General features: G+C 68.7%; 53 protein-coding genes and 1 pseudogene (2 of these 54 running past the window's edge). 38 read left to right on the top strand and 16 right to left on the bottom strand.

The annotated features are described in order from the left end of the window. Window positions 1-1,572, bottom strand: the 5' portion of a protein-coding gene (locus VFE82_RS16265; protein ID WP_325001357.1) for an indolepyruvate oxidoreductase subunit beta family protein. Its footprint begins 66 nt before the window's first position; the window shows 1,572 of its 1,638 coding nt (coding positions 1-1,572); the start codon lies at window positions 1,570-1,572; its stop codon lies off the left edge, out of view. Between the two features lies 1 nt (window position 1,573). After that, the gene (locus tag VFE82_RS16270) at window positions 1,574-3,727 is read right to left on the bottom strand and encodes an indolepyruvate ferredoxin oxidoreductase subunit alpha (protein WP_325001358.1); all 2,154 of its coding nucleotides are present in this window, start codon (window positions 3,725-3,727) and stop codon (window positions 1,574-1,576) included. 85 nt (window positions 3,728-3,812) lie between these two features. On the opposite strand from VFE82_RS16270, the gene VFE82_RS16275 reads away from it, so the two are divergent. Further along, a complete protein-coding gene (locus VFE82_RS16275; protein WP_325001359.1) occupies window positions 3,813-4,718 on the top strand; it encodes a LysR family transcriptional regulator in 906 nt (301 codons plus the stop codon). A 186-nt stretch (window positions 4,719-4,904) separates the two neighbouring features. Here VFE82_RS16275 and VFE82_RS16280 read toward each other — a convergent pair whose 3' ends face one another. Continuing rightward, window positions 4,905-5,264 (bottom strand): hypothetical protein, encoded by a 360-nt coding sequence (locus tag VFE82_RS16280; RefSeq protein ID WP_325001360.1) that lies wholly within the window; start codon window positions 5,262-5,264, stop codon window positions 4,905-4,907. A 217-nt stretch (window positions 5,265-5,481) separates the two neighbouring features. Here VFE82_RS16280 and VFE82_RS16285 point away from each other — a divergent pair, with 217 nt between their 5' ends. Further along, window positions 5,482-5,778 carry a hypothetical protein gene (locus tag VFE82_RS16285; RefSeq protein WP_325001361.1) on the top strand — a complete coding sequence of 99 codons (297 nt, stop codon included), beginning with the start codon at window positions 5,482-5,484 and terminating at the stop codon, window positions 5,776-5,778. 289 nt (window positions 5,779-6,067) lie between these two features. Beyond that, entirely contained in the window at window positions 6,068-6,247 is a 180-nt protein-coding gene (locus VFE82_RS16290; protein ID WP_325001362.1) for a hypothetical protein, read from the top strand. A 6-nt stretch (window positions 6,248-6,253) separates the two neighbouring features. Here VFE82_RS16290 and VFE82_RS16295 read toward each other — a convergent pair whose 3' ends face one another. From VFE82_RS16295 to xdhA, 3 genes are read right to left on the bottom strand one after another with little or no spacing between them, the layout of a single operon-like run. After that, window positions 6,254-6,583 carry a hypothetical protein gene (locus tag VFE82_RS16295; protein ID WP_325001363.1) on the bottom strand — a complete coding sequence of 110 codons (330 nt, stop codon included), beginning with the start codon at window positions 6,581-6,583 and terminating at the stop codon, window positions 6,254-6,256. A gap of 37 nt (window positions 6,584-6,620) precedes the next feature. Beyond that, a complete protein-coding gene (gene xdhB / locus VFE82_RS16300; RefSeq protein ID WP_325001364.1) occupies window positions 6,621-9,029 on the bottom strand; it encodes a xanthine dehydrogenase molybdopterin binding subunit in 2,409 nt (802 codons plus the stop codon). After that, a complete protein-coding gene (gene xdhA / locus VFE82_RS16305) occupies window positions 9,026-10,489 on the bottom strand; it encodes a xanthine dehydrogenase small subunit (RefSeq protein ID WP_325001365.1) in 1,464 nt (487 codons plus the stop codon). The genes xdhB and xdhA overlap by 4 nt, the downstream gene beginning before the upstream one ends. Window positions 10,490-10,588: 99 nt before the next feature. Between xdhA and VFE82_RS16310 the strand changes: the two genes are divergently transcribed. The 7 genes from VFE82_RS16310 to VFE82_RS16340 all read left to right on the top strand — a co-directional run bounded on the left by VFE82_RS16310 (window position 10,589) and on the right by VFE82_RS16340 (window position 18,455). Next, window positions 10,589-11,524 (top strand): LysR family transcriptional regulator, encoded by a 936-nt coding sequence (locus VFE82_RS16310; RefSeq protein ID WP_325001366.1) that lies wholly within the window; start codon window positions 10,589-10,591, stop codon window positions 11,522-11,524. After that, window positions 11,521-13,059, top strand: a complete 1,539-nt coding sequence (locus VFE82_RS16315; RefSeq protein WP_325001367.1) for an ABC transporter ATP-binding protein — start codon at window positions 11,521-11,523, stop codon at window positions 13,057-13,059. Before VFE82_RS16310 ends, VFE82_RS16315 begins: the two co-directional genes overlap by 4 nt. A gap of 1 nt (window position 13,060) precedes the next feature. Further along, window positions 13,061-14,140, top strand: coding sequence for an ABC transporter permease (locus VFE82_RS16320; protein WP_325001368.1), 1,080 nt, complete (start codon window positions 13,061-13,063; stop codon window positions 14,138-14,140). After that, entirely contained in the window at window positions 14,140-15,060 is a 921-nt protein-coding gene (locus tag VFE82_RS16325; protein ID WP_325001369.1) for an ABC transporter permease, read from the top strand. The genes VFE82_RS16320 and VFE82_RS16325 overlap by 1 nt, the downstream gene beginning before the upstream one ends. 37 nt (window positions 15,061-15,097) lie before the next feature. Continuing rightward, window positions 15,098-16,255: a BMP family ABC transporter substrate-binding protein gene (locus tag VFE82_RS16330; RefSeq protein WP_325001370.1), complete on the top strand. Its 1,158-nt coding sequence runs from the start codon at window positions 15,098-15,100 to the stop codon at window positions 16,253-16,255. Window positions 16,256-16,327: 72 nt separating this feature from the next. Beyond that, window positions 16,328-17,353 carry an SRPBCC family protein gene (locus VFE82_RS16335; RefSeq protein WP_325001371.1) on the top strand — a complete coding sequence of 342 codons (1,026 nt, stop codon included), beginning with the start codon at window positions 16,328-16,330 and terminating at the stop codon, window positions 17,351-17,353. A 61-nt stretch (window positions 17,354-17,414) separates the two neighbouring features. After that, window positions 17,415-18,455 (top strand): adenosine deaminase, encoded by a 1,041-nt coding sequence (locus VFE82_RS16340; protein WP_325001372.1) that lies wholly within the window; start codon window positions 17,415-17,417, stop codon window positions 18,453-18,455. On the opposite strand, the gene VFE82_RS16345 is transcribed toward VFE82_RS16340, so the two are convergent. The 3 genes from VFE82_RS16345 to VFE82_RS16355 are packed head-to-tail and all read right to left on the bottom strand — an operon-like array spanning window position 18,452 to window position 22,341. Next, window positions 18,452-20,002, bottom strand: coding sequence for a glycine betaine ABC transporter substrate-binding protein (locus VFE82_RS16345; RefSeq protein ID WP_325001373.1), 1,551 nt, complete (start codon window positions 20,000-20,002; stop codon window positions 18,452-18,454). The two genes, VFE82_RS16340 and VFE82_RS16345, sit on opposite strands and share 4 nt — an antisense overlap. A gap of 48 nt (window positions 20,003-20,050) precedes the next feature. Further along, window positions 20,051-21,148, bottom strand: a complete 1,098-nt coding sequence (locus VFE82_RS16350) for a M14 family metallopeptidase (RefSeq protein WP_325001374.1) — start codon at window positions 21,146-21,148, stop codon at window positions 20,051-20,053. Then, entirely contained in the window at window positions 21,148-22,341 is a 1,194-nt protein-coding gene (locus VFE82_RS16355; protein ID WP_325001375.1) for a M20 aminoacylase family protein, read from the bottom strand. Before VFE82_RS16355 ends, VFE82_RS16350 begins: the two co-directional genes overlap by 1 nt. An 83-nt stretch (window positions 22,342-22,424) precedes the next feature. On the opposite strand from VFE82_RS16355, the gene argE reads away from it, so the two are divergent. After that, window positions 22,425-23,600 (top strand): acetylornithine deacetylase, encoded by a 1,176-nt coding sequence (gene argE / locus VFE82_RS16360; RefSeq protein WP_325001376.1) that lies wholly within the window; start codon window positions 22,425-22,427, stop codon window positions 23,598-23,600. Window positions 23,601-23,626: 26 nt separating this feature from the next. Here argE and VFE82_RS16365 read toward each other — a convergent pair whose 3' ends face one another. Further along, the gene (locus VFE82_RS16365; RefSeq protein ID WP_325001377.1) at window positions 23,627-24,016 is read right to left on the bottom strand and encodes a hypothetical protein; all 390 of its coding nucleotides are present in this window, start codon (window positions 24,014-24,016) and stop codon (window positions 23,627-23,629) included. A gap of 246 nt (window positions 24,017-24,262) precedes the next feature. On the opposite strand from VFE82_RS16365, the gene VFE82_RS16370 reads away from it, so the two are divergent. From VFE82_RS16370 to VFE82_RS16400, 7 genes are all read left to right on the top strand, one after another. Next, window positions 24,263-26,365: a molybdopterin oxidoreductase family protein gene (locus VFE82_RS16370; RefSeq protein WP_325001378.1), complete on the top strand. Its 2,103-nt coding sequence runs from the start codon at window positions 24,263-24,265 to the stop codon at window positions 26,363-26,365. 14 nt (window positions 26,366-26,379) lie between these two features. Then, window positions 26,380-27,465 (top strand): aminopeptidase, encoded by a 1,086-nt coding sequence (locus tag VFE82_RS16375; RefSeq protein ID WP_325001379.1) that lies wholly within the window; start codon window positions 26,380-26,382, stop codon window positions 27,463-27,465. Next, entirely contained in the window at window positions 27,458-27,856 is a 399-nt protein-coding gene (locus VFE82_RS16380; RefSeq protein WP_325001380.1) for a polyhydroxyalkanoic acid system family protein, read from the top strand. Before VFE82_RS16375 ends, VFE82_RS16380 begins: the two co-directional genes overlap by 8 nt. A gap of 37 nt (window positions 27,857-27,893) precedes the next feature. Beyond that, on the top strand, window positions 27,894-28,811 hold the full coding sequence (locus tag VFE82_RS16385) for a LysR substrate-binding domain-containing protein (protein ID WP_325001381.1): 918 nt from the start codon (window positions 27,894-27,896) through the stop codon (window positions 28,809-28,811). Window positions 28,812-28,951: 140 nt separating this feature from the next. Continuing rightward, window positions 28,952-30,169 carry a CoA transferase gene (locus VFE82_RS16390; RefSeq protein ID WP_325001382.1) on the top strand — a complete coding sequence of 406 codons (1,218 nt, stop codon included), beginning with the start codon at window positions 28,952-28,954 and terminating at the stop codon, window positions 30,167-30,169. Window positions 30,170-30,221: 52 nt separating this feature from the next. Next, window positions 30,222-31,208, top strand: a complete 987-nt coding sequence (locus tag VFE82_RS16395) for a hydroxymethylglutaryl-CoA lyase (protein WP_325001383.1) — start codon at window positions 30,222-30,224, stop codon at window positions 31,206-31,208. Between the two features lie 10 nt (window positions 31,209-31,218). After that, on the top strand, window positions 31,219-31,647 hold the full coding sequence (locus VFE82_RS16400) for a VOC family protein (protein WP_325001384.1): 429 nt from the start codon (window positions 31,219-31,221) through the stop codon (window positions 31,645-31,647). 28 nt (window positions 31,648-31,675) lie between these two features. Here VFE82_RS16400 and VFE82_RS16405 read toward each other — a convergent pair whose 3' ends face one another. The 4 genes and pseudogenes from VFE82_RS16405 to VFE82_RS16420 form a co-directional block, all read right to left on the bottom strand. After that, on the bottom strand, window positions 31,676-31,930 hold the full coding sequence (locus VFE82_RS16405) for an acyl-CoA-binding protein (RefSeq protein ID WP_325001385.1): 255 nt from the start codon (window positions 31,928-31,930) through the stop codon (window positions 31,676-31,678). A 153-nt stretch (window positions 31,931-32,083) separates the two neighbouring features. Beyond that, the gene (locus tag VFE82_RS16410) at window positions 32,084-32,539 is read right to left on the bottom strand and encodes a hemerythrin domain-containing protein (RefSeq protein WP_325001386.1); all 456 of its coding nucleotides are present in this window, start codon (window positions 32,537-32,539) and stop codon (window positions 32,084-32,086) included. Between the two features lie 69 nt (window positions 32,540-32,608). Beyond that, window positions 32,609-33,382 carry a hypothetical protein gene (locus tag VFE82_RS16415; protein WP_325001387.1) on the bottom strand — a complete coding sequence of 258 codons (774 nt, stop codon included), beginning with the start codon at window positions 33,380-33,382 and terminating at the stop codon, window positions 32,609-32,611. A gap of 368 nt (window positions 33,383-33,750) precedes the next feature. Then, a pseudogene (locus VFE82_RS16420) lies at window positions 33,751-34,098 on the bottom strand (phasin family protein); the annotation flags it as partial. A 317-nt stretch (window positions 34,099-34,415) separates the two neighbouring features. Between VFE82_RS16420 and rfbB the strand changes: the two are divergent. The 19 genes from rfbB (at window position 34,416) to VFE82_RS16515 (ending at window position 54,198) form a co-directional block, all read left to right on the top strand. Then, window positions 34,416-35,486 (top strand): dTDP-glucose 4,6-dehydratase, encoded by a 1,071-nt coding sequence (rfbB, locus tag VFE82_RS16425; protein WP_325001388.1) that lies wholly within the window; start codon window positions 34,416-34,418, stop codon window positions 35,484-35,486. Beyond that, on the top strand, window positions 35,483-36,400 hold the full coding sequence (gene rfbD, locus VFE82_RS16430) for a dTDP-4-dehydrorhamnose reductase (RefSeq protein ID WP_325001389.1): 918 nt from the start codon (window positions 35,483-35,485) through the stop codon (window positions 36,398-36,400). The genes rfbB and rfbD overlap by 4 nt, the downstream gene beginning before the upstream one ends. After that, a complete protein-coding gene (gene rfbA, locus VFE82_RS16435; protein WP_325001390.1) occupies window positions 36,397-37,284 on the top strand; it encodes a glucose-1-phosphate thymidylyltransferase RfbA in 888 nt (295 codons plus the stop codon). The genes rfbD and rfbA overlap by 4 nt, the downstream gene beginning before the upstream one ends. Continuing rightward, entirely contained in the window at window positions 37,281-37,838 is a 558-nt protein-coding gene (gene rfbC / locus VFE82_RS16440; protein ID WP_325001391.1) for a dTDP-4-dehydrorhamnose 3,5-epimerase, read from the top strand. Before rfbA ends, rfbC begins: the two co-directional genes overlap by 4 nt. Before the next feature lie 111 nt (window positions 37,839-37,949). Further along, window positions 37,950-38,777, top strand: coding sequence for an ABC transporter permease (locus tag VFE82_RS16445; protein ID WP_325001392.1), 828 nt, complete (start codon window positions 37,950-37,952; stop codon window positions 38,775-38,777). Continuing rightward, complete coding sequence (locus VFE82_RS16450) at window positions 38,767-40,047, top strand: ABC transporter ATP-binding protein (RefSeq protein WP_325001393.1); 1,281 nt, start codon at window positions 38,767-38,769, stop codon at window positions 40,045-40,047. The genes VFE82_RS16445 and VFE82_RS16450 overlap by 11 nt, the downstream gene beginning before the upstream one ends. Beyond that, complete coding sequence (locus VFE82_RS16455; RefSeq protein ID WP_325001394.1) at window positions 40,047-42,977, top strand: glycosyltransferase; 2,931 nt, start codon at window positions 40,047-40,049, stop codon at window positions 42,975-42,977. The genes VFE82_RS16450 and VFE82_RS16455 overlap by 1 nt, the downstream gene beginning before the upstream one ends. A gap of 17 nt (window positions 42,978-42,994) precedes the next feature. Continuing rightward, window positions 42,995-43,375: a GtrA family protein gene (locus VFE82_RS16460; protein ID WP_325001395.1), complete on the top strand. Its 381-nt coding sequence runs from the start codon at window positions 42,995-42,997 to the stop codon at window positions 43,373-43,375. Continuing rightward, a complete protein-coding gene (locus VFE82_RS16465; RefSeq protein WP_325001396.1) occupies window positions 43,356-43,772 on the top strand; it encodes an FdtA/QdtA family cupin domain-containing protein in 417 nt (138 codons plus the stop codon). Before VFE82_RS16460 ends, VFE82_RS16465 begins: the two co-directional genes overlap by 20 nt. Further along, complete coding sequence (locus tag VFE82_RS16470; protein WP_325001397.1) at window positions 43,769-45,295, top strand: hypothetical protein; 1,527 nt, start codon at window positions 43,769-43,771, stop codon at window positions 45,293-45,295. The genes VFE82_RS16465 and VFE82_RS16470 overlap by 4 nt, the downstream gene beginning before the upstream one ends. Continuing rightward, complete coding sequence (locus tag VFE82_RS16475; protein ID WP_325001398.1) at window positions 45,292-46,539, top strand: hypothetical protein; 1,248 nt, start codon at window positions 45,292-45,294, stop codon at window positions 46,537-46,539. Before VFE82_RS16470 ends, VFE82_RS16475 begins: the two co-directional genes overlap by 4 nt. A 78-nt stretch (window positions 46,540-46,617) precedes the next feature. After that, window positions 46,618-47,724: a DegT/DnrJ/EryC1/StrS family aminotransferase gene (locus tag VFE82_RS16480; protein WP_325001399.1), complete on the top strand. Its 1,107-nt coding sequence runs from the start codon at window positions 46,618-46,620 to the stop codon at window positions 47,722-47,724. Window positions 47,725-47,726: 2 nt separating this feature from the next. Beyond that, the gene (locus VFE82_RS16485) at window positions 47,727-48,482 is read left to right on the top strand and encodes an SAM-dependent methyltransferase (protein ID WP_325001400.1); all 756 of its coding nucleotides are present in this window, start codon (window positions 47,727-47,729) and stop codon (window positions 48,480-48,482) included. A gap of 6 nt (window positions 48,483-48,488) precedes the next feature. After that, entirely contained in the window at window positions 48,489-49,178 is a 690-nt protein-coding gene (locus VFE82_RS16490; RefSeq protein ID WP_325001401.1) for an acetyltransferase, read from the top strand. Next, window positions 49,175-50,095, top strand: a complete 921-nt coding sequence (locus VFE82_RS16495) for a hypothetical protein (RefSeq protein ID WP_325001402.1) — start codon at window positions 49,175-49,177, stop codon at window positions 50,093-50,095. Before VFE82_RS16490 ends, VFE82_RS16495 begins: the two co-directional genes overlap by 4 nt. Then, window positions 50,088-51,041, top strand: coding sequence for a GNAT family N-acetyltransferase (locus VFE82_RS16500; protein ID WP_325001403.1), 954 nt, complete (start codon window positions 50,088-50,090; stop codon window positions 51,039-51,041). The genes VFE82_RS16495 and VFE82_RS16500 overlap by 8 nt, the downstream gene beginning before the upstream one ends. Beyond that, a complete protein-coding gene (locus tag VFE82_RS16505; RefSeq protein WP_325001404.1) occupies window positions 51,038-51,967 on the top strand; it encodes a glycosyltransferase family 2 protein in 930 nt (309 codons plus the stop codon). Before VFE82_RS16500 ends, VFE82_RS16505 begins: the two co-directional genes overlap by 4 nt. Before the next feature lie 24 nt (window positions 51,968-51,991). Then, window positions 51,992-53,095, top strand: a complete 1,104-nt coding sequence (gene wecB / locus VFE82_RS16510; RefSeq protein ID WP_325001405.1) for a non-hydrolyzing UDP-N-acetylglucosamine 2-epimerase — start codon at window positions 51,992-51,994, stop codon at window positions 53,093-53,095. A gap of 104 nt (window positions 53,096-53,199) precedes the next feature. Further along, window positions 53,200-54,198, top strand: a complete 999-nt coding sequence (locus tag VFE82_RS16515; RefSeq protein WP_325001406.1) for a glycosyltransferase family protein — start codon at window positions 53,200-53,202, stop codon at window positions 54,196-54,198. Window position 54,199: 1 nt separating this feature from the next. On the opposite strand, the gene VFE82_RS16520 is transcribed toward VFE82_RS16515, so the two are convergent. Continuing rightward, window positions 54,200-54,946 carry a glycosyltransferase family 2 protein gene (locus VFE82_RS16520; RefSeq protein ID WP_325001407.1) on the bottom strand — a complete coding sequence of 249 codons (747 nt, stop codon included), beginning with the start codon at window positions 54,944-54,946 and terminating at the stop codon, window positions 54,200-54,202. 95 nt (window positions 54,947-55,041) lie between these two features. Between VFE82_RS16520 and VFE82_RS16525 the strand changes: the two genes are divergently transcribed. After that, window positions 55,042-56,163 (top strand): glycosyltransferase, encoded by a 1,122-nt coding sequence (locus tag VFE82_RS16525; protein WP_325001408.1) that lies wholly within the window; start codon window positions 55,042-55,044, stop codon window positions 56,161-56,163. A 9-nt stretch (window positions 56,164-56,172) separates the two neighbouring features. Here VFE82_RS16525 and VFE82_RS16530 read toward each other — a convergent pair whose 3' ends face one another. Continuing rightward, window positions 56,173-56,497 carry the final stretch of a hypothetical protein gene (locus tag VFE82_RS16530; protein WP_325001409.1) on the bottom strand. Its footprint extends 1,703 nt past the window's final position, so only the last 325 of its 2,028 coding nucleotides appear in the window; the start codon falls outside the window, past its right edge; its stop codon occupies window positions 56,173-56,175.

Consider the following 56,497-nt stretch of genomic DNA (forward strand, 5'->3'; position numbering starts at 1 on the left):
CTTGACCGGCCGCGCCGGCGCGCCGTGCTGCAGCAGCGTGGCGTCGAGCGCCTTGCCGGCATCGTCGGCCAGCGCGGCCTGCCGGGCCGCCGCCACGGCCCGCGCGGCGGCCGCCGCATCCGGCCCGTGCGCCAGATGGTCGAGCACGTGGAGCAGGTTCTCCTTGCCCCGCTCGTTGGTGGCGCCGTAGCCCTTGATCAGGCGGCCGCACAGCGCGATCTCGTGGCCGAGCCGCCAGTCGCGGCGGCTGCCCTGGAGCACGCCGTCCAGCCAGCGCGCGATCATCTGCTGCTCGAGGGCGAAGCGGCTGCCGCGGACCCGCAGCCACTTGAGGCTGGCCAGCGTGCGCAGCGCGAGCATGCCGAACGCCGTGTGCGTGCCGACCTTGAGCGGCAGCGCCCAGGGTTCGCGGCCCGCCGCGACGCGCCGGCGGTCCCAGGCGAGCACGCGCTCGGCCGGGCCGGCCGGCAGCAGCGCCGCGAACTCCGGGATGCCGGGCTTGAAGTGGTCGAAGACCTTGAGCAGGTCGGCCTCGGCCGGCTTGACCTCGCGCTGCACGCGCTGCCAGCGGCTCGCGCGGCTCTTGAGGTCGGCCACGCGGACGATGTCGTCGAACGCCATCCACAGCGCCAGCCAGCGCGCCATCTCGGCGGTGATGGCGAAGCCGTGGGCACCCGCGGGATCGGCCTGCCGCTCGGCGGCCAGCACCGACTGCAGGCGCTGCGTGTACAGGTCGGCATAGGGGGTGCCCTGGTACTCGACCAGGCGTGCGTGGCCGAGCACGTACATCTCGCGGACCGGCTCGGGAAAGGCCGGGGCACTCGCGGGCACCGCAGCGGCGGTCGGGCCGGTCGCCGGTGCCGGGCCTGCGGTCGCCTGCTCGGGGGCGAGCAGCTGGGCGACGAAGGCGGCCTGCGTCTGGCGGCCCTGCACCAGGGCGCAGGCCTTGTCGAAGCCGCGCAGGCTCGCCCGCGCCATGCCGCTGGCCTGGTCGGCCGGCGCGCCGCCCCGCACGGCCTGCTCGAAGTGGCGCCGCTCGAACGGCAGCAGGCCGCTGCCGGCGATGGCTCCCAGCAGCACCGCGCTGACCACCGTGCCGGCCTCCTTGGCCATCGCCCCCATGTCGAACACCTGGTGCTCGCGGCTGAAGGCCTGCACCAGCTGCAGCAGCTCGGCGGCATCGGCGCGGCCGTCGCCAAGCTGCATGCGCTCCTGCGTGGTCAGCAGCCGCGCCGTGGAGCTGATGACCAGCGTGCGGTCGGGCGACGCCATGCCGGCGGTGACCTGGCGCGCCGTCTCGAGCAGCTCCGAGGACACCAGCGCGTCCAGCGCGCCGGGCACCGGGCTCAGGCCGAACACCGGATGGCGCCCGCCCAGCTGGGCGAGCGGCACCGGGAACACCTCGAGGTAGTACGTGGTGGCGCCGGTGCGTTGCGCGACGCCGGGGATCGAGGTGGCCTGGGCCGGGTAGCCGGCGATGCGGGCCGTCTCGACCAGCCATTCGGTGAGCACGCCACCGCCTTCGCCGCCGAGGGCGCAGACCAGCAGGGTGATGGGTCGGGTGGTGGTCATGTCAGGCGGGCTGGAGCGCGCGGACGAAGGCGCCACGCAGCGAGTGGAGCAGGCGCTCGTGCCACTTGGGGTTCTGCACGACCTCGGCGCGGTAGAAGCTGGGGCACAGCGTGGCGGCGTGGGCGTTGGCCCCGCACAGGCCGCAACCGACGCAGCCGTCGACCACGGTGGCGACCGGGTCGACCTTCAGCGGGTCGGGATTGTCCTTGAGGGTGAGCGTCGGGCAGCCGGACAGCCGGATGCACGCGTGGTCGCCGTTGCAGACGTCCTCGTCGACGCCGTACTTCACCCGCACCACGCGCTTGCCGGTCTTGAGCAGGTTGGCGATCCAGGGCTTGATGCGGCGCTGGCGCTCCAGCTGGCACTCGCCCTCGGCGACGATGACCTTGAGGCCGTCGAAGTCGCTGGTGAAGGCCTCGACCAGCGTGCGGCGCATCTCGTCGACGTGGTACGTGTGGACGGTGCGCATCCACTTGACGCCCAGTCCCTGCAGCGTCGATTCGATGGTCTGGTTGGTGTGCACCAGGCTCTGCGCCTTGTCGCCGCTGGCGAACTTCGCCTCCTCCTCGGGGGTCGAGATGATCTCCTGCGTGCCGGTGGCGGAGGTGTAGCCGTTCTTGAAGATCAGCAGCACCGCGTCGTCGCCGTTGAACAGGGCGCTCTGCACGCCGGTGAGCAGGCCGTTGTGCCAGAAGCCGCCGTCGCCCATGATGGCCAGCGTGCGCCTGTTCATCATCGGCGAGACGCCCGCGCGGCTGGCCAGGCTCATGCCGTAGCCGAGGATGGAGTGGCCGGTCGAGAACGGCTCGAAGGTGCCGAACGCGTGGCAGCCGATGTCGGCGGCCACGTGCAGCGGGCCGGTCTGCTGCTGCGCGAGCTTGAGCGCCGCGAACACCGGGCGCTCCGGGCAGCCGACGCAGAAGCTCGGCGGGCGCGTCGGCAGCGGCTTGGCCAGCAGCGCGGCCGCGGCGTCCCGCCGTTCGCGGTTGGCGGCCAGCCAGCGCCGGGCGCCCTCCGCGACCGCGCCCGGCAGGTAGCTGGCGGCGAACTGCACCAGGCCCTGGGCGAGCACCTCGACGCCGTACTCGCCGCCCATCGGCAGCAGGTCCTTGCCGTGCAGGCGGGTCTGGATGTCGCGCCGGCGCAGGTGGGTGGCGATCTCCTGCTCGATGTATTCGGGCTGGCCTTCCTCGACCACCAGCACGCCACGCTTGCCGATGCAGAAGTCGGCGATCTGCTCGGGCACCAGCGGGTACGTGACGTTCAGCACCAGCAGCGGGATGTCGCTCTGGCCGAACGCGTCGGCCAGCCCCAGCTGCTGCAGGCTGCGCACCAGGGCGTTGTACAGCCCCCCCTGCACGATGATGCCGACGTCGGCGTGCTGGCCCGGCATCAGCTCGTTCAGGCCGTTCTCGACGATGTAGCGGCGTGCCGCCGGGATGCGCTCCTCGCTCTTGAGCTTCTCGTGCCGGAACGTCACGGGCGGATGCGCCAGCCGGCTGTAGTCGAAGGCGGCGGGGTTCTCCATCAGCTGGCGCGTGGACACCGGCGGCGGGAGGTTGTCGCTCGCCTCGAAGCTGCCGCGCACGTGGCAGGCGCGGATGCGCAGCTCCAGGATGGCCGGCATGTTGGAGGCCTCCGACAGCCGGAAGCCGTGCTCCACCATCTTCACCATCTGCGGCAGCTGCGGCCGCGGATCGAGCAGGCACATGGTGGACTTGAGCGCGTAGGCGTGCGTGCGCTCCTGGATCACCGAGGCGCCCTCGCCGTAGTCCTCGCCGACCACGATCAGCGCGCCCCCCTTGACGCCGGGGGACGACAGGTTGGACAGCGCGTCCGAGGCGACGTTGGTGCCGACGATAGACTTCCAGGTCACGGCGCCGCGCAGCGGGTAGTGGATCGACGCGCCCAGCATCGCCGCGGCCGAGGCCTCGTTGGAGCAGGCCTCGACGTGCACGCCGAGTTCGTCCATGTAGGGCTTGGCCTGCACCATCACGTCCAGCAGGTGCGACACCGGCGCGCCCTGGTAGCCGCCGACGTAGGCGACCCCCGATTGCAGCAGCGCCTTGGTGATGGCGAGGATGCCCTCGCCGTGGAAGGTCTCGCCGCGCTTCTTGCGCAGGAGCTCGATTTCCTTGCCGAACGAAACTTCCAAGGTGGTGACTCCGCAGTGACCGACGAGTGTCCCAAGCCGCGCGGCATCCATCAATACAATGAGCCGACTAAGCGTCATAAGCTCCATGCATCTCCACGCGGTCGACCTCAACCTGCTGCGGCTGTTCGACGCGGTCTACCGCGCCCGCAGCGTGACCCGGGCCGCCGAGCGCCTCGGCCTGACGCAGCCGGCCGCCAGCCAGGGGCTCACCCGCCTGCGCACGCTCATCCACGATCCCTTGTTCATGCGGGCGCCGGGCGGCGTCAAGCCGACGCCGCGGGCCGACCGCCTGGCACCGGCCGTCGCCGCGGCCCTGTCCACGCTGGAGCTGGCGCTGGGCGAAGCCGCTGGCTTCGATCCCCGGCACTCGCAGCGCACCTTCCGCATCCACATGAGCGACATCGGCGAGGGGCGCTTCCTGCCCGACCTGATGGTGGCGCTGCGCGAGCAGGCGCCGGGCGTGCGCATCGAGACGCTGCCGCTGCCACGCGGCGAAGTCTCCGACGCGCTGCACGGCGGCCGCATCGATTTCGCGTTCGGCTTCCTGCCCATGGTGCGCGACAGCGAACGGGTCGAGCTCCTGCGCGACCGCTATGTCGTGCTGCTGCGCGCCGGCCATCCGTTCACCCGCAGGCGGCGACCGGCATCGGGCCTGCTGGCGGCCCTGCGCGAGCTCGAATTCGTGAACGTGCGCACCCATGGCGACACGCTGCGCATCCTGCAGCAGCTGCAGGTGGAAGACCGGCTGCGGCTGACCACCGAGCACTTCATGGTGCTGCCGGCCATCGTGCGCGCGACCGATCTGGCGGTGGTGATGCCGCACAACATCGCCGAGGGCTTTGCCGCCGAAGGCAGCTACGCGATCGTCGAGCCGCCGCTGGCCGGACGCGAGTTCGCCGTCTCGCTCCACTGGAGCCGGCGGTTCCAGGCCGATCCCGGCAATGCCTGGCTGCGCGAGCTGGTCACCGGCCTGTTCCGGCAGCCCGCCTGAGCGCGGCCGCGCAGTTCAGCCGGCGAAGCGCCGGGCACCGCGGCGTCGCGTCGAGCGGCCCGGTCGGGCGCCACCGGCGCAAGCCCGGCTTGCCAGCCCGATGGTGCACGGCGCGGACCGCCCGGCGAGGGGCGGGACGGGGCGCGCGTGCGGGTCCCGGTCCGTCCTGGTCTCCCGGTGCATCGTTCAGCCGACGACGATCACCCGCATCTGCGGCACGCGGGTGTCCGGCTGGTAGCCCAGCATGCCCGCGCGCACCACGTCGTCGGCGCTGTCGGCCAGGGTGGACCGGGCGTCGGCGGTCGCGGCTTCGAAGCTGCGCAGCCAGCGCGGCTCGAACCGCACCAGGATGGGGGTGGCACAGCGGGCCGGCGCGTCTTCCAGGGCCCAGGTGATCGCCAGCGAGCCCGCGGCCGAGGTGGAAGCAACCGCATGCGGGGGGAACAGCCGCCGCAGCCGCTCCCAGAGGATGCCCTGCGTGCCCCCGGGGCCGGCCATCGGGCAGGGAGCGGTGCTGCTGCGCTGGGACGGGTGCACGGGATGCATGGTCGCCTCCGTTTCGTGGCTCTCGTCGCCCTGGCCGAGCGGTCGCCCGGCGCGCACGGCAGGGTGCCGCGTGGGCCAGGCACAGCTCGACGTGGGCGCTACCTCGGCTGTCTCCACCGCGCATCATGGCTGCCAGCCCTTGCACGCGCAAGGGGTTTTGCGCGCATTGGCGCGGCCTGCAGCGCGATGGCGCGGTCGCGCCCGGCATGATGAGCTGATGCTCGATGCGATCACCCGCCGCCTGGCCGCCAACCCGCGCCGCCTGGTGCAATGCGGCCTGTGGATGTTCTTCTCGGGGTCCGTGGCCCTGCTGTTCGGCGCCCTCGTGCGATGGGAGGAGGTGTCGCCCGGTCGTGGGCCGGAGTGGCCAGCGGTGGCCAGCTGGTTCGTGCCCGAATCGGCGGCTGGCTACACCGCGGCCGCGACGCTGGTGTGCTGGGGCGTGTGGGCCATGGGCGCCGGGTTGCGCCAGGCCCGCGCCAGCCGCGACCCCCGCGGCGCCCGACGCCCCTGACCGCGCCCGCCGCGCCCGCCGCGCGCTGGCTGCGACCGGCTCCCGGCAGAGCGCCGATGGCTCGCGGCGCCGTGCCCGGGTCCCCGAGCCGTCCGATCATCTCGCCCCAGCCGCGGGCAGCGACCGGACGGCGGAACTCATCGACGCTGGCCAGTGCCATGGCGGCATTCCTGCATGGCTGTCTTGCGCGCGCAGGCGGCGCCCTCCGGGTGCAACACCGGCACGACTCCTACACATCGCGGGGTGCTCGCCGCGCAACCTGGGTCCATCGACGAACCGGGTGAGCACCATGCAACGAGAGCTTGTCGTCACGACGCGCCACCGCAGTGGCTGGGGACCGTGGAGCCACGAAGCCATCGACCTGATGGCCGAGCCGACCAGCGGGGGCAGTCCGCTGCTCTGGCTGGGGGGCGGCCTGTCCATCGCGCTGTGGGCCTGGGCCACGGCGCTGGCCTTGCAGTTCCTCTGAGCGCGGTCAGCCGCGCAGCAGGCGCTCCGCCTCCGCCTCGGACACGCGCAGCAGGTACCCGCGCGCGATCGCGCGGGCGAAGTGGCGGATGCCGCCCGGCTGGTAGCGCAGCGACACGCGGTAGGCCTCGACTTCGGCCCACAGGCGGAACGCCGGACAGGTGAAGTAGAGCCACCAGAACCGCAGCATGCCGACCTCGCGCATCTGGCGGCAGTGGACCGCCTCGTGCGCCAGCAAGCCGGCATCGGAGCGCACCCGGGGATGCACGACGACCAGCCCCGGGGAGACCGTCATGCCGTCGGCCCAGAAGAGCAGGGGAGTGGCGAGCACGCGCATGCGGGCCATTCTGCCAACGGCCGCGCTTGGCGTGTGCTCATCCGGGCATTGACGCGTCCGTTTGCAGGGCCTTCAGCACGTTTTCCGCCGTCGCGGGCGCCACCAGCGGCGCCCGGCCGTCGCCGCGGGCGGCTGCCACGGCCTCGCGCAAGGCCTCCCAGGCGCTGATCGCCAGCATGAACGGCGGTTCGCCCACGGCCTTGCTGCCGCCCACGTTGTCCTCCGGGTTGGCTTCGTGCCAGAGGTCGACGCGGAAGTGGGCCGGGATGTCGCCGGTGGCGGGGATCTTGTACGTGCTCGGCGCGTGGGTGGCCAACGCGCCCTGGGCGTTCCACACCAGCTGCTCGGTGGTCAGCCAGCCCAGGCCCTGGACGTAGCCGCCCTCGATCTGGCCGATGTCGATGGCCGGGTTCAGCGAGGTGCCCACGTCGTGCAGGATGTCCACTGCCAGCACGCGGCTCTCGCCGGTCAGCGTGTCGATCGCCACCTCGGTGCAGGCGGCGCCGTAGCTGAAGTAGTAGAACGGCCGGCCGGTGAGCGTGGCCTTGTCGTAGTGGATCTTCGGCGTCCGATAGAAGCCGTCGCTCCAGAGCTGGATGCGGTTGGCGTACGCGGCCTTGACCACCTCGTCGAAGCTGCGGGTCTGCCGCGGCGAGATCACCTGGCCGCCCCGCAGGGTCACCGCGCCGGCGCCGCAGCCGTCCAGGCCCGCCACGAACGCCGCCAGGTTGTCCCGCACGTGGCGCGCGGCGAACTGCGCTGCCCGGCCGTTGAGGTCGGTTCCGCTGGAGGCCGCGGTCGCCGAGGCGTTGGGCACCTTGCCGGTCTCCGTGGGGGTGCAGCGCAGGCGCTCGAACGGCACGCCCAGTTCGTCGGCGACCACCTGCATGATCTTGGTGTGCAGGCCCTGGCCCATCTCGGTGCCGCCATGGTTGACCTGCACGCTGCCGTCGGTGAACACATGGACCAGCGCGCCGGCCTGGTTGAAGAAGGTGGCGGTGAAGCTGATGCCGAACTTGACCGGGGTGATCGCGATGCCGCGCTGGATCACCGGATGGCCGGCGTTCCAGCGCGCGATGCGTTCGCGCCGCTCGCGGTAGCGCGAGGTGCGCTCCAGCTGGCTGATCAGCGGCTCGAGGATGTTGTCCTCGACGGTCATGCCGTAGTGGGTGACGTTGCGCTCGCGCGTGCCGTACAGGTTGGCCTTGCGCACGTCCAGCGGGTCCAGCCCGAGGTGCCGCGCGATCTCGCCGAGGATGGCCTCGATCAGGATCACGCCCTGGGGACCGCCGAAGCCGCGGAACGCGGTGTGGCTCTGCGTGTTGGTGCGGCAGCGGTACGAGGCGATCTCGACGTCGCCCAGGTGGTACGCATTGTCCGTGTGGAAGATCGCCCGGTCGGCCACCGGGCCGGACAGGTCCGCCGAGAAGCCGCAGTTGGCCAGCATGGCGATCTTCACGCCGGCCAGGCGGCCGGCGTCGTCGAAGCCGGCCTCCCAGTCGTAGGCGAACGGATGCCGCTTGCCCGTGATGAGGAAATCGTCGTCGCGGTCCAGCCGCAGCTTGACCGGCCGCCTGAGCTTGTTCGCCGCCAGCGCGGCCCACACCGCCAGGTGCCCGGCCTGGGTCTCCTTGCCGCCGAACCCGCCACCCATGCGCCGGCATTCGACCGTCACCGCGTTGTTCTCCAGGCCGAGCGCGTGCGCCACCCAGTGCTGCACCTCGGCGGGGTGCTGCGTGCTGGAATGGATGCGCCACTGGCCTTGCTCGAGCGGCTGCGCGTAGGCGATCTGCCCCTCCAGGTAGAAGTGCTCCTGGCCGCCCACCTCCAGCTGCCCGGACAGCCGGTGCGGTGCACCGGCCAGTGCCGCCTCGGGCTCGCCGCGCCGCACCACCACCGGCGGCAGCACGTAGTGCTGCACCGCATGGGCCTGGCGCGCGTCCAGCACCGCCGGCAGCGGCTCGATGTCCAGCACGACCCGCCGCGCCGCGCGCCGGGCCTGCATCACGCTGTCGGCGACCACCAGACCGACCACCTGGCCGACGTGCTCCACGGTGTCGCGGGCGAAGATTGGCTCGTCGTGCACGAAGGTGGCGAGCACCGGATCGCCCGGGATGTCGCCGGCCAGCAGCACGCCGCGCACGCCCGGCAGGGCCAGCGCTGCGCGGGTGTCGACCCCGCGCAGCACGCCGTGCGCGACCGTCGACAGGATCGGCGCGGCGTGCAGCGTGCCCCGCAGCTCGGGGATGTCGTCGATGTAGGTCGCCGCGCCGGCGACCTGGGCCCGGGCGCTCTCGTGCGGACGCGACCGGCCGGTCGCCGGCTGGCCCGAGGGCGGCGCGTGGGGCGAGTGCGTGCCGGGGGCCAGGTTGCGTTCGCCGGCATCGGCCGGCCCGGCCGGCCCACCGCCGGTGGCCGAGGTGAAATCGTCGTCGCGCGCCGTCATGCGTCCACCTCCTCCAGGCTGAACTGCTCCAGGTTGATGCCGGTGGTGCCCTGGCTTTCCAGCCAGAACCGCTGCAGCAGGTTGCCCAGCACCTGCGACCGGTAGGCGGAGGACGCCCGCATGTCGGTGATGGGCTGGAACTCGCCACGCAGGACATCGGCCGCGGCCCGGACCGTCTCGGCCGTCCACGGCTTGCCGGCCAGGAAGGCCTCGGTGCGCGCGGCGCGCACCGGCGTCGCGGCGACGCCGCCGGCGCCGACGCCGATCCGGGCTACGGCGCCGTCCTGCAGCTCCAGCCGCAGCACCAGGCACACCGCCGAGATGTCGTCGTCGTAGCGCTTGGAGATCTTGTAGGCGCGCAGGAACTCCGCCGGCTGCGGCCGGGGCACCAGGATCCAGGCGACCAGCTCGTCGGGCGCCAGCACGGTCTGTCGGTAGCCCGTGTAGAAGTCCTCCAGCGCCAGATGGCGGTGGCCGCCCTCGCGCATCAGCACCAGCTGCGCGTCCAGCGCGATCAGCAGCGGCATCGAGTCGCCGATGGGCGAGCCGTTGGCGATGTTGCCGCCCAGGGTGCCGGCATTGCGCACGGGCAGGCCCGCAAAGCGGCTGGCGAAGGTCTTCAGCGACGGCCGCTGCGCGACCAGCGCGGCGAAGGCATCGGTGAGTGTCACCGCGGCGCCGATCGCGACGTGGTGCGGGTACTCCTCGATGCGGCGCAACTCGCGCGCCCGGGTCACGTCCAGCACCTGGCCGAACTGCCGGTGCTGCTTCGTGACCCACAGGCCGACGTCGGTGCAGCCGGCCACGACCTGCGCCTGTGGGTGCGCCGCGCGCGCCGCGAGCAGCTCGGGCAGCGACTCCGGGGCCAGGTAGGCCAGGGTGGACGGCGCAGTGGGCTGGCCGGCGAGTGCTTGCAGCCGGGCGAGCAGCGCCGCCTCGTCGATCCGCGCGGGCGGCAGCTGCTCCATCTGCTGCGCCGCGTCCAGGATGGGCCGGTAGCCGGTGCACCGGCACAGGTTGCCCGACAGCTCCTCCTGTGCCAGCGCGCGGGTGACGGGTTCGCCGCGGCAGACATGGTTCTGGTACATGCCGAACAGGCTCATCACGAACCCCGGGGTGCAGAAGCCGCATTGCGAGCCGTGGCAGCGGACCATCGCCTCCTGCGCCGGGTGCAGCGCGCCGTCGGCGGCCGCGAGGTCCTCCACGGTCCACAGCGCCATGCCGTCGATGGAATGGGCCAGGCGGATGCAGCTGTTCACCGCGCGCCAGCGCAGCCGGCCGCCGTCCGGCTCGGCCAGCACGACGGTGCAGGCGCCGCAGTCGCCCTCGCCGCAGCCTTCCTTGGTGCCGGTGGCGCCCAGGTCCTCCCGCAGCAGCTCGAGCAGGGTGCGCTCGGGTGGTACATTGCCCAGCGAAATCAGCTCGCCGCGGCGCATGAATCGAATCGTCTTGGTGTCCATGGGAAGAGGCAAAGGGTAAACCCAGGTGACGGTGGAGGGTAGGGCGTCCGAGTGTTGCCGGCATAAGCGCTGCCATATGCAATCGATGCCGGGCCGGGTATGAGAGATCAAGCCCTTTTCGACAAGATCGACCTCCATCTCATCCGAGTCCTGCACACGGTGTTGACTGAACGCAGCGTTTCCCGGGCCGCCACGCGCCTGGGCATGTACCAGCCGCAGGTCTCGGCGGCGCTCAAGCGGCTGCGCGAGCTGTCCGGCGACCCGCTGCTGGTGCGTTCGGGCGCCACCATGGTGCCCACCGAAGCCGCGTTGCGCATGATCGAGCCGAGCGCAAGCATCCTTCGTGCCGCCGAGGCGCTGTTCACGCCGACGCGCGGCTTCGACCCGCAGACCGCCACCCAGACCTTCCGGGTGGCCGCCAGCGACTACCTCGACCCGAACTTCCTGCCGGCGCTGGTGGCCGACCTCAAGCACGCGGCGCCCCGCACCCGCATCGAGATCCATCCGCTGTCGCCGGACGGCCACTACCACGCGCGGCTGGCGCAGGGCGACGTCGACGTCGTCGTGGGCAACTGGCTGCAGCCGCCCGGGGACCTGCACCGCGGCGAACTGTTCACCGACGAGGTCGCCTGCCTGGTCGCGCGCGACCATCCGGCGGCGCGGCGGGGCTGGTCGGCCGACGACTGGCTGGTGGCCGAGCATGTCGCGCCGACGCCCACCCATCCCGGCGCGCGCGGCGTCATCGACGAGCACCTCGAGGGCCTGGGCCTGGCACGCAACATCACCGCGCGCTGCGCCCATTTCGGCCTGATCCCGGCCATGGTGGCGTCGAGCTTGCTCGTGCTGACCACCGGTCGCCTGTTCTGCGAGCGCTACGCGGGGCGGCTGCCCGTCACAATCCTGCCGCCCCCGATCGACTTTCCGCCGCTCACCTATTACCAGCTGTGGCACGAGCGCAGCCACGGTTCGGCCGCCGCCCGATGGCTGCGCGGCCGGATCAAGGCCTGCGCCGCCGACCTCCGACAAGAACGATGAGTCCACCCGCCCGCCTGCAACTGCAAGGCATCACCAAGCGCTACCCCTCGGTCGTGGCCAACGACGGCGTGGCGCTGTCCGTCCTGCCCGGCCAGACCCACGCCGTGCTGGGCGAGAACGGGGCCGGCAAGTCGACGCTGATGAAGATCATCTACGGCTCGGTGCGGCCCGACGCCGGCCAGCTGTGGTGGAACGGGCGGCCGGTGCAGGTGCGCCATCCCCAGGAGGCGCGCGCGCTGGGCATCAGCATGGTGTTCCAGCATTTCAGCCTGTTCGACACGCTGACCGTGGCCGAGAACGTCTGGCTCGGGCTGGACAAGGGCCTGCGGCTGGCCGACGTCAGCCGGCGCATCGAGGCCAAGGCCGCCGAATACGGCCTGGAGGTCGACCCGTCGCGCCCGGTGCACACGCTGTCGGTCGGCCAGATGCAGCGGGTGGAGATCATCCGCGCCCTGCTCACCGACCCGCAGCTGCTGATCCTGGACGAGCCGACCTCGGTGCTCACGCCGCAAGCGGTCGACAAGCTGTTCATGGTGCTGCGCAAGCTGGCCTCCGAGGGCTGCAGCATCTTGTACATCAGCCACAAGCTGCACGAGATCCGGGCGCTGTGCGACGCCTGCACCGTGCTGCGCGGCGGGCGCGTCACCGGCGAATGCGACCCGCGCCAGGAAAGCAACGCGTCGCTCAGCCGGCTGATGATCGGCGCCGAGCCGCCGCAACTGGAGCACCACGACCGCCAGCCGGGCGAGGTCGTGCTGCGGGTGCAGGGGCTGTCGCTGCAGCGCGAGTCGCCGTTCGGCATCGACCTCGATGCGGTGTCCTTCGAGGTGCGCGCCGGCGAGGTGGTCGGCATTGCCGGCGTCTCGGGCAACGGCCAGCGCGAGCTGCTCGCGGCACTCTCGGGCGAGGACCGGCGCGCCGGCGCGGATGCCGTGCAGGTCGCGGGCCAGCCGGCGGGCCGCCTCGGGCCCGCGCACCGACGGCACCTGGGCCTGCACTTCGTCCCGGAGGAGCGCCTGGGCCGCGGCGCGGTGCCCTCGCTGGGCCTGGCGCACAACCTGCTGCTCACCCGCACCGACGCGGTCGGCCGGTCGGGCTGGATCGACGTCGGGTCGCTGCGCGCGCAGGCCGCCGACATCATCCGGCGCTTCAACGTCAAGGCTGGCGGGCCGGGCGCGGCGGCACGGTCGCTGTCCGGCGGCAACCTGCAGAAGTTCATCGTCGGCCGCGAGATCGATGCCCGCCCGAGGCTGCTGGTCATCTCGCAGCCGACCTGGGGGGTGGACGTCGGTGCCGCCGCGCAGATCCGGGCCGAGATCCTGCAGTTGCGCGATGCCGGCTGCGCCGTGCTGGTGGTCAGCGAGGAACTCGACGAGCTGTTCGAGTTGAGCGATCGCCTGCACGTGATCGCCAAGGGCCGGCTGTCGCCCTCGCTGCGGCGGGCCGACGCCACCGTCGAGAAGATCGGCGAGTGGATGAGCGGCCTCTGGGCGCCCGCCGCGGCGCCCCCGGTCACGGCGATGGAGGGCCGCTGACATGCTCAAGCTCGAAGCCCGCCCCGAGGCCTCCCGGGCCTGGAGCATCGGCTCGCCGCTGCTGGCGCTGGTGCTCACCGTCGTGATCGGGACGCTGCTGTTCGTCGCCCTCGGCAAGGACCCGGTGCGCGGCCTGCAGGTCTTCTTCTGGGAGCCGGTCCGCTCGGCCTATGCGCTGGGCGAGCTGACGGTCAAGGCCACGCCGCTGCTGCTGGTGGCCCTGGGGCTGGCCGTGTGCTTCCGCTCCAACGTGTGGAACATCGGCGCCGAAGGGCAGTTCGTGCTCGGCGCCATCGCCGCGGGCGGCGTCGCGTTGCTGGCCGACAAGACGACCGGCCGCTGGATCGTGCTGGCCATCCTGCTGGCCGGCGTGGCCGGCGGGATGCTGTGGGCGGCGCTCACCGCCTTCCTGCGCGACCGCTTCAACGCCAGCGAGATCCTGGTCAGCCTGATGCTGGTCTACGTGGCCGAGCAACTGCTGTTCTGGCTGGTGTTCGGCCCCTGGAAGGACCCGGGCGGCTACAACTTCCCGCAGACCCGCAGCTTCGAGGCCGTGACGCAGGTTCCGCGCCTGCTGCAGGGCTCGCGGGTGAGCATCGGCGTGCTGATCGCGCTGGCCGGTGCGGCCGCCCTGTGGATCTTCCTGTTCCGCACCCGCGCCGGCTTCGCCCAGCAGGTTGGCGGGCTGGCGCCGGCGGCGGCCCGCTACGCCGGCTTCTCCTCGCGGCGCGCGCTGTGGCTGGCCCTGCTGGTGTCGGGCGGCGCCGCCGGCCTGGCCGGCGCGCTCGAGGTGGCCGGTCCGGTGGGGCAGCTCACGCCCTACGTGCCGGCCGGCTACGGCTTCGCGGCCATCATCGTGGCCTTCGTCGGCAGGCTGCATCCGGTCGGCATGGTGTTCTCGGCGATCCTCATGAGCATGTTCTACATCGGCGGCGAGCTGGCGCAGTCGCGCCTGGGCCTGCCCAAGTCCCTCACCGGCGTGTTCCAGGGCCTGCTGCTGTTCACGCTGCTGGCCTGCGACACGCTGATCGCCTACCGGGTGCGCTGGCAGGGCGGCACCAGCCCGAAAGGAGCGGCGTGATGGAGTCCTATGCGCTGCTGTTCGCGGCGACGCTGAACGCGGGCACCGTGCTGGCGCTGGCCGCGCTGGGCCTGCTGGTCAACGAGAAGGCGGGCGTGGTCAACCTGGGCGCCGAAGGCATGATGCTGTGTGCCGCGCTCGCCGCGTTCGTGGCCGTGGTGCACACCGGCAGCGACGTGCTCGGCTTCGCGGCCGGGGCCGGCGCCGGTGCGCTGCTGGCGGCGGTGTTCGGGGTGCTCGTGATCTGGCTGAACACCAACCAGTACGCCACCGGCCTGGCGCTCAGCCTGTTCGGCGCCGGCTTCTCGGCTTTTGCGGGCATCCGCTACGTGCAGGAGAAGCTGCCCGAGCGGCCGCACTTCGCCATTCCCTGGCTGGGCGACCTGCCGCTGGCGGGGCCGGCGCTGTTCCGACAGCATCCGATGGTCTACCTGGCGGTGGCCCTGGTGCTGTTCCTGGTCTGGTTCCTCTGGCGCTCGCGTGCCGGGCTCGTGCTGCGCTCGGTGGGCGAGTCGCCCGAATCGGCCCATGCGCTGGGCTACCCGGTGCGCTGGATCCGGCTGGCGGCCGTGGTGGCGGGCGGGGCGCTGTGCGGGCTCGCGGGCGCCTACCTGGTGCTGATCTACACCCCGCTGTGGGTGGAGGGCATGGTCGCCGGGCGCGGCTGGATCGCCCTCGCGCTGACCACCTTCGCGACCTGGCGGCCGGCCCGCGTGCTGCTCGGCGCCTATCTCTTCGGCGGCGTGACCATGCTGCAGTTCCACCTGCAGGGCGCCGGGGTCGAGATCCCCAGCCAGTTCCTCACGATGCTGCCCTACCTGGCCACCATCGTGGTGCTCGCGCTGATCTCGCGCAACCCCGCCTGGATCCGGATCAACATGCCCGCGTCGCTGGGGAAACCCTTCCATCCCGGCTCATAATCCCGGCTTTCGTCGCCACCCCATCCAGAGGATTCCCATGACCGATCTGAAGAAACGCTCCCTGCTGCACGTCGCGGTGCTGTCCGCGCTGGCCGCCACGGCCCTGGTCGGCTGCGGCAAGAAGGAAGAGCAGGCTGCCGCCCCGGCCGCCGCGCCCGCCCCCGCCGCGGCCGCCAAGCAGGAGCCGCTGAAGATCGCGTTCGCGTACGTGGGCCCCGTGGGCGACGGCGGCTGGAGCTTCGCCCACGACAATGGCCGCAAGGCGCTCGAGAAGGAGTTCGGCGACAAGGTCCAGACCTCCTTCGTCGAGAAGGTGCCCGAGTCGGCCGACGCCGAGCGCGTGCTGCGCGACATGGTCGGCCAGGGCAACAAGCTGATCTTCGGCACCACCTTCGGCTACATGGAGCCGATGCTCAAGGTCGCCAACGACAGCAAGGGTGTCCGCTTCGAGCACGCCACCGGCTACAAGACCGCCGAGAACCTGCGCACCTACGACAGCCGCACCTACGAGGGCGCCTACATGGCCGGCGTGGTCGCCGGCAGGATGACCAAGAGCAACGTGCTCGGCGTGGTCGGCTCGGTGCCGATCCCCGAGGTCGTGCGCAACATCAACAGCTTCACGCTCGGGGCCCAGTCGGTCAACCCGAACGTCAAGACGCGCGTGGTCTGGGTCGGCGAGTGGTTCAGCCCGCCCAAGGAGACCGAGGCTGCCACCTCGCTGATCAACGGCGGCGCCGACGTGCTGATGCAGAACACCGACTCGTCGGCCGTGCTCCAGACCGCCGAGAAGATGGGCAAGCGTGCCTTCGGCTGGGACAGCGACATGACCGCCTACGGCCCCAAGGCCCACCTCGGCTCCGCGGTGATCAACTGGGGCCCGTACTACATCAAGGCCACGCGCGACGCGCTGGAAGGCAAGTGGGCCACCGGCCAGAGCTGGTGGGGCGTCAAGGAAGGCGCGATCGACTTCGTGTCGCTGGCCGCCGACGTGCCGGAAGACGCCAAGAAGAAGCTCGAGGAAGTCAAGGCCGGCCTCAAGGACGGCAGCTTCGCCATCTGGAAGGGCCCGATCGTCGACAACACCGGCAAGGAAGTCGTGGCCAAGGACGCGGTCGCGGACGACAAGTTCCTGGGCGGCATCAACTTCTACGTCAAGGGCGTGGAAGGCAAGGTGCCGGGCGGCGACAAGAAATAAGCCCGCAGGGCCGACACCATCGATGGCCGCTTGCGCGGCCATTTCTTTTTCGATGCGCGCGAAGGTGCAGGGATGATCCGGACGGCGACAACCACCGAAGGCAGGACAACGAGGAAGCCCAGGAAGGCAGCCATCTTCCTGGCCGGCGCGGCCTACGGGCTGGCCATGCGGCTCGCGTTCGGGATGCTGCCGTTCTTCGCGGCGGCCAAGCCGACCGCCGCGAGCGGGCCGATGCTCGCCTCGTTCGTGCTGCTGGTGCCGCTCGGCCTGGGCGCCTGGACGGTGCTGGCCGCGCGCGATCCCAGCCCCGACTGGGGCTGGTCGCTCACCGCCCCCTGGATCCCGACCCTGTGCTTCGTCGCGGGCACGGCGCTGCTGCTGCTGGAAGGCAGCATCTGCATCGCCCTGGCGCTCCCCATCTTCCTGGCCATGGCGACGCTGGGCGGGCTCGTCGGCCGGGTGTCGCTGCGCTTCGTGCGGCTGCCGCGGCATGCCGCGCATGCGCTGCTGCTGCTGCCGCTGCTGGCCGGCACGGCCGAGACGCACCTGCCGGTGACGCAGCAACTGGCCGAGAGCCGCGCCAGCACGGTGATCGCGGCGCCGCCCGAGGCCATCTGGTCGCTGATCAACCGCGCCACCGACATCCGCCCGCAGGAGATGGCGCAGGGAATTGCCTTTCGCATCGGCGTGCCCTCGCCGATGGAGGCCGTGACGCAGGACACGCCGCAGGGCCGGTTGCGCCGGTTGCGCTGGGCCCGGGGCGTCAGCTTCGACGAGCCGATCGAGGCCTGGGAGGAGAACCGCTTCATCCGCTGGCGCTACGCGTTCGCGCCGGACTCGTTTCCACCCGGGGCGCTGGACGACCACGTGGTGATCGGCGGCCGCTACTTCGACCTGGTCGACACCTCGTACGCGCTCACGCCAGTGCCGGGCGGCACCCGCCTGGACATCGTCGTGCACTACCGCGTGGGCACGAACTTCAACTGGTACGCGGGCTGGTGGGGGCGGCTGCTGGTCGACGACGCGGCGGCCACCATCCTGCAGTTCTACAAGGCTCGGGCCGAAGCGGCCGGGGTGCGTCCGGCGCCGTCCGCCTGAGGCGGCCGGAACACCCGGCAGCACCGTCGGCCCGGCCGGTGGTCGGCGGCATACTGCGCGCATGACCTCGATCCCGCCGATCCCCGCCGAGCGCCTGCCGCAGCTGCTGCGCCGCATGCCCAAGGCCGAGCTGCACATCCACATCGAAGGCTCGCTCGAGCCCGAACTGATCTTCGCCATGGCCCAGCGCAACGGGGTGGCGATCCCGTACGCCAGCGTGGACGAACTGCGCCGCGCCTACGCGTTCACCAACCTGCAGAGCTTCCTGGACATCTACTACGCTGGCGCCAGCGTACTGATCACCGAGCGCGACTTCTTCGACATGGCCTGGGCGTACCTCGAGAAGGCCAGGGCCGACAACGTGGTGCACGCGGAGATCTTCTTCGACCCCCAGACCCACACGGCGCGCGGCGTCGCGATGGAGACCGTCATCCACGGCCTGCACCGCGCGTGCGAGCAGGCCCGGCAGCAGCTGGGCGTGAGCGCGTCGCTGATCCTGTGCTTCCTGCGCCACCTGAGCGAGGTCGACGCCTTCGAGACGCTGGAGCAGGCGCTTCCGTTCCAGGACAAGTTCATCGGCGTCGGGCTCGATTCCAGCGAGGTCGGCCATCCGCCGGAGAAGTTCGCCAAGGTGTTCGCGCGCTGCCGCGAGCTCGGCCTGCACCTGGTCGCCCACGCCGGCGAGGAGGGGCCGCCGGCCTACGTCTGGACCGCGCTCGACCTGCTGAAGGTGGAGCGTATCGACCACGGCGTGCAGTCGAGCAGGGACCCGCAGCTGATGCGCCGGCTGGCGCAGGACCGCATCCCCCTGACCGTGTGCCCGCTGTCCAACCTGAAGCTGTGCGTCTTCCCCAAGCTGGAGCAGCACAACATCCGGGAACTGCTCGACGCGGAGCTGATGGTGACCGTGAATTCGGACGATCCGGCCTACTTCGGCGGCTACCTGAACGAGAATTTCGAGCAGACCTTCGCCGCGACCGGCCTGTCGGCGGCGCAGGCCTGGCGGCTGGCGAACAACAGCTTCGAGGCCAGCTTCATCGGGCCGGCGCACAAGCGCAGCTTCCGCGACCGCCTGGACGCGGTGTTCGCCGAGTTCGCCTAGGTTCGCGTCGCCTGCGCGGCGAGCGGGCCGCGCAGGCGCCGTTCGAGCGCATCGAAGCCCCACTGCAGCAGCAGCGCCAGCGCCGCGGCCGGCACGGCGCCGGCCAGCATGAACGCGGTGTCGTTGACGGCCAGGCCGGCCACGATGCGCTCGCCCAGGCCGCCCGCGCCGATGAAGGTGGCCACCGTGGCCGTGCCGACGTTGAGCACCGCCGCCGTCTTGATGCCGGCGAAGACGACCGGGGCCGCCAGCGGCAGTTCGATGCTCCCGAGCACCTGCATCTCGCGCATTCCCAGCGCCAGTCCGGCCTGGCGCACGCCGACCGGCAGGGAGGCGAGCCCCGCGTGGGTGTTGCGCACGATGGGCAGCAGCGCATAGACCGACAGGGCCAGCAGCGCCGGCGCGAAGCCGATCGTGCCCAGCAGCGCGATCAGGAACGCCAGCAGCGCCAGCGAGGGCAGCGGCTGCACCAGCCCGGCCGCTGCAAACAGGACGCCGGCCAGGCGTGGGCGACGGTGCGCGAGAACGCCCATCGGCACGCCGATCGCGGCCGCGATGGCGGTGGACGCGAACACCAGGGTCAGGTGCTCGCGCAGCAGGCGCGGCAGGTCGGGCGCGAGCAGGTGGGCCCAGAAGCCGGGCCGCCGCGGCGTCGCCGCTGGTGCGCCGCTGCTGCCCGCGGCGGACCGGCTGGCGCGGCCGCCGAGGAAGTCGCGGGCGACGGCATCGAACGGCTGGCCGTCGATCTCGACCTGGGCGTTCATCGCCCGCATGGCCGCCGCATCGATGCGGCCGGCCAGCGCGCGTTCGAGCGGCGCCGGATCGACCGTCGACCGCATCAGCAGCACGGCGTCGTAGCGCGGGAAGAAGCCGCGGTCGTCGCGCAGCACCCGCAGCCGCAGCCGCGCGATCTGCGCATCGGTGGTGTAGGCGTCGACCACGTCGACCTGGCCGCTGGCCAGCGCCTGGTACGCCAGCCCGTGGTCCAGGCCGGCCCCGGGCGCGAGCGCCAGGCCGTAGGCGCGACGCAGGGCCGGCCAGCCGTCCTCGCGCACCAGGAATTCGTGCGACAGGCCCAGCCGCAGGCCAGCCCCGGCACGCGCCAGGTCGGAGAGCGTGGCGATGCCCAGTCGCTGGGCGAGGTCTTCGCGCATGGCCAGCGCATAGCTGTTGTCGAAGCCGAGCGGGACCGCCACCTTCAACCCGCGCGGCGCCAGCCAGGCGTTCAGCTGCGCCAGCGACGGCGCGCCCGGCGCACCGGGCCGCTTGAGCAACTCGCGCACGATGGTGCCGGTGTACTCGGGATAGAGGTCGATGCTGCCGTTGGCGAGCGCCTGCTCCATCACGGCGGTGTTGCCCAGCCCCTGGCGGTGTTCGGCCGGCAGGCCGGCCGCGACCAGCGCCTGCCGCGCGAGTTCACCCAGCAGGTAGCTCTCGGTGAACCGCTTGGAGCCGACCACGGCGGCCGCCTGCGCCGTCGACACCGCCGCCAGACAGGCCACCACGAGGACGAGAGCGCAGGCAGCGAAGCGCGCGATGGCAGGCATGCGCGGCAGGACGGTCGGCGGGGCCACGTGCAGGCGCCCGTCCGCCGCTCAGACCGCGGCCAGTCCGTCGACCGCCTGGCGCATGGCTTCCTGGGCCTGCTCGAGGATGCGCTGCTTCCACTCGGGCGTGTCGGTGTAGAACGCCGCGAGCATCTGCTGCTTGATGGCCTGCGCCTGTTCGCGCGGCGCCTCGGGATGCTGGTGCAGCCAGTGCTCGGCGCGCAGTGCATCCAGCACCTGCATCAGCGGCTGGGTGCCGTATTCCAGCGCGATCCCCGTGTACTCGGCCTGCGGGCACTCGTCCAGGATGCTCGACCACATCATCCCGGTGAGCCGGGCCGAGGTGGAGGAGCCGTCGTAGATCGAGGTCACGGGCGTGCGGCCGCCGCCGGCCCACCAGCCGCGGGCGCGCGCCACCTGGGTGATGTCGTCGGGGCCAGCGAAGATGCGCTCTCCGAGCCCGCTCGGGCCGAGGCCGGTGTGGAAGTCGATCCAGGCGATGCGGCCGGCCCGGCGGCCGTGCGTGCGCAGCACCTCGCGCAGCGTCCTGTTGCTCCAGGTCGGTGCCTGGCCCCCGAAGTACATCCCCTCGGGGAACTCGTACTGCCCGCTGCTGATGGCGGCCTGGTAGGCGGGCTCGCCGTGCTGGCCGACCCACTGGGCCAGCGCCCGTTCATTGGCGGCATCCGGGGGCCACTGGTCGGGGAACAGCAGCGGGTGCAGCGCGCGGTAGCCCGGGTTGGGCGGCAGCGGCCGCAAGAAGTCGTGGAAGTTGCGGTTCAGGTCGACGTTCTCGTGGGTCGTGCGCCGGATGTGCGAGAAGCCGTAGGGATTCAGCGCGTGGATGTAGAGCACGGCGACGTCGTGCCGGCGGGCGTGGTCGCGCCAGGCTGCATCGCGCAGGGCGGCGACCTGCACGCCGCTGCCGCAGTAGCCCTCGACGCCGTGGCAGGCACTGGACAGGATCAGCAGCCGCGACGCGCTCGGGTCCCCCTCGCGCGCCACGTCCATGGCGAGTTCCTCGCCGTCGCGGCCCGCCTCGGGGTGCCGCTTGGACTCCACCAGCAGCCCGGCGCTGCCGGCGGCCTCGAGGAAGCGCTGGCGCGCCTGCGCGTAGCTGCCCGAGAAGTAGTCGTCGCCCGGCATCAGCGGTCCTGCGCCAGCCAGGCCTCGGCCAGCCGCACCCAGTAGGTGGCGCCCAGCGGGATCAGGTCGTCGTTGAAGTCGTAGCTGGGGTTGTGGATGACGCAGGGACCGCCGCCGTGGCCGATCTCGCGGTGGCTGCCGTCGCCGTTGGAGATGAAGCAGTAGGCGCCCGGCTTGGCCTGCAGCATGAAGGCGAAGTCCTCGGCACCCATGGTGGGTTCCTGCACGTTCACGTTGGCCTCGCCGACGATGGAGGCCATCACCTTCCGGGCGAACTCGGCCTCGGCGGCGGAGTTCACGGTCGGCGGGTAGTTGCGCACGAACTCGAACTCGCACTGCGCTTCGTGGGCGGCGCACACGTGCTCGGCGACCTGCTGCATGCGCCGCTCGATCATGTCGAGCACCTCGTTGGTGAACGTGCGCACCGTTCCCTGCAGTTCGCAGCTGTCGGGCACCACGTTGGTGGCCTCGCCCGCGTGGATCATGGTGACCGAGATCACGCCGGCGTCGACCGGCTTCTTGTTGCGGCTGATGATGGTCTGGAACGCCTGCACCATCTGGCACGCGATGGGCACCGGATCGATGCCGTTGTGGGGCAGGGCGGCGTGGCTGCCCTTGCCGCGGATCGTGATCTTGAACTCGTTGGACGAGGCCATCACCGGGCCCGGGCTGACCGCGAACTGGCCCACGGTGGGGCCGGCCCAGTTGTGCATGCCGAACACGGCTTCCATCGGGAACTGCTCGAACAGCCCGTCGCGGATCATCTCGCGGGCGCCGCCGCCGCCCTCTTCGGCCGGCTGGAAGATCAGGTACACCGTGCCGTCGAAATTGCGGTGCCGGGCGAAGTGCTGGGCTGCCGCCAGCAGCATGGCGGTGTGGCCGTCGTGGCCGCACGCGTGCATCTTGCCGGGGTGGCGGCTGGCGTGGGCGAAGGTGTTGAACTCCTGCATCGGCAGCGCGTCCATGTCCGCGCGCAGCCCGACCGCGCGACTGCTGGTGCCGTTCTTCACGATGCCGACGACGCCGGTCTTGCCCAGGCCGCGGTGGACCGGGATGCCCCACTCGGTGAGCTTGGCCGCCACCACGTCGGCGGTGCGGTGCTCCTCGAAGCACAGTTCGGGGTGGGCGTGGAGGTCGCGGCGGATCGCGGTGATCGTGGCCGCCTGGGTGACGATGGAATCGAGGACGTTCATGGGAGGACTCGGAAGGTCAAGCGGAGCAGTCTAGCGTCGTGCGCCCGGCGGGCGCATCGGGGCTTCTCCGCGACAATCGTGCCATGTCTGCCCCGAACCCGACGCTTTCGCCGCGCGCCCTGGAACTTGCGCAAACTTTGGTGCGCATCAACACGGTCAGCGCCAACAGCAACCTGCCGCTCATCCACTTCGTCCGAGACGAACTGCACAAGCTCGGGGTGCGCTCCCGCCTGACCTACAACGCCGAGCGCACCAAGGCGAACCTGTTCGCGACGCTGGGCGAAGGCAAGCCGGCGGGGGTGATCCTGTCCGGCCACACCGACACGGTGCCCTGGGACGGGCAGGACTGGAGCGTGGATCCGCTGTCCGCAGCGGTGCGCGACGGCAAGCTCTACGGTCGCGGCTCGGCCGACATGAAGGGTTTCATCGGCCTGGCCCTGGCCCAGGCCGAGGCCTTCCTGGCCAGCGATGCGCCGTTCGCGGTGCACCTGGCCTTCAGCTTCGACGAGGAGGTTGGCTGCTTCGGGGTGCGCGAGCTGATCGCCGACCTGCGCGACGCCGGCGTGAAGCCGCTGGCCTGCATCGTCGGCGAGCCCACCAGCATGATCCCGGCCATCGCGCACAAGGGCGTGTACCGCTACAAGTGCTGCGTGCGCGGCAAGGAGGCACATTCGTCACTGACGCCGCAATCGGTCAACGCGATCGAGATGGCGGCGCGTGTGGTCGGCAAGCTGCGCGACATGGCCGAGGGGTTCGAACGCGAGGAGCCCCGCTTCGACGGCTTCGACGTGCCGTTCTCAACGGCCAGCGTCGGCCAGTTCCATGGCGGCATCGCCGACAACGTCGTGCCGCGCGATGCCGAGTTCCGCTACGAGTTCCGGGACCTGCCCACGGCGGATGCCCGCGCGATGCAGGAGCAAGTGCTCGCCCACGCGCGATCGCTGGAGCCGGCGATGAAGAAGGTGGCGCCCGAGGCGGGCTTCCGATTCGAGACGATCTGCGAGATCCCGAGCTTCCTCGGGTCGGCCGACGATCCCGTCACCCGCCTGGCGCAGCGCTTGGCGGGCGAGCGGCGGACCACGCTGGTCGCCTTCGGCACCGAAGCAGGGCTGTTCAAGCAGGCCGGCATCCCGACCGTGGTCTGCGGGCCCGGCAGCATCGTGCAGGCGCACCAGCCGGACGAATACGTCAGCCTGGAGCAGCTGGCCCGCTGCGAGCAGTTCCTGCGCGGCCTGGCGGCCGCGCGGGAAGTCGGCTGAGCACGCTTCCCGCGCGGGCCTGGCGGTCAGCGCTGCGGCGTGGCGGTCGGCGCGCTCGGGCTCGAGGCCTCGCCACCGGTACCGGTGGTGCCGGCGCCGCGCTGCGGCAGGCGCTTGCTCACGGCTTCGCCCGTGCCGCGAACGGCGCCGGCGGTGGCACTGCCGGCACGCTTGACGGCGTTGGTGCCCTTCTTCGCGACACGCTTGGTGGCCTTGGCCGGACGCGAGTTCTCCGCCTTCTGAATCACGCCCGGGGTCGGGGCGCGGGTGCCGGCGTTCGGGTCCTGCGAGGTCTGTGCCGGGCGGCCGCCGGTGTTCGGGTCGGTGGCGGTGGTCTGCGCCTGGACCGGCAGGGCAGCGGCGAAGGCCAGGACTGCGGCGGCCGGCAGGGCGCGCGAGAGGATCGATGCGTTCATTGGGGTTCTCCCTTTCGTGTTTGGACGCAGCCAGTATGTCGCGGCCGCGGGCCCATGTGGCCGCCGCTGCTCGACTCCTGAGCCATTCCTACATCCGGATGCGCGGCGTGACTACACCGTGCATGGTCGAGCTCGGGCGGCGCGCCGTCGCGTCCGGCGCGAGGGCGGCGCCGCCGCTACCATCGCGTCTGCGCAGCACCGGCCCGCGGCCGCAGGACTTCGGTGCGCAGAACCCAAGGACACGATGTGACGGCAGCCCTTCGCACTCTTCCCGGCGGCGACGGGCCGTCCACCGGCGCCCGGGTGCTGGGCGCCTGCCCGCACGACTGCCCGGACACCTGTTCGCTGGTCACCACGGTCGAGAACGGGGTGGCCGTGCGCGTGCAGGGCAACGCCGACCATCCAGCGACCGCCGGCGTGCTGTGCGCCAAGGTCTCGCGCTACCCCGAACGCACCTACCACGCCGAGCGGCTGCTGCACCCGATGCGCCGCACCGGCCCGAAGGGCGCGGGCCGCTTCGAGCCGGTCGGATGGGACGAGGCGCTGGCGGACATCGCCGCGCGTCTGCAATCGATCGCCGCGCGCGACCCGCAGGCCATCCTGCCGTACAGCTACTGCGGCACCATGGGCCTGGTGCAGGGGGAAGCGATGGCCGGCCGCTTCTTCCACCGGCTGGGGGCCTCGCTGCTGGAGCGCACCATCTGCGCCAGCGCCGGTGCCGCCGCGCTGACCCACACCCTGGGGGGCAAGGTCGGCATGAAGGTGGAGTTCTTCGCCGAGTCACGGCTGATCCTGATCTGGGGCAGCAACTCCATCACCAGCAACCTGCACTTCTGGCGCCTGGTGCAGGAGGCCAAGCGCCAGGGCGCGAAGCTGGTGTGCATCGATCCGCGCCGCACCGAAACCGCCGAGAAGTGCCACGAGCACCTGCAGCTGCTGCCCGGCACCGACGCTGCGCTGGCGCTCGCGCTGATGCACGAGCTGGTCGCGAACGACTGGCTCGACCATGACTACATCGCCCGGCACACGCTGGGCTGGGACGCCCTGCGCGAGCGCGCGCTGCGCTGGACGCCGGAGCGTGCGGCCGAGGTCTGCGCCATCCCGGCCGACCAGATCCGTCGGCTGGCGCGCGACTACGGCACCACGCGTCCGGCGGCGATCCGGCTGAACTACGGCATGCAGCGCGTGCGCGGGGGCGGCAACGCCGCCCGGGCCATCGCCTGCCTGCCGGCCCTGGTCGGCGCCTGGCGGCATCGGGCCGGCGGCCTGCTGCTGTCCAGCTCCGGCTGGCCGGCGGTGGACCGCGCTGCACTGCAGCGGCCCGACCTGCTGGGCGGCCGCACGCCCCGCATGCTCAACATGAGCACGATCGGTGACGACCTGCTGCGGCCCGCGTCGCCGGCGTTCGGCCCGAAGGTGGAGGCCGTGGTGGTCTACAACAGCAATCCGGTCGCGGTCGCCCCCGAATCGTCCAAGGTGGCCGCCGGCTTCGCGCGCGAGGACCTGTTCACCGTGGTGATCGAGCAGTTCCGCACCGACACCGCCGACCATGCCGACTACCTGCTGCCGGCCACGACGCAGCTGGAGCACTGGGATCTGCACACCTCGTATGGCCACACCGACGTGCTGCTGAACCGGCCGGCGATCGCGCCGGTGGGCCAAGCCCGCCCGAACACCGCCATCTTCCGGGCGCTCGCGCGCCGGATGGGGTTCGACGATCCGTGCTTCGCCGACACCGACGAGCAGATCTGCCGGCAGGCCTTCGGCGACCGGCTCGATTTCGCGGCGCTGCTCGAGCGTGGGTTCGTGCCGCTGCAGGTGCCGGACGCGCCGTTCGCCGAAGGCCGTTTCCCGACCGCGTCCGGCCGCTGCGAATTCTTCAGTGCCGAACTCGCCCGCCGCGGGCTCGACGGCCTGCCGGACCATCTGCCGAACCACGAACCCGCGGGCTCCTCGTCCACCTACCCGCTGGCCATGATCTCGCCGCCGGCGCGCAACTTCCTCAACTCGACGTTCGTCAACCTGCGCAGCCTGCGCGACATCGAAGGCGAGCCGGTGCTGGAGATCCACCCGCAGGATGCCGCCGTGCGCGGCATCGCCAGCGGCGACGTGGTGCGGGTGTTCAACGACCGCGGCACCTACCGCTGCAAGGCGCAGGTGAGCGGGCGTGCCCGCCCCGGCGTGGTCAACGGCCTGGGCATCTGGTGGCGCAAGCTGGGCCTGGACGGCACCAACGTCAACCAGCTCACCAGCCAGCGGCTCACCGACCTGGGCAACGGGCCGGTGTTCTACGACTGCCTGGTCGAGGTGCAGGCCGCAGCCGGCACCGCGGGCGCGCCCGCGGCGTGAGGAGGGGCTGGCTGGTGGCGTCGCTGCTGGGGTCGGTCGCGCTCGGCGCGTCGCTGCTGTGCCTGTCGGGGTGCGCCAACCTCGGCTACTACTGGCAATCGGCCACCGGGCACATCCGCATCATGCAGGCGGCCCGGCCGGTGGAGGAGTGGCTGGGCGATGCGCAGGCGCCGCCGCGGCTGAAGGAAAAGCTCGCCCTCAGCCAGCGCATCCGCCGCTTCGCCTCGCAGGAGCTGCGGCTGCCCCGCAACCCGAGCTACACCCGCTACGCCGACCTGCAGCGCAGCGCGGTGATCTGGAACGTGGTGGCAGCACCGCCGTACTCGCTCAAGCTCAAGACCTGGTGCTTCCCCGTCACCGGCTGCGTCGGCTACCGCGGCTACTTCGACGAGACCGAGGCTCGCGCGGAGGCCGCCCGCCAGCGGGCCCAGGGCTACGAGTCCGATGCGTATCCGGTGCCGGCCTACTCGACCCTGGGCTGGACCAACTGGGCCGGCGGCGACCCGCTGCTGAACACCTTCATCGCCTATCCCGAGGGCGAGCTGGCGCGCCTGATCTTCCACGAACTGGCGCACCAGGTCGTGTACGTCGCGGACGACACGATGTTCAACGAGTCGTTCGCCACGGCCGTCGAGCGCCTGGGCGTGCGGCGCTGGCTGGACACCGAGGCCAGCGACGCCGCGCGCGCCGACTACGCGCGCTACGACGCGCGCCGCAGCCAGTTCCGCGGCCTGACACAGGCCACGCGCCGCCGGCTGGAGGCCGTGTACGACGAGCAGGCGCCCCTTTCGCGCGAGGAGCGCGAGCGCCGCAAGGCCGAGGTCTATGCGGGCTTCCGGGCCGAGTACGCTGCCCTGCGCGACAGCTGGAACCTCGATCCGGCCCGCCTGCGCCTGACCGACCTGTGGGTGGCACAGGCCAACAATGCCGCATTCGGCGCGCAGGCCGCGTACGACGACCTCGTCCCCGGCTTCGAAGGGCTCTTCGCCGCGCTCGGCGGCGACTGGACCCGTTTCTATGATGAAGTGCGACGGCTGGCGACCGTGCCCAAGGCCGAGCGCCACCGATTTCTCAAGGACAAGGAGACTCCCCGTGCCTGACATCCACATCGAGCGGGCGCACGCGCTCGGACTGGCCGGTGCCCGCGCGCTGGCCTTCAAGTGGGCCGAGACCGCCGAGGCCAAGTTCGACATGGCGTGCACCTACGAGGAGGGGCAGCAGGGCGACCTGGTGAGCTTCACGCGGTCGGGCGTCAACGGCGAGCTGCGCGTGCTGCCCGACCGGTTCGAGATGCATGCCCGCCTGGGCTTTCTGCTGGGCGCGTTCAAGACCCGCATCGAGGCCGAGATCGTCAAGAACCTGGACCACCTGCTGGCGCAGGAGGACCCGCTGGGCGCGTTCGAGAAAGGCGTGTCCGAGGCGACGGCCCGGCACAAGGCCAAGGCCGCCCCCAAGCCGGCGGCCAGGCCGGCCAAGGGCCGCAAGGCCTGAGCGCCGCAGCACGGGCGCCTGTCGTGCGGACCCGCCGATGAACCTCCACCGGCTCGACCTGGTCTCGCTATCGCTGTTCAGCCTGGTGGTGCGGGCAGGCAGCATCAGCCGCGGCGCGGAGCTGGCGAACCTCGCGGTCGGTGCGGCCAGCAAGCGCATCTCCGACCTAGAGGCGGCGGTCGGCGCGGAGCTGTTCGACCGCCACTCGCGCGGCGTGACGCTCACGCCCGCGGGCATGGCGCTGCAGCGCCATGCCCAGCGCATCCTGAGCGACATCGACCAGCTCGCCGCCGACCTGTCCGACCATGCGCGGGGGGTGGTGGGCGTGGTGCGCCTGTGGGCCAACACCTCGGCCATCACCCAGTTCCTGCCGGGCGACCTGGCGCGCTTCGTCGGGCAGCATCCGGGCATCCGCATCGAGCTGCACGAGGGTGACAGCAGCGACGTGGTGCTGGCGGTCCTGGACGGCCGCGCCGACCTGGGCATCTTCGCCGAGCGCACGCCCGCGCTCGGGTTGCAGACGCTGGCGTGGCGCCGCGACCGCCTGGTGCTGGTGGTGCCCGCCGGACACCCGCTGGCGGGCCGACGACAGCTCGCCTTCGCCGAGGCGGCCGGGTTCGACTTCGTCAGCCTGTCGGAAGGCACGTCCTTGGCGCAGCGCCTGGCACTGGAGACGCAGGGCCTGGGCCTGGCCCTGCGCATCCGCATCCACGTGCGCAGCTTCGACGCGATGTGCCAGATGGTGGCGGCCGGGCTGGGTGTTGCCGTGCTGCCCGACGCGGCTGCGCGGCCGATGCTGCGGGCGCTGGACCTGCGCAGCGTCGAGCTGACCGATCCCTGGGTGGAGCGCGAACTGCTGCTGGGCGCGCGCGACCTGGCCGCCCTGCCACGGCCGGCGCGTACCCTGCTGGACCACCTGACCGGCGCACGCGCGGACGGCCGGACCTTGCGCTGAGCCACGAGGCTGGCCTCGCTTTCGCCTTCCGCGAAGGCTGCGATCACGCCTGCGCCCTTCCGCGCCCCGCGAGCCGTCCCTAGACTGCAGGCGCCGCGCGCGCGGCAGCACGCAGCCTTTCCATCCGAGAGCGAACCGACATGACCATGAACCTGCCGAACGGCCTGGGGCCCGGCGCACTCGCCGGCCTGAAAGTCATCGAGATGGGCCAGCTGATCGCGGGGCCGTTCGCCGGCAAGACGCTGGGCGACTTCGGCGCCGACGTCATCAAGATCGAGGCGCCGGGCACCGGCGATGCGCTGCGCAACTGGCGCCTGCTGCAGGAGGGCACCTCGGTGTGGTGGCAGGTGCAGTCGCGCAACAAGCGGTCCATCGCGCTCGACCTGCGCGATCCCGAAGGGCAGCGGATCGCGCGCCGGCTGATCGCGCAGGCCGACGTGCTGATCGAGAACTTCCGGCCGGGAACGCTGGAGGGCTGGGGCATGGACTACGACTCGCTCGCGCAGGACAACCCCGGGCTGGTGATGCTGCGGATCTCGGGCTACGGACAGACCGGACCGTACCGCGACATGCCCGGCTTCGGCGTGATCGGCGAGGCCATGGGCGGGCTGCGGCACCTGACCGGAGAGCCCGGCCGGGTCCCGGTGCGCTGCGGCGTGTCCATCGGCGACACGCTCGCGGCGCTGCACGGCACGATCGGCGTGCTGACGGCCCTGTACCACCGCAAGGTCAACGGCGGCAAGGGCCAGGTCATCGATGTGGCGCTGCACGAGGCGGTGTTCAACGTGATGGAGAGCCTGGTGCCCGAGTACAGCGCGTTCGGCGTGGTGCGCGAGCCGGCCGGCTCGGCGCTGCCGGGGATCGCACCGACCAATGCCTACCGCTGCTCGGACGGGGTGGTGCTGGTCGCCGGCAACGGCGACAGCATCTTCAAGCGGCTGATGCAGGCGATCGGGCGCGACGACCTGGGCGGCGATCCGGCCCTGGCCGACAACGCCGGCCGCGTGCGGCGCGTGCAGGAGATCGACGCCGCGATCGAGGCCTGGACCTCGGATCGCACCGTCGCCGACGTCCTCGACCAGCTCGGCGCCGCGCGGGTGCCGGCCGGGCGCGTGTACACCGCCAGGGACATCGTCGAGGACCCGCACTACCGGGCCCGCGAGATGATCCTGAAGCAGCAGACGCGCGACGGCCACGAGATCGAGGTGCCCGGCATCGTGCCCAAGCTGCTGGGCACGCCGGGCCGTGTGCGCAGCTCGGCGCCGGGCCTGGGCGACGACACCGATGCCGTCCTGGGCGAGCTGGGCTTGTCGGCCGCCGAGATCGACGGCCTTCGCGGCAGGAAGGTGGTGGCATGACCGCGGCCCGGTGCGCGGCGGGCCATCGGCCGAAGGCCGCGGGAGAGTTGCGATGACGGGCAACGTCTGGCGCGGCGCCGGCCGCCGCCTTCAGCTGCAGGAAGTGGGCACCCGCGATGGCCTTCAGGCCGAGCCGGTGTTCGTGCCGACCGAAGAGAAGATCGCGCTGGTGGATGCGCTGTCGGATGCCGGGCTGGCCAAGATCGAGGTCACGGCGTTCGTCTCGCCCCAGGCGATTCCGGCCCTGCGTGACGCCGAGCAGGTGATGCGCGGCATCCGCCGCCGACCGGGGGTCGTGTACACCTGCCTGGTGCCGAACGTGCGCGGCGCCGAGCGCGCGATCGCGGCCGGCGCCGGTGAGCTGAACCTGGTCATGTCGGCCAGCGACAGCCACAACCTGTCGAACCTGCGCATGACGCGCGAACAGTCGTTCGCCGGCCTGGCGCAGGTCGCCGCGGCGGCGCGGGCGGCCGGGGTGCCGGTGAACGTGTCGTTGTCGTGCAGCTTCGGCTGTCCGATGGAGGGCGACGTGCCCGCCACGGAGGTGCTCGGCTGGTGCGCGCGCGTCGTTGAGGAGCTCGGTGCCGGCGGCGTGACGCTGTGCGACACCACCGGCATGGCCTTCCCCACTCAGGTGGCGGACCTGACGGCGGCGTTCCGCGCGCGCTGGCCCCGCACCGACCTCACCCTGCACTTCCACAACACCCGCGGCCTCGGCGTGGCCAACGTGCTGGCCGCCATCGACGCCGGCGCCGACCGCTTCGATGCCTCGCTGGGCGGCATCGGCGGCTGCCCCTACGCGCCCGGGGCGAGCGGCAACGTCTGCACCGAGGAGGTCGTCCACGCGCTCCAGCTCATGGGCTACGACACGGGGGTGGACCTGCCGCAGCTGCTGGCCGCGGCGCATCGCCTGGCCGGGCTGATCGGCCATGACGTGCCCGGCCAGATCACCAAGGCCGGGCGGCGGCTCGATCTGCATCCGCGCCCGGCCGATTTCGATGCCATCCGGGAGCGGGCACTGGCCCGCGCCGCCGGTTGAGGATGCGCCGGTGATCGACCACCTGGACCACCTGGTGCTGACCACCTCCCGCGAGGCGGCCTGCATCGACTTCTACACGCGGGTGCTGGGCATGCGGCTCGAGACCTTCGTCGGCGGCACGCCGCCGGTCACGCGCCGGGCCCTGGTGTTCGGTGCGCAGAAGATCAACCTGCACGTGCAGGGCGCCGAGTTCGAGCCGCACGCGCACCTGCCGGTGCCGGGTGCGCTCGACCTGTGCTTCATCGCCGCGGTGCCGCTCGCCACCGTGATGGAGCGGCTGTCGACGCACGGCTGGCCGATCGTGGAGGGGCCCGTGCTGCGCACCGGCGCCACCGGGAAGATCCGCTCGGTCTACGTGCGGGACCCGGACTTCAACCTGATCGAACTCTCGGAGCCGGCCGGCGGGCCTGCAGCCGGGGGCAGCGGCCCGGCGTCCTGAACGGCGCGGGCGCGGGCGTGAAGGGCGTTCAGCTGAGCGACTGGATCAGCTCGATGTACTGCTGCTTGGCGTCGTCGTTCGACGTGCCCTTGACCGCGTTCCAGGCGTCCCACTTGGCGCGGCCGACCATGTCGCCGAAGCCCGGCTTCTTCTCGGTGACGTCCCCCTGCGTGGCCTGCTTGTAGAGCCCGTAGATCTTGAGCAGGGTCGCGTTGTCCGGCCGCTCGCTCAGGCTCTTGGAACTGGCGACAGCGGCTTCGAAATCGGATTGCAGGTCGGACATCGGCGGGGGCTCCTCTCGGAAAAGTTCGCCGTATCTTAAGCGGTGGCTCGCCTGCAACGGGGCGAGGCGCGTGGCCGCGCCTCGCCAGCTTGCGGGTCGGCCGGATCCCTCCCGGGCGGCCGCGCACCACAGCCCCAGCTGTGCGTCAGCAGATCACTGCTCGGCTTCGGCCTTGGCGTACAGCCGCTCGTGCTCGTGCACGTACAGCTGGCCGAGTTCCTGCTGCCGCTCGCGCGAGAGCACCTTCTTGGCCTCGGGGAAGAACTTCTCTTCCTCTTCCTTCAGGTGGTGCTCCACCTTGTGGACCAGCTTGCCGACGGTCTCGAGCCACCCGGACGAGCCTTCCTCGGCTTTGTCGAGGTCCTCGACCATCTCGTCCATTTCGTGATGCTCGGAGATGCCATGGCGCGCCGGGTCGACCGTGTCGTCGTGCTCGATCAGCGGCACGTAGAACGTGCGTTCCTCGGCGGTCTCGTGTGCGGCCATTTCCGCCTTCAGTTCGTCGAACGCCTGGCGGCGTTCCTCGTGGTCGCCGATGCCCGACAGCAGGCGGGCACAGGTGGCGCGCTGGCGCTGGTGGCTCTGGAGGAGGGCTTCGAAGATGTCCATGGGCGCAGTCTCGCGGGCCGGCTCCGGCCCCAATGTAGGCCGATGCGCAGACAGCAGCCCAGCCGTCGCCTACTCCTGCAGCTCCGCCTGGGCCAGCGCGACGTTCAGGCGCTCGGTGGCGTCCACCGGGCGGATCGCCGCCGCCTGCTCGTAGAGCGCGGTGGCGTCGGCCAGTCGGGATTCCCCTTCCAGCATCACCAGGCCGTTGGCGTACTCAATGAGGGCGATGGCCGAGTGCGGGTTCAGGCGCAGAGCTTCCTGGAACAGCTTGAGACCGGTTTCCTTCTTCGCGCCATAGGTCATCCCGCCGATCAGCGCGCCGACCTTGTCGATCACCTCGGCATGGAAGGCGCCGAGCGCGATGTGCGCGTCGGCCAGCCGGGGCCGCAGCTTCATCGCACGTTCCAGCGATTCCTTCACCGTGCCGCCCAGGCCCTGCGCCAGCGCCCGCGCCACGCTGATGCCCTGGCTGTAGCGCCCCAGCGCGTAGCCATGCAGGTACCAGGCGGTGGCGTTGTGCGGCTCCCGCAAGGCCTGGGCCTGGGCGCGCTGCGCTGCCTCGAGGAACAGGTCGAGCTTGGCCTTCTCCTTCTTCTCGAGGTAGGTGGCGTAGATGCAGGTGGCCTTGTTCGCGGCCGTGACGCCGGCGCCGCCGGCCTGCAGGCCGACCTCGACCGCCTTCTGGAATTCGCCCCGGTGGTAGTGGGTCCAGGCCTGCAGCACGCCCTCGTCGGTGGGCAGCGGCTCGGCATCGCCGGCGTGCAGGACCGCCCATTGGCGGCGCACCTCGGCCGCGTCGAGGTCGAATTCGCCTGGGTGCGGAAAAGCCGACCACTTGCCCACGTTGTCTCCTGTCGTCCGCCCGCGCGGGGCCGTCTTGGCGCCTGTTCCGGCCGGCCGGTGGTGGTTCGGCTGCCGTGGTCCAGAGGGTACCAGCAGACGCTGCGCGGGACGCCGGCCGGCGGCCCGGAACCAGCACGCCCGGGCGGGACATGCGCACCCGCCTGGCGGCCGCGACCGGCGCGGTCAGGCCGATCAGTCGATCTTGCGCGCGGTGCGCTTGCGCGGCGCCGGCCGGGCAGGCCCGTTGGCCGGCGCGGTGGCGCGTGCCTTGCGGGCGGGTGCCTGGCGCGCCGCTCCCAGCTGGGCCAGTGCCGATGCAGTTCGTCGATGCGCGCGGACAACGCGTCGATGTCGCGTGCCGTCGGCACACCCAGCTTCTTCAGTGTGCGCGACACCCGGTCCTCGGCGAGGGACTCCAGCTTGTCCCACTGGCCGGTGGCACGCGAGGACAGCTCGGGGGCCACGCCGGCCATCCGGCTGGTCGCTTCCGCCAGCTTCTCCTCGGCGGCCGACTGCGTCTTGCGCTGGATGGCCAGGCCTTCCTTCACCAGCGAGTCGAACACCTTGCCGCCTTCCTCCTGCGCCCTGGAGAACGCGCCCAGCCCCGCCAGCCAGATCTGGCTGACCGACTCGCGCACCGTCTCGCCCCATTGCGCCGCGCTCTTCTTTCCCGCGGCAGCATCGTCGCTGCCAGCCTGCTGCGTCTTCCTGACCATGTCATCTCCTTCGATGGATGGATGCGCATGGGGTGCCGGCGCAGGGTGCAGTTGACGCCGCAACAGGGCGGCGTCTTAGGGGGGCGCATTAGGAGAGGACCGAAAGCTTCCTGCTGGCAGGCACGGACGGGAGGAGGGGATGGCCGACATCCCTGCTCTGGCGGCAACGAGTGGAGGACTTGATGCGGGTGATCCACTCCCAGCGGGATTGTTCACAAGGAGGGGGGGCAGCGAGCCTTCGGGCGGGTTCTTGCGCTGTTGAGATGGGATAATCGACAGTTGCCTGCATTCCTCAGGCCCACTGACGCGAACCTCCCATGATCCTTGTCACCGGCGGTGCCGGCTTCATCGGTGCCAATTTCGTTCTGGACTGGCTCGCCCAACGCGACGAGCCGGTGGTCAATCTTGACAAGCTGACGTACGCGGGCAACCGCGAAAATCTGGCCAGCCTGGAGGGCGACGCCCGGCACGTCCTCGTGCAGGGTGACATCGGCGACCTGGACCTGGTGGGCCGCCTGCTGGCCGAGCGCCAGCCGCGCGCCGTCCTCAACTTCGCGGCCGAGTCGCACGTGGACCGTTCCATTCACGGCCCGGCTGACTTCATCGAAACGAACGTCGTCGGCACGTTCCGGTTGCTGGAAGCCGTGCGCGGCTACGTCATGTCGCTGCCCGAAGACCGCAAGGCAGGCTTTCGCTTCCTCCACGTTTCGACCGACGAGGTCTACGGATCGCTCGAGCCCGGGGCGCCCGCCTTCACCGAGGCGCATGGCTACGAGCCGAACAGCCCGTACTCGGCCAGCAAGGCGGCGAGCGACCACCTCGTACGCGCGTGGCACCACACATATGGCCTGCCCGTGCTCACCACCAATTGCTCGAACAACTACGGACCGTTCCATTTTCCCGAGAAGCTGATCCCCCTGATGATCGTCAACGCCCTGGCCGGCAAGCCGTTGCCGGTCTATGGCGACGGCATGCAGGTGCGCGACTGGCTGTACGTCAAGGACCATTGCAGCGCGATCCGGCGAGTCCTCGAAGCGGGCCGTCTTGGAGAGACCTACAACGTGGGCGGCTGGAACGAAAAGCCAAACATCGAGATCGTGCGCACGGTCTGCGGCCTGCTCGATGAATTGCGCCCGCGCACCGACGGGAAGTCGTATTCGGAGCAGATCGCCTATGTCAAGGATCGGCCCGGCCATGACCGCCGCTACGCAATCGACGCCCGCAAGCTCGAGCGCGAACTCGGCTGGCGGCCGGCCGAGACCTTCGAGACCGGCATCCGCAAGACCGTCCAGTGGTATCTCGAAAATCCGGAATGGGTGCGTCGGGTACAAAGTGGTGACTACCGCAGCTGGATGCAGCGGCACTATGAAGGCGGCGTCACCGCATGAAGATCCTGCTGTTCGGCAAGGATGGGCAGGTCGGCTGGGAACTGCAGCGCAGCCTAGCGCCGCTGGGTAACGTTGTGGCGCTGGGGACGAAGGGCGATGGCGTCATGGCGGGCAACTTCCTCGATCCCGAGGGCATCGCGCGCACCGTGCGTGCCGTGCAGCCGGAAGTCATTGTCAATGCCGCCGCCTACACAGCTGTCGACAAAGCAGAGTCCGATCAGGTCGTGGCACGCCAAGTCAATGCGTTGACCCCCGGCGTGCTGGCGCGCGAGGCGCAGGCCTGCGGCTCGCTGCTGGTGCACTACTCCACCGACTACGTGTTCGATGGTTCGGGCCAAGCGCCCTGGCGTGAGGGTGACGCGACCGGACCGCTGAACGTGTATGGCGCCACCAAGCTGGAAGGCGAGCGCCTGGTGGCGCAACACTGCCCGCACCACTTGGTGCTGCGCACCAGTTGGGTCTATGCCGCGCGCGGCGGCAACTTCGCCAAGACCATGCTGCGACTGGCCCTCCAGCGCGAGCGCCTGACGGTGATCGACGACCAGCACGGAGCGCCCACCAGCGCCGACCTGCTGGCCGACCTCACGGCCCACATGGTGCGCGCCGCCCTGGACCGCTCTGCCCTCGCGGGCACCTACCACGCAGCCGCAGCCGGCGAAACCACCTGGAACGGCTACGCACGCCTCGTGTTGCAACAGGCGGCGCAGGCCGGCGTGGCCCTGAAGGCGCCTGCCGACGCAGTTGATCCGGTCACCACCGACGCATTCCCGGCCGCCGCCCGCCGGCCGCTGAATTCCCGCCTGGACACCGCCAAGCTGCGCCGCACCTTTGGCCTGCAGCTGCCGCCCTGGCAGGCGGGCGTGGCGCGCATGCTGGCCGAGGTGCTGCGGCCGGGCGAGGAGATCTCCATATGACACGACGCAAAGGCATCATCCTGGCCGGGGGCTCGGGCACGCGCCTGCACCCGGCGACGCTGGCAGTGAGCAAGCAGCTGCTGCCCGTCTACGACAAGCCGATGGTGTACTACCCGCTGTCCACACTGATGCTCGGCGGCATCCGCGAGATCCTGGTGATCAGCACGCCGCAGGACACGCCGCGCTTCTCGCAGCTGCTGGGCGACGGCTCGCAATGGGGGCTGAACATCCAGTACGCGGTGCAGCCCAGCCCCGACGGCTTGGCGCACGCCTTCCTGATCGGTGAACAGTTCATCGGCCGCGACCCCTGCGCGCTCGTGCTGGGCGACAACATCTTCTACGGGCACGACCTGGCGGTGTTGCTGAACCGCGCTGACGAGCAGCCGCAGGGCGCCACCGTGTTCGCCTACCATGTAAAGGACCCGGAGCGCTATGGCGTGGTGGCCTTCGATGAGCATGGCAAGGCCAGCAGCATCGAGGAGAAGCCGGTCAGCCCCAAGAGCCACTTCGCGGTGACCGGCCTGTACTTCTACGACAACGGGGTCGTGGACATCGCCAAGGCCGTGAAGCCGAGCAAGCGCGGCGAGCTGGAGATCACGTCGGTGAATCAGGCCTACCTCGAGCAGGGTCAGCTCTCGGTGGAGATCATGAAGCGCGGCTACGCGTGGCTGGACACCGGCACACACGAGAGCCTGTTGGAAGCCGGCCAGTTCATCGCCACGCTGGAACACCGGCAAGGCCTGAAGATCGCCTGCCCCGAGGAGATCGCATGGCGTGCAGGGTTCATCAATGACGCCCAGCTGGAGCGCCTGGCCAAGCCGCTGGCCAAGAGCGGCTACGGCCAGTACCTGCAGCACGTGCTGCGCGACAGAGGCCGGGCGTGAAGGTCACGCCGACCGCCATTCCCGACGTGTTGATCCTCGAGCCCAAGGTGTTCGGGGATGCGCGCGGCTTCTTCCTCGAGAGCTTCAACGCTCGCACATTCCGCGAGCTGACAGGCCTGGACGTGCAGTTCGTCCAGGACAACCACTCCCGCTCGACCAAGGGTGTGCTGCGCGGACTGCACTACCAGTTGCAGCAGCCGCAGGGTAAGCTCGTGCGCGTTGTGCGCGGCCGCGTGTTTGACGTGGCCGTTGACCTGCGCCGCTCATCGCCGACCTTCGGCCGCTGGGTCGGCGCTGAGCTATCGGAGGAGAACAATCGCCAGTTCTGGATGCCTCCCGGCTTCGCCCACGGTTTTGTGGTGCTTAGTGACTCTGCCGATTTTCTCTACAAAACGACTGATTACTATGCACCTGAGCACGAGCGCTGCGTCGCGTGGAACGACCCCTGCATTGGTATCGACTGGGGAATGAGTCAAGCCGGGATCGCGACGCCGGTGCTGTCGGCCAAGGATGCTGCTGCTCCCGAACTTGCCCAAGCCCAGCTATACAGCTGAGCGACCGTCGAGCCACCGCCGTAGAATCTGCCGCGCCACCTAGAGGCCCGCGAGCCTGCCCCAGGTGACGCCTAGGCGCGGCCGCCGCGCCAATCAACCGCTCCACCGACTTTGAACCCGCACGCAGCTCACCCCCATGGATTCCGGGCGCTCGCGCGCTCGCTCCACACCCACGCTGACCTCATTCAGCAGCTCGTGCGCCGCGAGGTGGGCGGCCGCTACCGAGGCTCTGTTCTGGGTTTGCTGTGGTCGTTCTTCAACCCGGTTCTGATGCTGATCGTGTACACGATCGTCTTTAGCGTTGTGTTCAAGGCTCGCTGGCCCGGCGGCAGCCAATCCCGCGCCGAATTTGCGCTAGTACTGTTTGCCGGGCTGATGGTCTTTAACTTCTTCTCGGAATGTGTTAACCGCGCGCCATCGCTGGTGGTGGGCAATGTCAACTACGTGAAGAAGGTGGTGTTTCCACTTGAAGTGCTGCCGGTCGTCTCAATGGGAGCCGCGGCATTCCACCTGCTGGTCAGCATGGCGGTGTGGCTGGTCTTCTACATGCTTTTCTTTGGCATACCGCATCCGACGTTACTGCAGCTGCCACTGGTGCTAGTGCCGCTGGTACTGCTGACCGCCGGCTTGAGCTGGCTGCTGGCGTCGCTCTCGGCTTTCCTACGCGACGTTGCCCAGGTGGTGTCGGTGGCTACCACCGTGCTGCTGTTCCTGTCGCCGGTGTTCTTTCCTGTGTCCGTTCTTCCCCCCGCATATCAATCGCTGGTACGCCTGAGTCCGTTGACTTACGTTGTCGAGCAGGCCCGTGATGTCATGGTGTGGGGCCGCGGCATTCACTGGGTCTCCTGGTCCGGCTACACCGCAGCTTGCGCCTGCGTCGCATGGTTGGGCTTCGCCTGGTTCCAGAAGACGCGGAAGGGATTCGCCGATGTCCTCTAATTCGGTGATCGAGGTGGCCGGGCTGGGGAAGTGCTATCACGTCTATGACAAGCCACGCGACCGCCTGCTGCAGATGCTTGCCCGCGGCCGACGGCGTTACTACCGAGAGTTCTGGGCGTTGCGCGACGCGAATTTCCGCATCGGCCGAGGCGAGACAGTCGGCATCATCGGCCGCAACGGAAGTGGCAAATCCACGCTGCTGCAGATGATCTGCGGCACCGTCACCCCGACCAGCGGGAGCGTGCGCACGGCTGGCCGTGTCGCAGCGCTGCTGGAACTTGGTGCCGGTTTCAACCCGGAATTCACCGGGCGCGAGAACGTGCTCTTGAACGCGGCGATCCTGGGCGTGCCGAGAGAGGCCATGACTAGGCGTATGCAGGAAGTGGCCGAGTTCAGCGAACTGGGCGACTTCCTCGACCAGCCTGTCAAGGCTTACTCGAGTGGCATGTTTGCGCGGCTGGCCTTCTCGATCGCCATCCACGTCGATCCGGACATCGTTGTCGTTGACGAGGCGTTGGCGGTCGGCGATGCGCGCTTTGTCGCCAAATGCATGCGCCGCATCCGCGACTTGCAGGAGCGTGGCGTCAGCATCCTGTTTGTGAGTCATGACACGACCGCCGTGCGGACTTTGTGCCAGCGTGCCATCTGGCTCGACAAAGGGCGCCTGATCGAGGATGGTGAGGTCTTCCCAGTCACAGGGCGCTACATGTCCTATATGTTCCGAGAGGATGGTGCGGCCAGTGTTGAACTGGCGTCCCCACATCCTCAGTCGCCATCTGCGCCGAATCCTGTCGTCGAGACCAATTCGGCACCGGGCCTGGATGACCGGCCAGTTACGCATTGGGGCTCCCGCAAGGGCTTGGTCACACAAGCTTGCATCTGCGACGCCGGTGGGCAGCGTCGCGACGTCATCGAATGGGGCGAGTCGGTGGAGGTGCGCGTCTGGCTGGCATTGCCGCCCGAGCTGCCGCGAGCCGGGTTGAGTGTCGCGATCTCGATCAAGGACCTTAAGGGAAGCGACCTAGTGGTGGCGACCACCCAGGAGACTGGGTTGGTTCTGCCGGAGCAGCACCGGCTGTGCGTGGTGTTCCGCTTGTGCAACCTGCTGCTGGAGGGACGCTATCTGCTCGTCGCAGCGGTTGAGAATCGCAGCGAAGCCGAAGTTTATTACTACGAATATGTCGAGGGGGCGCACTACTTCGCCTCCCATTCCGTCCAGCGGTCGGGAGTGTTCCAGCCGTACGTCGAGCAGCATGTGGAGATCATGTGATGGCAGACCAAGTCAATACCGAGGGCTACTGGGATGCTCGCTTCAGCACGGACTGGGAGTCGATGGACGGGCCCCGCCAGTCCCGCTTTTTCTCACATGTGGCGATTGAACTCATGCCGCCTTGGCTGCTGGAGCGGATGCGGCAGGAGCTGACGGTCGCCGATTGGGGATGTGCTCAGGGCGACGGCACGGTGGTTTTCAGCGAGTTTGTGGACTTTTCGCGCTTGACCGGCATCGACTTCTCGCCGGTGGCTGTGGCGCAAGCTGCAAAACGGTATCCGCAGATCGTATTCAAGGCGCAGGACTGGCTGGCTGGCGAGGACGACAAGGTGCGGTACGACGTAGTGTTCTCCAGCAACACGTTGGAGCATTTTGAGCAGCCGTTCGAAGCGTTGGCGGTGCTCTCCCGGCGTGCAACCAAGGCGGTTGTCCTGGCATTGCCGTACCGAGAGTTCAATCGCATTGAAGAGCATTTTTCGACGTTCACGCCGCAGAACCTTCCTATCGAGCTGGAGAGCGGTCAGCGGTTGGTATGGGCCCGCGTCACCGACTGTCGAGGCCGGCCGGGTGCACTCTGGCACGGCGAGCAGGTCCTGCTGGTCTACGCCAACGCGCAGTGGATGAATTCATTGGGCCTGACCATCGACGCCTTGCTGGTCGAGCACGAAGATCCGGCAAGGACAGGCTCTTCTGCCGCCGTGATCGCCAAGCTAGAGGGCGACCTACAGAAGGCACGTGCCCAGGCGGTCAACCAGGACTATGAGCTGCAGCAACTGCGCTCGCGTGTGCACGGACTGCAAGTGCAAGTCGAGGAGGTCTCTGCCTGGGCGACTCGGATGGATAAATCGCCGATCAGCTACGGTGTCAAGCGACACACAATGCGCGTGGCCAAGGCGGTATGGCGGCGGCTGCCGTTGAGCCAGCGCGGGCGCCAGCGCGTGCGCAGCGCTGCCGACCGAATCGTTGGTGCGTTGCGACGCGCGGGGGCTCGGGCACAGGCCGAGGCGCCGCTGAACTTTGATGTGGTCACCGACCCCAACCAGTACCGTTCCGAGCGCGACATCTTCGTGTTCGCGGTGATCGACTGGCACTTCCGGATACAGCGGCCGCAGCACCTTGCCCGGGGCTTCGCCCGTACCGGCCGGCGCGTGTTCTACATCAGCAGCACGTTTGTCGACTCGGTGGAGCCCGGCTTCCGCATCGAACGTCTCGATCCGGAACTGGAGCTGTACCAAGTGCAGCTTCACGTGCCTGGCGCTCCGGCGATCTATTTCGCGCAGCCCACACTGGCGGTGCGGCGCACGCTGGAGCTCGGCCTGGCTCGCCTGATCGGCCAGTATGGCGCGACATCGTCCGTGTCGCTGGTGCAGCACGCCTACTGGCACCGCATCGCATACGGCATGCCTAACAGCCTTCGCGTCTACGATTGCATGGACCATCACGAAGGGTTTGGGAACGTTCCCGCCGAGCTGCTTGCCGCCGAGAAGGAGCTGCTGCGTACCAGCGATCTGGTAGTCGTCACCTCAGGCTGGCTGGAGGAGATTGCGCGGGAGGAGAACGCGTCCGTCGCAGTGGTGCGCAACGCCGGCGAGTACGCCCACTTCGCTACTCCGCCCGCCGAGGTCTTCCGGGATCCCCAAGGCCGACGCGTGATTGGGTATTACGGCGCGATTGCAGAGTGGTTCGATCTGGCCCTGCTAAGGGCAGTCGCACAGGCACAGCCTGACTGCCTGGTGCTGCTAGTGGGGAATGACACGGCGCAAGCTGCGCGGACCCTGGCCGATCTGCCGAACGTCCACTTCACCGGCGAGGTGCCCTATGCCAAGCTGCCGTACTACTTGTGGGGGTTCGACGTCTGCCTGCTGCCGTTCCAGGTGATCCCGCTGACTTTGGCCACCAACCCCGTCAAGGTTTACGAGTATCTGTCTGCCGGCAAGCCGGTGGTCGCCGTCGACCTTCCCGAGATCGCCCAGTTCGGTGACCTGGTCCGCAAGGCCACTGACCACAAGGGCTTCGTCGCCCAAGTCGCCCACGCCCTGGAGCAACCGGGCACAGAGCAGCAGGTCGAGGCGCGCCGGGTATTCGCGCGTGAGCAGACTTGGGACCATCGTGTCGCAACCATGGCGGCCGAACTGACGGATCTGCAATTGCCGCGCATCAGTGTGGTGGTGCTGACGTTCAACAATCTGGCTCTGACCCAGGCCTGCCTGGATAGCCTTCTGACCGAGAGTGACTACCCGAGACTGGAGATTGTCGTGGTCGATAACGCGTCGACCGACGGCTCACCCGAGTGGCTGCGGGAGTGGCAGGCCGCACACCCCGAAGCGAAGGTGATTCTGAACGAGCGCAATCTTGGATTTGCGGCCGGCAACAACGTCGGCTTGGCGGCGGCAACTGGCGACTACCTCGTCATCCTGAACAATGACACGGTGGTCACGCGCGGCTGGGCTTTGACGTTGTTGCGGCACCTGCAGGCTGACCCGCAGGTGGGACTGGTGGGGCCGGTGACGAACAACATCGGCAACGAGGCGCGGGTGGAGACCAGCTATGGCAACGACCTGCAGGCCATGCGGCCCCAGGCCCTGCGCCACACGCTCACCAACATGAGCCGCCATTTCCGCATTCGGACTGCCGCGTTCTTCTGCGTACTGTTTTCCAGGGCGGTCTACGAGGCCGTCGGCCCTCTGTGCGAGGACTACGGACTCGGCTTTTTTGAGGACGACGACTACTGCCGCCGGATCGAGGCCCAGGGCCTCTACAGCGCCTGCGCGGAGGATGTGTTCGTACACCATCACCTCTCTGCGTCCTTCAACAAGCTGCCGAGCCGAGAACGCGAAGAACTGTTCGCACGCAACAAAGCCGTCTACGAGGCCAAGTGGGGTCGCTGGGAGCCTCACTCATACAAGCGCGGGAGACGGGCGTCTGCCTGAGGTCGATGCCTGTAGCGATGCGTTTCTCCCGCTTCTTGGTGGCCGGGCTCGCCAACACGGGCATTACGTACCTTGTGTACCTGGCGCTGGTGCAGCTGATGCCGTATGCGACCGCATATTCGCTGACGTACGCGCTTGGTATCTTGCTTGGCTATCTGATCAACGCCACCTGGGTGTTCAGCCAGCGGCCGTCCGCGTCCAGCGCCTTCCGGTATCCGCTAGCCTACCTGCTCAATTACGTGCTGGGGCTGGGGTTGCTGTGGTTGTTGGTGGACCGCCTCCGCATGCCCAAGCAGATCGCTCCGTTGGCCATCCTGTTCATCACCACGCCGGCCATGTACGCAATGACGCGCTATGTCTTCACTCCCCGCAACAGCCATGATCAGATCGACCGTTGACGACTGCAAGACGATCGCTTTGCCCAGGATCGACGACCCGCGCGGGAAGTTGACCTTCATCGAGGGCGGTCACCACCTTCCGTTCGAAATCCGCCGGGTGTTCTACCTGTATGACGTGCCAACCGAAGAAAGCCGTGGCGCGCATGCCCACCGCGACCTGCACCAGTTCCTGATCTGTCTGTCGGGCAGCTTCGATGTCGCATTGGATGACGGCCTCAAGAGGGCGACCGTGCACCTGAACCGCCCTTGGCAGGGCCTACACATACCGCCGATGATCTGGGCTGCCGAGGTCAACTTCGACCCCGGTTCGGTGTGCCTGGTGCTTGCTTCGGACCGCTATATCGAATCGGACTATATCCGGGACTACGACCAGTACCTGTCGATGGTTCGGCCATGAGCGGCGAACGCGTATCCTTGATGACGGGGGGCGAGCAGCGCGACCTCTTGGCCGCTCTGCTTGGCGCAGTGCTGAGTTGTTGGGTCATCGACTGGGTCCTGACGCCCACAGCGGTCTTCCCGATGCACCACGACGACTACGCGGTGCTCGGAGCATCCCTGCGCAACATCTTGGCGCTGGTGGAGCGGCCCGTCTCGACTTACCTTGCCTACGCGATGGGACACTTCGGCATTGGCTTCAGCTACTCGTTGCTGAACCTACTGACGGCCATCGTGCCGGGCCTGGTGTTGGCCTTCGTGCTGCAATTATTCCATGTGCGGGGGTCGCTGCTCGCGGGCGCTGCCTTCGGTCTCGTCGTGTTCGGCCATTCGTCGGCCATCGAGCACGGGCGGTACCTCGGCCTGATCACGAACCTCACCTCGCACGCGTTCGGTGTCGGTGCGATGTTGCTGCTTCTATCCGGTTGGCGCAGCAAGGCTTGGTTGTCGTTAGCCGCCGGCATCTTGTCTTATGCGCTGTCGGCGTTCGCCAAGGAAGATTTCTTGCTGCCGCCCCTGCTGCTGATCGCCCACCTGATGCTGGAGGATCGCATGCGGCAGCCCGCCGATCTTGCTACCAAACCGCATCGATGCCCTTTGCAGTCCGTGCTGATGGCCACGTTCGTCGGCATCGCGATTGTGAGTGTCGGCTACAACTTCTTCGTACGCAGCCCATTCCTGGCAGGTCTTGCTAATCCAGCCGCTGCGGCCGATCCGTATGCGCTCACATTGACCCCGATGGCACTGTGGAGCAACTTTCTCCGGCTCACTTGGGAGTATGCGTACTGGCAGTGCCTAGTCTGGATTGGAGGGATGCTGCTACTGGTGATATTCTGGCCGGCGCGCTTCCGGACGTGGGTGTTCCTGCTCGCGACCACCATCGCAGTCGTGTTGCCGTATGTGCCGCTGGGCAACAATGCCCCGGAGTACCGAGCATTCGCTTGGCTGCCATGGCTCTGCGCACCCGCGTTCGTCGCGGCCTCGCTCGGATGGTCCGAGCGAAGCTGGGTGCCGGGTTTTGCGATTGGCGGGAAATTGCTTGCGCCCACATGCCTCGCAGTGGCTCTCGCCGTTTCGAGCATGGATGCGCCACGGCGATCGACCGTGGCCGGCTGGTACGCGGCCATCCAGGCGCGCAACGCGCGCATGGTCCACTTCATCACGACCTACAAGCCTGCGATCGACCACGACCGCGTCGTCGGTGTTGCAGGCGTAGAGGGGCTTTCCCCCTGGTCCAAGACCAGTGGTCGCTTCTTGCAGCGGAAGCTGGGGCTCGTGAACGACTGGGTGGTGTTCGTCGACAAGCCGAATATCTTCTTTCCCTTAGGCCCGGGTCATGCCGGTTCCAAGATCACGGTGGTGCTTAGCGCCGCTGCATGCGAAGCACCTGACATGCTAGTCGTGCGCTTTGATGCCGAAGGAAACGGGGCTCTGGTGCGCGGGCGGCAAGTTTGTGACGAGGCCAAGGTTAACCGGGGCTCATGATGTGGAATATCGACGCAGCGAACCGCGCAGGGGCTGGTGGGTCAATGTCGGTGAAGCCTGCCCTAGAACGCGGCGAACTCCTGGGTTTGCCAAGTGACTGGAGCTGGATTTGCTGCTCCACTCTGATTCTGGTCACGTTCGCCTTCGTCTTGGCCAACGGATCGGAATTTGCCTTTCCATACCTGGCCTGGATGAAGACATACAGGGAGATGGGGTTAGTAGCCGGGTATTACTCCATTCCGGATGTGTATCCGCCGGGCACCTTCAGTGCGCTTGCGGTTGCCGCGAAACTCGCTACCACGTTCTCGATCACGGACTACGAAGCTTTCAAGATCCTGCAGATCTGCGGCTTCGTGCTCGCCTCCTTTCTGGCCTACGCCTATAGCCGTGACTTGGTTCTAACGTCAGTTTTCCAGCTGTCCCAGTTCGCCAATTCTCTTGTCTTCTCTTCGGTTGACATCTGGTTTATTCCCCCGTTGATTCTGTCGCTCTGGGCATTGAAGAAGCATCGACTGGCCCTGAGTGCTGCGGCATTTGCACTGACGCTGGCCTTCAAATGGCAGCCCGTCTTTATCGCGCCCGTGCTGGTGCTCCACCTGATCCAACTGGCGAAGCGAAATCACAAGAAGCTCTATCTTGCTGCGGCCGGGATTGCGGTCGGGCTCGCCGTTCCAGTGTCGATCTTCGGCCCTGCCTACATCCTCAAGCTCTTTGCCGCCGGCGGAGGGAGCGCCACTTCATATTCGGCGTGGACGTTCAATCTGGGGTGGATCATCGGTGCGATCGTTGACGGGGGATTGCACCCAGTGAAGATCATCTTTGCCGACCCGGGTTCATGGCAGATCCGGGCGTTGCAGCTGGTCTTCGCTGCCAACCTTCTGCTCATGCTGGCCCTTCAATGGCGTTGCAAAGGTTCATACGAGTCGATGATGATCGCTGCCTGCGGCGCGTTCGCCGGCTTCGTCATCCTGTACCCGGGCGTGCACTCGAATTATTGGGTCACCCTGAGCGTCTTGCTGTTCGTCCTCGCGGCGGGCGACCGCTCCGCATCGAAGCTCTTGCAGTATGTGGCGGTCATGTCCTGCTTCAACATGCTTTTTATCTACACATGGCCTTCGGGCAAGACGGTGACGGGGCTCTTCATCTCGCTCGCTGTGTCGCTGTTGAACCTGGCTGTCTTCCTCCTTGCGACCAGCCATGCCTTCAGCAGGCGCACTGCTCCGGTGTTAAGCGAACAAGGCTGAAGCACCACCATTGAGCCCTCGTTCAGGTCCATTTGAGTCCTACGTAAAATGCCGGCGACCCCATCCCCGCTTGCCCCTATGCTGATCAACGACCTATCCGCCCGCATTCGCGCGCACGAACCCGCGCTGCACGCGGCCGCGGAGCGCGTGCTGCGCAGCGGCTGGGTGGTGCTGGGACCGGAGGTCAAGCGTTTCGAAGAACAGTTTGCTACCTATCTAGGTGTGCGCAACTGCGTCAGTGTTGCCAACGGGACCGACGCGATCGAGTTCGCGCTGCGAGCCTTCGCATTGCGTGCTGGCGAGCGGGTGGCGACCGTCGCCAATGCCGGCATGTACGGCACGATCGCCGCCGCGGCCGTCGGCCTAGAACCGGTATTCATGGATGTCGCCCTGGATACCAGGAACGTCACTGTTGCCGAGGTGGAGCGCGCCATCCAAGTGGGCGCAAGGGCGGTGATCGTGACGCATCTCTACGGCAACCCCGTTGCCGAGATCCGTGAGATCGCCCAGCTGTGCCGTCGGACGAGCGTGCCGCTGCTCGAGGATTGCGCGCAGGCGCACGGCGCCAGCGTCGACGGTCGTGCGGTCGGCTCCTTCGGCGATGCGGCGTCGTTCAGCTTCTACCCGACGAAGAACCTCGGCGCACTGGGCGACGGGGGCGCCGTGACCACCGACGATGCAGACTTGGCCAAGAGGCTGCGGGCGCTGCGCCAATACGGCTGGTCCGAGAAGTACCGCGTCGAGATGGCCGGCGCCCGCAACAGCCGCCTGGATGAACTGCAGGCCGCGTTCCTCAACGAGTTCCTCCCCGGCCTCGATGCGCTGAATGCGCGTCGTCGTGCGATCGCCCAGCGCTACGGGTCGCTGCTGCGGCATCCGTCTGTGGAACTGCCGAACTGGCAGGCCGGCAGCGTGGCGCACCTGTACGTGGTGCGCACTACCTGTCGCGCCGCTCTGCGCACCCATCTGTCGGCTGCGGGCATCGGTTGCGACGTGCACTACCCGATCCCGGACCATCGTCAGCCTGTGTTCGGTGAGACGTACGCGCATGTGCGCCTGCCGAACACCGAGAAGCTCGCGGGCGAGGTGCTGACACTCCCTTGCTACCCGGAAATGACCGATGCGGACGTTGCGCGTGTCGCGAACGCCATCAATGCCTGGGACGCCCAGGATGCGGGACATTGACCATGGCAACCAGCGCACCGAACCCGTACGCCAATATCGGCTTTGAGGATTTTCGCCGCTTGGCTCAGCAGCCGGGGCTCTCGAAATACGAGCGCATCGGTTTTCCAGACAGTTACCGCGAAGGTTTTGAGGCCGAGATCTTCCGGGACATCTTGGGCAAGCTGCCCCGATTGAATGAGGACCGCCAAGTGATCCTCGACGTCGGCCCAGGTTGCAGCGATCTGCCTGTGATGTTGATCGAGCACTGCGCCGCCCGTGGCCACGAGTTGCACTTGGTCGACAGCGCCGAGATGCTGGGGCACCTGCCCGATCGTGCGGGCACTCACAAGCATGCAGGCCTGTTTCCGAATTGTCCCGATCTCGTCGCGGCCCAGCAGGGGCGCGTGAACGTCCTGCTCTGCTACAGCGTGCTGCACTACGTCCTGGTGGACGCGGCATTCTTCCGGTTCCTCGACACCGCGCTGTCGCTGCTTGCCCCTGGCGGGGAGTTCCTGATCGGCGACATCCCGAACATCTCCAAGCGCAAGCGCTTCTTCGCGAGCGAGACCGGTGTGCGGTTCCACCAGGAGTTCATGAAAACCGCCGAGCGGCCCGAGGTTCGTTTCAACCAGATCGAGCCAGACCAGATCGACGATGCCGTGGTGATGGCACTCCTGCAACGGGCCCGTGCCCAGGGCTTCGACGCGTATGTGGTCCCGCAGTCCCGAGCGCTGCCGATGGCCAACCGGCGGGAAGACATCCTCATCGTGCGGCCCTGACCTGCCATGAATAAGACTCAGACCAAGACCAAGAAGATCGTCATCCTGGGTGACTCGGCATTCGCCGAAGTGGCTTACGAGTGCTTCACCCACGATTCCGAGTACGAAGTCGTCGGCTTCGCGGTCGAGGGTGCCTATCTCAAACAGGACAGGCTGTTCGATCTGCCGGTCGTGGCATTCGAGACACTCGAACAGGTTTTCGACCCCGCGCAAGTGCACTTCTATGCCGCACTGGTCTACACGCAGCTGAACCGGCTTCGCACCCGGCTCTACCGCGCGGCCAAGTCCAAGGGCTACATCCCGGCCAGCTATGTCAGCTCGCGCGCCTTCGTGTGGGGCAACGTGCAGCTGGGCGAGCATTGCTTCGTCTTCGAGGACAACACGCTACAACCTTTTGCGCGTATCGGCGACAACGTGGTGCTCTGGAGCGGCAACCACATCGGCCACCACAGCCGGATCGGCGACAACTGCTTCGTGTCGTCGCACGTAGTGGTGTCCGGCTTCTGCGAGGTCGGCGAGAACTCGTTCCTGGGCGTCAACTGCTCGTTGGGCAACAACGTGGCCGTCGGTCGCGATAACTGGCTTGGTCCAGGCGTGGTGCTCACCAGCGGCACCGAACCCAACCAACTGTTTCGACTTGAGCAGCCCGAAGCTGCGCGCGTGTCTGCCACGCGATTTTTTAGGGTGAAGGAATGAAGTGGCGCAAGCGAGGCGTCGTCTGGAACACCGACGGGCAACGCTGGTGGTCGCGCACCCATGCGATGGGACCGACGCCCGTGGTCATGGGCGACACGATCCGACTGTTCCTGACCACGCTGGACGAGCAGGGCAGGGGACGCCCCACCTTCATCGACGTGGCTGCTGAGGATCCCACCCGGGTGCTCCGCGTAGCCGACCGCCCGCTGATGGACATCGGGCAGCCGGGCACCTTCGACGACAACGGCTTGATGGCGGTGAGCATCGTTGCATCGGCCGATCGCCTGCTGATGTATTACGCCGGTTTCGAGCTGTGCACCCACGTGCGATACCGGATCTTCACTGGACTGGCCATCAGTCGTGATGGTGGCGAGTCCTTCGAGCGCGTGAGCCGCGTGCCGGTGCTCGATCGCTCCTCGCAGGAGCTCTACTTCCGTTGCGGCCCGTTCGCCATGCTGGATGGGGACGCTGTGCGTCTGTGGTACGTCGGCGGCAGTGAATGGACAGAGCTGAACGGCAAGCCAATGCCGATCTACGACCTGCGTTATCTGGAGTCCAGGGACGGTGTGCACTGGCCCAACCAGGGACGTGTGGTAATGGACATCACCGACCCGGACGAACATGGATTCGGCCGCCCCTGGATCCTGCGCGATGCTGCGGGCGGGTACCGGATGTTCTATTCCATCCGCAAGCGGTCTGCCGCCGCGTACCGGCTTGGGTATGCCGAGTCCGCTGATGGCCTGGACTGGAAGCGGATCGACGAGCAGATGGGACTGGAGCCCTCGCCTGGCGAGTTCGATTCCGACGCCATCATGTATTCCGCCGTCATCGAGGCTGCGGGCCGCACTTGGTGCTTCTACAACGGCAACAACTTCGGGGCGACCGGCGTGGGTGTGGCGGAGCTGCTCGGTGATTGAGGCGGCATTCCTGACGGACGGGCAGAGCGCCGAGTGGGATCATTTCTGCAAGGGTGGGCTCAACGGCACGTTCCTTCACTCCCGCCGCTTCCTTTCCTATCACGGGACGAGATTTGTCGATCGCTCCCTGATGGTGCGTGAAGACGGCCAGCTGGTGGCGGTACTTCCCCTGGCCCAGTCAAGCGGTGACGCGACGGTCGTCGTCAGTCACCCGGGTGCCACGTACGGCGGCCTAGTCCACCAGGGCAAGGTGCGCGGCATGCGGACCATCGAGGCCCTGGAGGCCTGCGCGTCGGCGCTGCACGCTGCAGGCTACATGCGCATGCAGTACAAGCCCGTGCCGCATATCTACCACCAAGTGCCGGCCCAGGATGATTTGTATGCCCTGTTCCGGCTGGGCGCGCGGCGGTTTCGATGCGACCTGTCCAGTAGCATCGACTTAACTAACCGCGGCGCGCCGAGCGAGCGGCGGCGCCGGGGACTGAAGAAGGCGCTGCGCAGCGTCGAGTTGCAGGACGGCGCGGAGCAACTGCCCGCCTTGTGGGCCGTCCTGCAGGACAACCTGGCACGCAAGCACGACGCGCAGCCGGTGCACTCGCTGCAAGAAATGCTGGAACTGTGCCAGCGGTTCCCACAGGAGATTGCCGTCCGCGTTGCCTGCATTGCGGGTCGCGTAGAAGCCGGCGTCGTCCTGTTCCGCTGTGGCCCGGTCTGGCATGCGCAGTACATCGCAGCGAGCCAGGCTGCGTATGACGTGAGTGCGCTGGACGCCGTCTTCGACGGCGCCATCACCGAGGCGAAGGGCGCCGGCGCGAGATACTTCGATTTTGGTACCAGCAACGAGGAGGGAGGACAGGTGCTGAACGACGGCCTGTACCGATTCAAGACCGAGTTCGGAGGCGGTGGCGTGGCCTACGAGCAATACGAGATCGAGCTTGTGCGATGACCAGCAAGACCCTGTCCGTGGTGACCCCGGTGTACTTCAACGCCGGCAGCCTTCCACGGTTGTTTGAAGAATTCGGCAAGCTCGAGGACCAACTAGCGGGGCGCGGCGTCGCGCTGGAACTGATCTTCGTTGACGACGGCTCGAAGGATCGCTCGTTGGAGCTGCTGCTGGAATTCAGGCAACGCAGGCCGGCCACCAAGGTGGTCAAGCTGACCCGCAATTTCGGCGCCGTACACTGCTCGAAGACCGGCTTCCGTTTCGTCACGGGCGACGCCTTCATGATCGTGGCGGCGGACCTGCAGGACCCGCCGAGTCTGATCGTCGACATGGTCGAGCGCTGGGAGCAGGGCGCCAAGTTCGTGATCTGCGAACGCAGCACCCGGGAAGATCCGCTCGTATCGCGCATCTACTCGAGGATCTACTACAAGCTGCTCCGCGCGCTGGTCATCCGCGACTATCCGCAGGGCGGCTACGACATGGCGCTGATGGACCGAGCTCTCCTTGAGCCGATGACGCACAGTGCCAAGTCCGTGTTCACGCCTCTGCTGGCCTACTGGCTGGGATACACGCCAGAAGTGATCAAGTACCACCGGCCCAAGCGCGAGCACGGCAAGTCTGGCTGGACGTTCCGCAAGAAGCTCACCGCCTTCCTGGACGTGATGCTTGGCTTCTCAATCACCCCGATCCGGCTGATCTCGGCCGTGGGTGCATTCACTGCGCTGTTCAGCTTCTTGTACGGTGGCGCGGTCGTGATCAACGCGCTGCTCAATCGCATCCCGGTGGAAGGATTCGCGACGGTCGTCGCGCTGATCACGTTCCTGCTCGGCCTCATCATCCTGATGCTAGGCGTGATCGGCGAGTATTTGTGGCGCATCTTCGAGGAAACGAACAAGCGGCCGGAAACGGTCATCGAGCAGGTGTGGTGACAGCACCGACAAGGACACACAGCTTTGAAGCCCAAGATTCTCTGTACCGTCGGTACCCGTCCCGAGGCCATCAAAATGGCCCCGGTTATCCTCGCCCTGAAAGCTTCCGACCGGTTCGATTGCCGCGTGCTGGCGACTGCACAGCATCGGCAGATGCTGGACCAGGTCCATGCGTTCTTCGGGATCGCGGCCGACATCGACCTGGACATCATGCGTCCGAACCAGGCGCTGTCGGTGTTGACCGCCCGGTTGTTGACGCAACTCGACGAGGTACTAGAGCGCGAGGCGCCCGACGCGGTGCTCGCCCAGGGCGACACGACCACTGTTATGGCTACGGCGCTCGCCTGCTTCTACCGCCGGATCCCGTTTGGTCATGTCGAGGCGGGCCTGCGGACCGGCGACATCCAGAATCCCTTCCCTGAAGAGGCTAACCGCGTCATTGCGGGGCGACTCACCCGGTGGCATTTCGCGCCCACGCGCAGCTCGCGCGAGAACCTGCTGCGGGAAGGCGTGAATGAGGCCGACATCCTGGTGACCGGGAATACGGTGATCGACGCCTTGCTAATGACGGCAGGCCGCACCGACGTCGATTTCGGCGTTAAGTTGCCCGCCGACCAACGCATGGTGCTGGTCACCGCGCATCGACGCGAGAATTTCGGCCCGCCCTTCAAAGAGGTCTGCCGTGCATTGCGGCACTTGGCCGAGGCCAATCCTGCCGTCCGGTTCGTCTATCCCGTGCACCCCAACCCGAACGTTAAGGGCGTGGCGTATCCGGCCCTGTCGACGGTGCCGAACTTCACGCTCATCGAGCCGCTGGACTATGCCCCGTTCGTCGCTGCCATGAAGCGCGCCCACCTGATCATCAGCGACTCGGGCGGGGTCCAGGAGGAAGCTCCGGCGCTGGCGAAGCCGGTCCTCGTCTTGCGCGACGAGACCGAGCGGCCAGAGGCCGTCGACGAAGGCGTGGTGAAGCTGGTAGGTCCGCACTTCGACGCCATCGTGCAGAACGCGCAGCGCCTGCTCGACGATCCGCGGGCTTATGCAGAGATGGCGCGCGGCGTCTCTCCCTACGGGGACGGCAAGGCCGCCGGTCGCATCGTGCAGAGGCTGGTGGACGACCTCACTTGAAGTCGCTCGTGTATCTGGCGCCGGTCCCTTGGTCCGCCGTCGCCCAGCGGCCGCATAAGTTCGTGGAATGGTTCCACGCGGCCCACGGAGGACGCGTCCTGTGGGTGGATCCATCGCCATCGCGCCTGCCGCAACTGCGCGACCTGCAGCGCTTCGTGCGGCCGGTGGTGGAGCCTGCGGCAGCCGTCCCGCCCTGGATGGAGCTGTCGCGGGTGCGGGCGCTTCCCATCGAACCGCTCCCCGGCGCCGCGCAGCTGAACGCGTCCCGATGGGCTTTCACGCTGTCGGCAGTGCGTCGATTCACCGAGCAGGGTGCATGCGACCTGGTGGTCGGCAAGCCATCTAAGCTAGCCCTGGCCGTGCTTGCACGGGGCGCCTTCGCCCGGACCGTGTACGACGCGATGGACGACTTCCCCTCGTTCCACCCGGGGTGGGCCGGCCGGGTAATGGCCGAGGTCGAAGCGGCTGTGGCTGGCTCGGTGCAGGTGGTGTACGCGTCGGCCACGCTGTTGCAGCGCAAGTTCACTGCGGCTGGCCGGCCGGTGCCCCTGGTGCGCAATGCCTGCGACCCCGCGTCTTTGCCTGTCCTGAACCAGGTGGCCGCACTGCGCGAGCCTGGCCTGGTGGGTTACATCGGCACGCTGGCGCGCTGGTTCGACTGGGGGCTGCTGGAGTCGCTCGCAAGGGCGCATCCGCATCGGCGCTTCCGTCTGATCGGGCCGTTGCACACGACCGTGCCGCGTTCCTTGCCCGGCAACGTCGAAGTGCGTGGACCGTGTGCCCACCGCGAAGCCATGCAAGAGATGGCACGGTTTTCGATCGGACTCATCCCGTTCCACCTCGACTCGCTCACGGCGGCCGTCGATCCGGTCAAGTACTACGAGTACCGCGCTCTGGGTATCCCCGTGCTGTCCACTCCGTTCGGTGAGATGCCCCAGCACGCCACGCAGGACGACGGCGTGGTCCTCGTGCGGGGCGATACTAGCCTGCGTGAGGCACTCGAGGCGGCCGAGCGCGTCATGGATGGCGCCGCCAAGGTCCAGGCTTTCCGCGACGCCAATGCCTGGGAGCGCCGTTTCGCGGACGCGGAGGCCGCCTGCTGATTCAAACTGCCAGCAGCCGGCGATAGCGCCAGAACGCCCCCGACGTCCACACCCGCGCCAGGCTGCCCAGGTGCCACGCCAGCGGCCGCAGTGACGAGTTGCTGGCCCGCTGCGCCTCGTGCAGCACCTCCACGCCGGGCGTGACCTGCAACTGCCAGCCGGCCAGGCGCAGGCGGGCGCAGAGGTCGAAGTCCTCGCAGTACATGAAGTAGCGCTTGTCGAAGCCATGCAACTGCGCGAAGGCCTCGCGCCGCAGCAGCATGAACATGCCGGCCACCCAGGCCGGCGCGGGCGGCGCGCGGTGGCCGGCGCGGCGCTTGCGCAGCAGCTCCAGGGGCGTCAGCAGGTCTCGGTAAGGCTCGGGTGCGGGCTTGCCGGGCTCGCGGATGCGTGGCGCAAGCAGGCCGGCGTCCGGGCGCGCCTGCTCCAGCATCGCCGCGAGCACGTCGCGGTCGAGGCGGATGTCCGGGTTGAGCACCAGGAACCACGGCGTGCGGCACTGTGCGAAAGCCGCGTTGTGATTGGCGCCGAAGCCGCGCGCCGTGTCGTTGTCAATGCGGGTGAGGGGGAAAGCCAACGGCGGCAGCCGGATGCCGGGCTCGGGCCGGTTGACCGTCAGCAGCACCTGGGCGATGTGCGGCGCGCACCAATGAGACAGTTGCGCGAGCAGCGGCTCCACCAGGGCCCACTGCCCGTGCGATACCACCGATACGGTGACGGGCGGAACGGAAACGCTGGGAGAGGCCATCGGTGTCGACCATTCTAGTGAGGCCCGAAGAGCTCAATGCGGCGTAAGCTGCGTGCGACAATTGAACTCAACCAGAAGGACACACCGGACGAGGCATGCTGTTTCTGCTGATCATCTGCGGCGTCGTGTCGTCGTTTGCATGCGCGGCGCTGATCCGCTCGGGACGCCGCATCGCGCATCGGTACGGCCTAGACATGCCGCAGCGGTTCCACGCCGGCCACATTCCCCGCCTGGGCGGGGTGGCCATGCTAGCCGGCTGCTCCATCGGATGGCTCTGGATGGTCATTGCTTCCAAGTATTTGGGCATCGCCAACGGCATCCAGTTCTCGCCCGCGCAAGCGCTGGCGTGGTGCATCCCCGCCATGATCGCGGCGGGCTGCGGCGTCGCGGAAGACGTCTGGCACCAGTTGCGGGCACGATGGCGCCTGGTGTTCACGCTCCTTGCCGGCGTGACCGCCGTGCTGCTGCTGGACCTGCGGATCGGCAGCCTCGGCCTGGCATGGCTGGATCGCGGTTGGACTGCCTCGACTTGGCCGGCCATCGCGTTCGCAGTGCTCGCGATTGCCGGATTGCCGCATGCCTTCAACCTGATCGATGGCTACAACGGGCTGGCCGGCACTGTGGCCATGATCTGCAGCTTCGCGATTGCGTATGTGGCCCTCCAGGTGGGCGATCGCGAGATTGCCGGGGCCGTGCTCGTCCTGGCCGGTGCGACCGCAGGCTTCCTGGTCTGGAACTATCCCCGCGGTCTGATCTTCGCAGGTGATGGCGGTGCCTATCTCTGGGGCGCGGTGATCGCGATGGCGAGCATCTTGCTGACGCAACGCCATCGAGAAGTGTCTCCATGGTTCCCAATGCTGCTGCTGGCCTACCCCGTGCTAGAGACCGTGTTTTCCATCTACCGCAAGGCCGTGCGTGGACAGTCCCCCAGCATGGCCGACGCGCTGCATTTTCACCAGCTGATCTATCGCCGGATCGTTCGCGAGGTGTTCCACGACGACGAGAGCCGGCGCATGCTGATGAGAAACAACCGGACGTCCCCTTATCTCTGGGGTTTTGCGGCGTTCACCGTTGTCCCCGCCGTCTTGTTCTGGCAGTCCACATACATGCTGATGGCTTGCACCTTCGGGTTCGTCACCTTGTACGTCTGGGCATACACGAGCATCGTGCGCTTCAAGGTGCCGCGCTGGGTGCGCAGCCGGAGCAGTCGTTTCTGAGCTCCCGTCTCACGGCGATCGTCGGTCCACTCGCAGCTCAAGGCACCGCTGCAACAACGCGTTGTGGACTTCGAACAATCGGGCCGCCACCGGGTCGACATGTGTCGGAGGGCGTTGGGCCTTGAGTGTCTCGGCGCAGTTGTCCCGTTTCAGGTCAGGTCCGACCGCCAGGAGGTAGCGCTCTGTCACGGCCAGGCTGCTGTCCGGCAGCCCGGCACGGCGGCGGCGCAATTCGGCCGCCAGTTGCATCCAAGCCTGCGCGGCGGTGTTCCCCGCCAGCGCACCGCCCGCCGCCACGATGTAGGCTTGTGCCTGGTCCGTCATGATCGCCAGC

Origin of the sequence: Ramlibacter sp. (genome assembly GCF_035655895.1) — a bacterium.
Classification (GTDB): domain Bacteria; phylum Pseudomonadota; class Gammaproteobacteria; order Burkholderiales; family Burkholderiaceae_C; genus Ramlibacter.

Coding starts and splice junctions, on each gene's coding strand:
- VFE82_RS16275 (WP_325001359.1), top strand. CDS start 3,813: ATGCATCTCCACGCGGTCGACCTCAACCTGCTGCGGCTGTTCGACGCG.
- VFE82_RS16280 (WP_325001360.1), bottom strand. CDS start 5,264: ATGCATCCCGTGCACCCGTCCCAGCGCAGCAGCACCGCTCCCTGCCCG.
- VFE82_RS16285 (WP_325001361.1), top strand. CDS start 5,482: ATGCTCGATGCGATCACCCGCCGCCTGGCCGCCAACCCGCGCCGCCTG.
- VFE82_RS16290 (WP_325001362.1), top strand. CDS start 6,068: ATGCAACGAGAGCTTGTCGTCACGACGCGCCACCGCAGTGGCTGGGGA.
- VFE82_RS16295 (WP_325001363.1), bottom strand. CDS start 6,583: ATGCGCGTGCTCGCCACTCCCCTGCTCTTCTGGGCCGACGGCATGACG.
- xdhB (WP_325001364.1), bottom strand. CDS start 9,029: ATGACGGCGCGCGACGACGATTTCACCTCGGCCACCGGCGGTGGGCCG.
- xdhA (WP_325001365.1), bottom strand. CDS start 10,489: ATGGACACCAAGACGATTCGATTCATGCGCCGCGGCGAGCTGATTTCG.
- VFE82_RS16310 (WP_325001366.1), top strand. CDS start 10,589: ATGAGAGATCAAGCCCTTTTCGACAAGATCGACCTCCATCTCATCCGA.
- VFE82_RS16315 (WP_325001367.1), top strand. CDS start 11,521: ATGAGTCCACCCGCCCGCCTGCAACTGCAAGGCATCACCAAGCGCTAC.
- VFE82_RS16320 (WP_325001368.1), top strand. CDS start 13,061: ATGCTCAAGCTCGAAGCCCGCCCCGAGGCCTCCCGGGCCTGGAGCATC.
- VFE82_RS16325 (WP_325001369.1), top strand. CDS start 14,140: ATGGAGTCCTATGCGCTGCTGTTCGCGGCGACGCTGAACGCGGGCACC.
- VFE82_RS16330 (WP_325001370.1), top strand. CDS start 15,098: ATGACCGATCTGAAGAAACGCTCCCTGCTGCACGTCGCGGTGCTGTCC.
- VFE82_RS16335 (WP_325001371.1), top strand. CDS start 16,328: ATGATCCGGACGGCGACAACCACCGAAGGCAGGACAACGAGGAAGCCC.
- VFE82_RS16340 (WP_325001372.1), top strand. CDS start 17,415: ATGACCTCGATCCCGCCGATCCCCGCCGAGCGCCTGCCGCAGCTGCTG.
- VFE82_RS16345 (WP_325001373.1), bottom strand. CDS start 20,002: ATGCCTGCCATCGCGCGCTTCGCTGCCTGCGCTCTCGTCCTCGTGGTG.
- VFE82_RS16350 (WP_325001374.1), bottom strand. CDS start 21,148: ATGCCGGGCGACGACTACTTCTCGGGCAGCTACGCGCAGGCGCGCCAG.
- VFE82_RS16355 (WP_325001375.1), bottom strand. CDS start 22,341: ATGAACGTCCTCGATTCCATCGTCACCCAGGCGGCCACGATCACCGCG.
- argE (WP_325001376.1), top strand. CDS start 22,425: ATGTCTGCCCCGAACCCGACGCTTTCGCCGCGCGCCCTGGAACTTGCG.
- VFE82_RS16365 (WP_325001377.1), bottom strand. CDS start 24,016: ATGAACGCATCGATCCTCTCGCGCGCCCTGCCGGCCGCCGCAGTCCTG.
- VFE82_RS16385 (WP_325001381.1), top strand. CDS start 27,894: ATGAACCTCCACCGGCTCGACCTGGTCTCGCTATCGCTGTTCAGCCTG.
- VFE82_RS16390 (WP_325001382.1), top strand. CDS start 28,952: ATGACCATGAACCTGCCGAACGGCCTGGGGCCCGGCGCACTCGCCGGC.
- VFE82_RS16395 (WP_325001383.1), top strand. CDS start 30,222: ATGACGGGCAACGTCTGGCGCGGCGCCGGCCGCCGCCTTCAGCTGCAG.
- VFE82_RS16405 (WP_325001385.1), bottom strand. CDS start 31,930: ATGTCCGACCTGCAATCCGATTTCGAAGCCGCTGTCGCCAGTTCCAAG.
- VFE82_RS16410 (WP_325001386.1), bottom strand. CDS start 32,539: ATGGACATCTTCGAAGCCCTCCTCCAGAGCCACCAGCGCCAGCGCGCC.
- rfbB (WP_325001388.1), top strand. CDS start 34,416: ATGATCCTTGTCACCGGCGGTGCCGGCTTCATCGGTGCCAATTTCGTT.
- rfbD (WP_325001389.1), top strand. CDS start 35,483: ATGAAGATCCTGCTGTTCGGCAAGGATGGGCAGGTCGGCTGGGAACTG.
- rfbA (WP_325001390.1), top strand. CDS start 36,397: ATGACACGACGCAAAGGCATCATCCTGGCCGGGGGCTCGGGCACGCGC.
- VFE82_RS16450 (WP_325001393.1), top strand. CDS start 38,767: ATGTCCTCTAATTCGGTGATCGAGGTGGCCGGGCTGGGGAAGTGCTAT.
- VFE82_RS16455 (WP_325001394.1), top strand. CDS start 40,047: ATGGCAGACCAAGTCAATACCGAGGGCTACTGGGATGCTCGCTTCAGC.
- VFE82_RS16460 (WP_325001395.1), top strand. CDS start 42,995: ATGCGTTTCTCCCGCTTCTTGGTGGCCGGGCTCGCCAACACGGGCATT.
- VFE82_RS16465 (WP_325001396.1), top strand. CDS start 43,356: ATGATCAGATCGACCGTTGACGACTGCAAGACGATCGCTTTGCCCAGG.
- VFE82_RS16470 (WP_325001397.1), top strand. CDS start 43,769: ATGAGCGGCGAACGCGTATCCTTGATGACGGGGGGCGAGCAGCGCGAC.
- VFE82_RS16475 (WP_325001398.1), top strand. CDS start 45,292: ATGATGTGGAATATCGACGCAGCGAACCGCGCAGGGGCTGGTGGGTCA.
- VFE82_RS16480 (WP_325001399.1), top strand. CDS start 46,618: ATGCTGATCAACGACCTATCCGCCCGCATTCGCGCGCACGAACCCGCG.
- VFE82_RS16485 (WP_325001400.1), top strand. CDS start 47,727: ATGGCAACCAGCGCACCGAACCCGTACGCCAATATCGGCTTTGAGGAT.
- VFE82_RS16490 (WP_325001401.1), top strand. CDS start 48,489: ATGAATAAGACTCAGACCAAGACCAAGAAGATCGTCATCCTGGGTGAC.
- VFE82_RS16495 (WP_325001402.1), top strand. CDS start 49,175: ATGAAGTGGCGCAAGCGAGGCGTCGTCTGGAACACCGACGGGCAACGC.
- VFE82_RS16505 (WP_325001404.1), top strand. CDS start 51,038: ATGACCAGCAAGACCCTGTCCGTGGTGACCCCGGTGTACTTCAACGCC.
- VFE82_RS16520 (WP_325001407.1), bottom strand. CDS start 54,946: ATGGCCTCTCCCAGCGTTTCCGTTCCGCCCGTCACCGTATCGGTGGTA.
- VFE82_RS16525 (WP_325001408.1), top strand. CDS start 55,042: ATGCTGTTTCTGCTGATCATCTGCGGCGTCGTGTCGTCGTTTGCATGC.